This is a genomic window from Microbacterium sp. GXS0129, assembly GCF_044769785.1.
Classification (GTDB): domain Bacteria; phylum Actinomycetota; class Actinomycetes; order Actinomycetales; family Microbacteriaceae; genus Microbacterium; species Microbacterium nymphoidis.
This window is the reverse complement of sequence record NZ_JBIZVZ010000003.1, coordinates 279,273-335,563: the sequence shown is the minus strand read 5'-3', so window position 1 is coordinate 335,563 and position 56,291 is coordinate 279,273. Positions and strand designations below refer to the sequence as shown.

The following is a 56,291-nucleotide window of genomic DNA, read 5'->3' as shown; positions in this document are numbered from 1 at the left end:
CGGGATGAGCGGTTCCTTGACGAGCAGCTCGGTCACGACGAAGGCGATGGCGGCGGCACCGGCGATGGAGGTCATCCAGGCGGTCTCGGCGCTGGCCCACTCGAACTGCGTGCCGGCCTCGGTCACCCAGATGAGCAGCAGCGATACGGACACCGCGAGGAAGACGATGCCGAGGTAGTCGATGCTGACCTTGCGTCGGGGCTGCTTCGGCAGGTGCAGCGTGGTCTGCAGCAGGATGAGGGCCAGAACGGCGAACGGAACCGCGATGAAGAAGTTCCAGCGCCAGTTGGCGACGTCGGTGATGAAGCCGCCCAGCAGCGGGCCGCCCACGGTGGCGACCGCCATCACGGCGCCGAACAGGCCCATGTAGCGACCGCGCTCACGCGGGCTGATGATGTCGGCCATGATCACCTGGCTCAGCGCGGCAAGGCCACCGGCGCCGACGCCCTGCACGAAGCGGGACGCGATCAGCATCTCGGGGTTCTGGGCGAAGCCTGCGGTGGCGGAGGAGACCACGAAGATCACGAGCGCGATCTGGATCAGCAGCTTGCGGTTGGTGAGGTCGGCGAGCTTGCCCCAGATCGGGGTGAAGATCGCGGTGGTGAGCATCGTGGAGGTGATCACCCAGGTGTAGTCGGTCTGATCACCGTCGAGATCGGAGACGATGACGGGCATCGACGAGGAGACGACGGTGCTGGCGAGCATGGAGACGAACATGCCGAGGAGCAGGCCCGAGAGGGCCTCCAGAACCTGGCGGTGCGTCATCTTCGCCGGGGCGGCGGGCGGTGCGGTGGTGGCTGACATTGCGGCTTTCGTGTAATTCGCTCAAGTAGTTGAGAAGAGTCAACGATAAGTGAAATGGTTGACGGACGCCAACTATTCCCGCCGATTCGGGACCGTTCATATGAAACGCCCAGCTACGTCCGTAGCGGCACCGGGAACACCCGAGCGCGTCCGAGAAGCCCCGCGTTCGCTGGGCTTCTCGGACGCGCGGGGTTTTCCCGCGTCAGTCCGTGAGCGCGAGGGCGCGGAAGATGTCGCGCTCGCGCGGCGTCTGACGCGGCGTGGCGGCGGTCGGCCGCGGGGGAAGCAGGGTGGTGTCGGGGTGGGTCCGGCGATGCAGCTCGTCGATCAGTCCCGTGGCGAGGCGGACGAGTTTGGCGATCTCGCGGTCGTCGCGATCGATCCACACGGCGCGAGGCTCGTCGTGCAGTGGCACGAACCCTTCGTGCTCTTCCCAGCAGAAGAGCGTGCGCTCGGCGCCCAGCACGTGTTGCTGCCACCACACCTGCCGGAGGTAGTTGCGGGGGATGGAGTTCCACGACTTGTTGGTCGTCTTGATCTCCGCCAGCACCACGGCCCCGGACTCGTCCAGTCCGATCCCGTCGGGCGTGGCCAGATGACGCTTCTCCACCTCTGCGCAGAACAGCGCGCTGGAGGGGGAGATGCCGTGCGTCGCCGCGACCCAGGCTGCGATCTCCGGCTCGCGACGCCGGCCGTGGTCGGTGTACGCGTTGCCGCCGAAGCGCGATCCGCCGAGCTTCGCATCCGCGGCGCGTGCGATCGATCGTTCGCTGGTGAGCGTGGCGACATCCGTGGCCGTGATGCCGCGCGAGCGCGCGCGGAGCCAGCCGACGCGGTCGCGGGAGTCCGCGATGATGCGCGCCTGAAGTTCCGGAGTCACCCTTCGAGGCTACGCCCCGCCACGGACTCTGCCGACCAGCCGCCTCGGCGCGTCAGGACCGCGCGGACGGGGACTCAGGCGCCGGCGGGTTGGAGGAGGCGGATGAAGGAGGACAGGTGTGCGGCCATGTCGATGCGATCGTCCAGGAGCCACTGGATCTGGAGCCCGTCCATCGCGGCGAGCAGGAGACTCGCGATGTCGGCGGCGGGGATGTCGTCGCGCACCGTGCCGGCCGCCTGTGCCTCGGTGAGGCGCCGGGTGAAGCCACCGCGGTTTCGTTCGTAGCGCTCGCGGAAGTAGGCCCGCCGATCGGTGTCGTCCGGATCCCCGGCGGCGAGCGCCGCCGTGATGCTGAACAGAGCCACCAGCCCCGGCACGGTGGTGTTGTGCGTCACGAGTTCGAGCGTCGCCGTGAAGTCGTCGCCGGCCCCGGCGGGGAAGGCACGACGGTTGACGGCGTCTCGGTGTCGCACGATCGCCAGCATCAGGGCCTCACGGGAGCCGAAGTGGTGCAGCAGCCCCGCCTTCGATCGACCGACCTCGTCGGCGATCAGTTGCAGGGTGGTGGCGTCGAAGCCGCGCTCGGCCAGGATCCGCAGCGCGGCGTCGAGGACATCGAGTCGGAACTGCTCGGTCTTCGCGTAAGGTCCGCGTGCGGTGCCAGCCATGACGGAAACTCTACCGCTGGTCGAGTTTTGAGACTACGATGATCCCAAATCCAACCGCAGGTCGAATTCGACGACCGCTTCTCGACGACGAGGAAGGCCCTCATGTCCACACCGGAACTCTCGATCCAGCTCTATACGGTGCGCGACGCGCTCGCTGAAGACACCCCCGGAACGCTGGCGCGGCTGGCCGAGTCCGGATTCCGCAACGTGGAGGCCTTCGGTTTCGTGGGCCGTGCCGCCGAACTGCGAGCAGCCTTCGACGCCGCCGGCGTGGTGTCTCCCAGCGCCCACGCCGGCTTCCTCACGGACGAGGTCCGCTATGGGGAGACGGTGATCGTGAACCCGCCGTTCGCCCAGGTGCTGGATGAGGCCGAGACACTCGGGGTGACCACTCTGATCGACCCGATGGTTGCTCCGGACCGCTGGCAGGGAATCGAGGAGATCCGTGCCACAGCCGACCGGCTCAACAGCTACGTCGACGCCGCCGAGGCGCGGGGCATTCGGCTGGGCTATCACAACCACTCGCAGGAGTTCATCGCCTCCTTCGACGGCGTGAGCGCGCTGGAGGCCTTCGCCGCGCTGCTGGACCCGCGCATCGTGCTCGAGATCGACGTGTACTGGGCCGCCATCGGCGGTCAGGACGTTCCCGCGCTGCTGCGTCGTCTCGGCGACCGCGTGCGCCTGCTCCACATGAAGGACGGCATCCTCGGTGAGGACCCGTTCCGCGCCGCTGACCCGTCGTCGGTCACACTCCAGCAGCGCATCGCGGGAACGGGCGAGGTGCCGCTGCGCGAGGTGCTCGCCGCTGCACCGGCCGCCGAGTTCGCGGTGGTGGAATTCGACACCTACGACGGCGACCTGTTCGGCGCGATCAACGACAGCGCCGCCTTCCTGCGTGAGGCGGGCGTGCGATGACCGCTCCCTTCGGCATCGGCTTCATCGGGGCCGGCATGATCAGCGATCAGTACCTCACCAACCTGACGCAGTTCCCCGACGTGCGTGTCGTCATCATCGGCGATCTGGACACGGAGCGGGCCGCCGCGCAGGCGGAGAAGTACGGCGTCGCCGAGAGCGGGGACCCGGATGCGGTGCTCGCGCACCCTGACGTCGACCTCGTCCTGAACCTGACCATTCCGCAGGCGCATGTCCCGGTGTCGCTGGCGGCCATCGCCGCGGGCAAGCACGTCTGGAGCGAGAAGCCGATCGGCGTGAACCGCGACGAGGCGAAGGCGATGCTCGGGGCAGCCGAAGCCGCTGGTGTGCGTGTGGGCATCGCTCCGGACACCGTGCTCGGCCCCGGCCTGCAGACCGCTCGCCGCGCCATCGCCCGCGGTGACATCGGTGTCCCGCTGGCCGCGCAGACCGCGATGCAGTACATCGGCCCGGACATCTTCCACCCGAACCCGGACTTCCTGTTCGCCCGCGGCGCCGGGCCCCTCATCGACATGGGGCCGTATTACATCACGGCGCTGGTGCACCTGTTCGGATCGGTCGACGCCGTTGCCGCGGTGGGGCTGCGAGGTCGCGAGAGTCGCACTGTCCAGGTCGGTCCCCGCTCCGGTGAGGAGTTCCCGGTCGAGGTTCCCACCCTCGTGCAGGCCATCGCGCGGTTCGAGTCGGGGCAGCAGTCCCAGAGCGTGTTCAGCTTCGACTCGCCCCTCGCACGCACCGGTGTGGTGGAGATCACCGGCACGGAGGGCACCCTCATCATTCCCGACCCGAACACGTTCGGTGGCGACGTGCAGATCACGCGCGCACCATCGATCGACCGGATGGGCGACGGGCCCCAGTACGAGACGCTCGCGCCGGTGGGCATCGAGTCCGGGCGCGGACTGGGGGTGCTGGACATGGCGCGGGCGATCCGTGGTGGCACGGCCCACATCGCCACCGGGGAGATCGGCTACCACGTCTTCGACACCCTCACCGCGATCGAGGAGTCGGTCGCATCGGGTGAGTTCGTCACGGTGGAGAGCACCGTGGGGGACATCCCCTTCGTGCCGGAAGATCGCGACCCGTTCGCGGCGACCCTGTAGGACGTGCTCATGAGCGAGACAACCGATCAGGCGCCGGCCGCGCTGCGCGCCGGATTCCTCGGCGGTGGCTTCATGGCCGCCGTGCACTCCCGTGCCGCTCGAGCCGCTCGCGCGCGGCTGGTGGCTCTGGCCAGCTCCACTCCGGACCGCGGGGTGGCGGCCGCGGCCGAGCTGGGCATCGAGAGAGGGGTGGCCGACGTGACGGAGGTCGCCGAACTGAGCGACATCGTGCACGTGTGCACCCCGAACCGCGACCACGCCGCGCAGACCATCGCGCTGCTCGCCGCAGGCCGCCATGTCATCTGCGAGAAGCCGCTGGCCACCACCGTCTCCGACGCGCTCGCGGTGGTGGACGCGGCGGATGCCGCAGGAGTCGCCGGTGCGGTTCCGTTCGTCTACCGCTACCACCCGCAGGTGCGTCATGCCCGGGAGCTGGTGCGCTCCGGGGTGGTCGGCACAGTACTGAGCGTCGAGGGCGCGTACTTGCAGGACTGGCTGCTGCGGGAGACCGACTCCAACTGGCGGGTGGACTCCGCGGCCGGCGGCGCCTCGCGTGCATTCGCGGACATCGGTTCCCATCTGTGCGATCTGCTGGAGTTCGTGACCGGCCGGCGCATTCGGGCCGTGTCCGCCCGGACCCGCACGGTGTTCCCTGAGCGCGGCGGCCAGCCGGTGACCACCGAGGATCTGGTGGCCGTGGTGGCCGAACTCGACAACGGTGCCCTGGCCACGCTCCTCGTGTCGCAGATGGCGCCGGGGCGCAAGAACGGCCTCACCCTGGAGGTGCACGGGACCGAGCGGTCGGTGCGCTTCGCCCAGGAACGCCCGGAGGAGCTGTGGATCGGCGCGCTCACGGGCTCGCAGCTGGTGCTGCGGGACCCGGAGGGGCCGGGCGATGACGGGCTCTCCCTCGTGCCGGCCGGACATCCGATGGGCTATCAGGACGCGTTCACCGCCTTCGTGGCCGATGCCTACGCGGGCGTGCGCGGTGCGGCCTCTGATGCATTGCCCACATTCCGCGATGGTCTACGCGCCGCGCGTGTCACCGCTGCGGTCCTGGAATCCGCGCTCACCCGCGCCTGGGTGAGCATCCCCGACGTCGACGAGAAGGAGACACAGCATGGCTGAGCATCCCGTAACCCTGTTCACCGGCCAGTGGGCGGACCTGCCCTTCGAGGAGGTGGCGCGGCTGGCTGCGTCCTGGGGCTATGACGGGCTGGAGATCGCCGCATCCGGCGATCACCTCGACCTGAAGCGTGCCGATGAGGACGACGACTACGTCGCGAGCCGAAAGGAGATCCTCGACCGCCACGGACTGCAGGTCTTCGCGATCTCGAACCACCTAGCGGGGCAGGCCGTCTGCGATGCGCCCATCGACTTCCGCCATCAGGCGATCCTGCGTGACTACGTCTGGGGCGACGGCGATGCCGAAGGCGTGCGCCAGCGGGCCGCCGAGGACATGAAGCGCTCGGCTCGCGTCGCGCGGAAGCTCGGCGTGGACACCGTGGTGGGCTTCACCGGATCGTCCATCTGGCCGTACGTCGCGATGTTCCCGCCCGTGGGCCAGGACGTGATCGATGCGGGATTCGAGGACTTCGCGAAGAGATGGAACCCGATCCTCGACGTGTTCGACTCCGAGGGGGTGCGCTTCGCCCACGAGGTCCATCCGAGTGAGATCGCGTATGACTACTGGAGCAGCGTGCGTGCGCTGGAGGCGATCGACCGCCGCGCGGCGTTCGGTTTCAACTGGGACCCGAGTCACATGATGTGGCAGAACATCGACCCCGTCGGGTTCATCTGGGACTTCCAGGACCGCATCTATCACGTCGACTGCAAGGACACGCGTCTTCGCCCGCACAACGGCCGCGCCGGCGTCCTCGGCTCGCACCTGCCATGGGGCGACCCGCGCCGCGGGTGGGACTTCGTCTCGACGGGTCACGGCGATGTGCCGTGGGAGGACTCCTTCCGTGCTCTCGACGCGATCGGGTACACCGGACCGATCTCCATCGAGTGGGAGGACGCCGGAATGGACCGCCTGCACGGTGCCGCCGAAGCGGTCGGGTTCGTCCGCTCCCTGCTGTGGCCGCAGCCGACGGCATCCTTCGACGCCGCGTTCAGCAACCAGTAGATCGTCCTGAACGAGGGCGACAGCGGCGAGGGGCGCGGCAGCGATGCCGTGCCCCTCGCCGCTCGCGGATTTGGCGACTGTCTCGTGCGCTGTTAGAGTTGTCGGAGCCGAAGACCGCCGGTCGTCCTCTCGAGGATCGAAGCACTGCGAAAGCAGGGGCCCGCGCAGGTGTCATAGAGACTCTCCCTCTGGGATCACGCTCCGTGCGCTTGCGCCGGAGCGTTTTTGTTTGCACTGCGGGCGGTCGAGGCGGACACCACGCACCCGCGTGATGTCACAAGCACATCAAGGAGTGACCATGGCGCAGAAGGATGCATCGGTCGCCGAGCTCACGAAGAACTTCGAGAACTCGAACGCCGTCCTGCTGACCGAGTACCGCGGTCTGACGGTTGCCCAGCTCAAGCAGCTGCGCAACAGCATCCGTCAGGACGCGCAGTACGCCGTGGTGAAGAACACGCTGACCAAGATCGCTGCCAACAACGCAGGGATCACCGCTCTGGACGACGACCTCAAGGGTCCGTCGGCCGTGGCATTCGTGCACGGCGACTTCGTCGCCACCGCGAAGGCTCTGCGTGACTTCGCCAAGGCCAACCCGCTTCTCGTGATCAAGGGCGGCGTCTTCGAGGGCAACACCCTCAGCGCTGCCGAGGTCGAGAAGTACGCGTCGCTGGAGAGCCGTGAGGTTCTGCTGGCGAAGGCAGCGGGAATGATGAAGGCGACGATGGGCAAGGCTGCCGCCACCATCGACGCTCTTCGCGAGAAGCTCGAGGGCGCTCAGGCCGCGTAAGCGGTCCTCGCTCTCTTTCACAAACCACAAACACTCAGTAGGAGATACATCATGGCGAAGCTCACCACCGAAGAGCTGCTCGAGCAGTTCGAGGGCCTCACGCTCATCGAGCTCAGCGAGTTCGTGAAGGCGTTCGAGGAGAAGTTCGACGTCACCGCTGCTGCTCCGGTCGCCGTTGCCGGCGCCGCGGGTGCAGGCGCTGCTGCCGCCGAGGAAGAGGAGAAGGACTCCTTCGACGTCATCCTCGAGGCTGCTGGCGACAAGAAGATCCAGGTCATCAAGGTCGTCCGCGAGCTCACCTCGCTCGGCCTGGGTGAGGCCAAGGCTGTCGTCGACGGCGCTCCGAAGGCTGTCCTTGAGGGCGCCAACAAGGAGGCCGCTGAGAAGGCCAAGGCTGCCCTCGAAGAGGCTGGCGCGACGGTCACCGTCAAGTAATTTCCCGAACGCTCGCCGGCTCGCCGGCATACCGTTCTCCGAAGGCCCCCGGGTTCGCCCCGGGGGCCTTCGTCGTGCTCACGCGCGTGACTCGGGCGCGTGGAGTATCGACCGGGCGTGACTCGGTCGGTGGGTCAGCGCTCGGTAGGGGCGGCGGTGGAGTTGCGGATCACGAAACGGGTGGGGGCCCAGATACGCCGCGGGGGAGCGTCGGGACTGTCGATGTGCTCCTCGAGCAGTTCGACCGCCAGTGCCGCCTGCTCGCGGGGGTTCTGGCGCAGGGTGGTGAGGGCGAACATCTCGGCGTTCTCGTGGTCGTCGATGCCCACCACGCTGAGCTGAGCCGGCACCGAGATGCCCATGCGGCGCGCCGCGATGATGGCTCCGATGGCCACCTCGTCGGCCACGGCGACGATGGCCGTCGGCCGGGTGCGCGCATTGCTCAGCAGATCCACGGCCGCGTCGTAGCCTGCGGGCATGGACACCCCGCATGGCGCCAGCCTGATGGCGCTCTCCAGGCCCGCTTCGCGCATGGCCGAGGCGTACCCGGTGACGCGGTGGGCGTCACCGAAACTCGGCCAGGCCATGTTCGCCTCGCCACCCAGGAAGACGATGTCCGTGTGGCCGAGGGCCAGCAGATGCTCGGTGGCGATACGGGCGGAGGCGGCATCGTCGATGGAGACCGCGCTGTTTCCGATGTCGTAGCTGCCGATCGAGACGAAGGGCTTGCCGAGCGCGGCGATGCGCTCCAGCTCCTGCTGATCGGGTTCGATGCCCACGGTGATCAATCCGTCGAAGCGGCTCCGTCCGAGGTATGTCTCGAACACATGGGAGCGTTCCAGGCTTCCGGGCTGCGCGGAGTAGAGGGCGAGATCGAACCCGCGCTCCATGAGCGCCCGCTGGATTCCCTCCAGCACCTCGCCGAAGAACCAGTGATTCGCGTGCGGCACGATCACGCCGATCGTCTGGGTGCGTCCGGTGGCGAGGCTGACCGCGTTCGTGGACGGTACGTATCCGAGCGCGTTCGCGGCCTCCTGCACGCGCTCCTGGGTGGCGGGGGACACGTAACCACGACCGCTCAGTGCGCGACTGGCCGTCGATTTCGACACGCCAGCGCGGCGTGCCACCTCGGCGATTCCACTCATCGAACGCCCTCCGTGTTCTGCGCTTGCCGACCGTCGTCTTGGCCCCGTGTCGGTCAACTGTAATTCATACCCCCACGGATGTGGAACCGGTTGTGACTGCGGTTTCGTGTCTCGGGTGTGTCGATTCGGGTTTGGGAGCGCTCCCGCGGCGCGGATCGTGGGGTTATCGAGTTGTGACTTCCCAAATGTTGTGATCCGAGCCGCAACCGACTACGTTCGCCTGGAAGCGGTTCCTGATTGAACCCGAGCGCGAGGAAGGGCTCCCCGCGCGATCCAAAGGAGGAACGAATGGGCATGTCTCAGCGACGTCGGGTGCTTGCACCCCTGGCCTTCGCAGGCATCCTCGGTCTCGCACTCGCGGGCTGTGCCGAGAGCGACGGCGGCACCGGTGGCAGCACCGGTGGCAGCGGAGACGGCGGCTCGACCAAGACCGTCCGCATCTCAGGCGGCATCACCGGCACGGAAGCCGACGACCTCAACGCATCTTTCGAGCAGTTCACCAAGGACACCGGCATCACGGTGGAGTACACCGGTGACAAGAGCTTCGAGGGCAACATCGTCACGAAGGTGACCGGTGGCGATGCACCCGACATCGCCATCGTCCCGCAGCCCGGTCTGCTGAAGACCCTCGTCGAGACGGGCAAGGTCCAGCCGGCTCCCGAGGCCGTCTCGAAGGCCGTCGATGAGAACTGGTCGAAGGACTGGAAGAACTACGGCACGTTCGACGACACGTTCTACGCGGCGCCGATGCTCGCGAACCTGAAGGGCTACGTCTGGTACTCGCCGGCGAAGTTCAAGGAGTGGGGTGTCGAGGTCCCGAAGACGTGGGACGAGATGATGACGCTCACCAAGACCATCCAGGAGAAGACCAGCACCGCACCGTGGTGCGCCGGCTTCGCCTCGGGCGACGCATCGGGATGGCCGGGCACCGACTGGATCGAGGACCTCGTGCTTCGCCAGGCCGGTCCTGACGTCTACGACAAGTGGGTCGCCGGTGACGTGAAGTTCACCGATCCGGAGATCGAGAAGGCGTTCGACGCGGTGGGCACCATCCTCAAGGACCCGAACTACGTCAACGCCGGCTTCGGCGACGTCAAGAGCATCAACTCCACCGCATTCGCCGATGTGGCCGCGAAGGTGGCCGACGGCTCGTGCGCTCTGACGCACCAGGCGTCGTTCCTGTCGGCCAACTTCCTCGACGTGAAGAACGCCGCGGGCGAGACCCCGACCGTCGCCCCCGATGGTGACGTCTACGCGTTCATCATGCCGGGCATGACCGACGGTGCGCTCCAGGTTGAGGGTGGCGGCGAGTTCGTCGCCGGCTTCTCCGACGACGAGTCCACCCAGAAGGTGCTCGAGTTCATGGCATCGCCCGAGTTCGCCGACGCCCGTGTCAAGCTCGGTGGTGTGATCTCCGCGAACAAGAACGCCGATCCGTCGCTGGCCTCCAGCGAGTTCCTGCAGGACGCGATGAAGATCATGCAGGACGACAGCACGGTCTTCCGTTTCGACGCCTCCGACCTGATGCCCTCCACCGTGGGCTCCGGCTCGTTCTGGAAGGGAATGGTCGACTGGATCGACGGCAAGGACACCAAGACGGTGCTGAGTGACATCCAGGCCGGTTACGAGAACTAATCTGATCGCAACCCGCTGATCGGATGCGGGGTCGGGTCCTTCGGGAACCGGCCCCGCATCTATCGGCACCGACCGAGTGCACCGCAGCACTCAGAAGGGGTCTCCATGTCCCAGCAGACCGCCGTCAGTCCGCCGACGACGACGCACGGGACCGACGCGAAGGGGCGCGCGCTCACCCGCACCCTCGTCGTCATCGGTTTCGCCGTCATCGTTGCGCTCTTCCTGCTGCTGATCTTCAGCGCACCCGTGGAGGATCCCCAGCGGATCTCCCTCGGCTTCTCGCTCAACCAGCTGTTCGTCTGGATGGGCGGGCTCCACCCGCTCCTGCAGATCCCGATCATCCTCGTGATCTTCGGCGTGGTGGTCGCGATCGTGCTCGTGCTGATCGAGTTCGCCCCTCGTCCCGGGCGGGGCTACCTGGTCATGCGTCTGATCGCCTGCCTCGCGATCCCCGTGCTCGGCTTCATGCTCCTGCGCCCGTACTCGAACGCGGTGCTCTACGTCGTCGCGATCGCCCTGCTCGCCGGGGCGCTGCTGTTCTTCGCCGACTACCGCTCGCGTCAGGGCGCCGGCTACCTGTTCCAGCTGATCCTCTTCATGACGCCGGCCGCGCTGATGCTGGTGCTCGGCCTCATCTACCCGGCCATCTCGACGTTCTTCAAGTCGTTCTTCGACAAGAAGGGCGACTCCTTCGTCGGGTTCGACAACTACATCTGGGTCTTCACGAACTCGGCCGGGTGGGTCTCGGTGGTCAACACCCTGATCTGGGCCGTGCTCGCTCCCACCATCTCGGTGGTCATCGGACTGGCCTACGCCGTCTTCATCGACCGTGCCCGCGGCGAGAAGGTGCTGAAGGTCCTGGTGTTCATGCCCGTCGCCATCTCCTTCGTGGGTGCGGGCATCATCTGGAAGTTCATGTACGACTACCGCCAGGGCGACCAGCTCGGTCTGCTCAACGCGATCGTGACGATGTTCGGCGGGGACCCGGTGAACTGGCTGGCGGTCAAGCCTCTGGTCAATACCCTGATGCTGCTCATCGTCTTCATCTGGACGCAGACCGGCTTCGCGATGGTCATCCTGTCCGCCGCCATCAAGGCCGTTCCGACCGAGCAGCTGGAGGCCGCTCAGCTGGACGGCACGAACGCATGGCAGCGTTTCACCAACGTGACCGTCCCCGGTATCCGCTCGTCGCTGATCGTGGTGCTCACCACAGTGACGATCGCCTCGCTGAAGGTGTACGACATCGTGGCCGTGATGACCGGCGGACGAGACGACACCACCGTGCTGGGCTTCGAGATGGTCAACCAGCAGCAGCGCTTCCAGAGCTACGGACACTCGTCGGCGCTGGCCGTGGTGCTGTTCCTGTTCGTGCTGCCGTTGATCATCTACAACGCCCGATCCATGCGCAAGCAGAGGGAGATCCGCTGATGAGTGCCACGCAGGCCGTCACCACGGCAGACAACCGGACCAAGCGTCAGGTCGCTCGCGACACTCGCCGCAACGAGGCGATCGCCCAGAAGAAGCTGACGTCCAAGGGCGCCACCATCGCGGCGATCATCATCGCGATCTTCTGGACGATCCCGACCTTCGGTCTGTTCGTCACCTCGTTCCGCCCCGGTGCGGACACGCAGTCCACAGGTTGGTGGACCGTGTTCACGAACCCGGAGTTCACACTGCAGAACTACGTCGAAGCGCTGACCGCCGGTGGAACGTCCACCACCCTCGCCTCCGCCTTCGTCAACTCGCTGGCGATCACGATCCCCGCGACCGTGTTCCCGATCGTCATCGCGTCACTGGCGGCGTATGCGTTCGCGTGGATCGATTTCAAGGGCCGCAACCTGCTGTTCGTGTTCGTGTTCGCGCTGCAGATCGTCCCGCTCCAGATGGCCCTGGTTCCGCTCTTGAGCCTGTTCTCGGAGGGCCTCACGCTCAACGGCGTGCAGATCTTCCCCGGCTTCGGCCTCAACGACGTGAACTACTCCTTCGCCCGCGTCTGGATCGCGCACGCGATCTTCGCGCTGCCGCTGGCGACGTTCATGCTCCACAACTTCATTTCGGAGATTCCGGGTGAAGTGGTCGAGGCGGCGCGGGTCGACGGCGCCGGTCACGGTCAGGTGTTCTTCCGGATCATCCTGCCGCTGGCCATGCCGGCGATCGCCTCGTTCGGCATCTTCCAGTTCCTCTGGGTCTGGAACGATCTGCTGGTCGCGACGATCTTCGCATCGCCGGGTGCTCTGCCGATCACCCAGGCGCTGAACTCGCTGTCGGGGACCTGGGGCAACCGGTGGTTCCTGCAGTCCGCGGGAACGTTCATCTCGATCATCGTTCCGCTGATCGTGTTCTTCGCGCTGCAGCGCTTCTTCGTCCGCGGCCTCCTGGCCGGTGCGACGAAGGGCTGACCGCCCTCTGGTACGACGATGCCCGCTGAGCCTCGGCTCGGCGGGCATCGTCGTTGCGGCGCATGACCTCAGTCGTGCACGACCGGAACTCAGTCGTTGACGACCAGGGTGTCGGCGATCGGGCGCCGCTCGCGCGGGGCGTTCTCGCGCTGCTGCAGCTCTTCGGAAGCCTGGCGGATGTCGCCGAGCTCGCCGACGGCCATAACGGAGATCGGCGTGAAATCGTCGCTCAGATCGAACGCGGCGGAGATGGCCGCGCGGTCGAATCCGCCCATTTGGTGGGTGGACAGGCCGTTGGCGTGCGCCTGCACGGTGAAGTGCGCGGCGGCCTGGCCGGTGTCGTACAGGGCCCACGTCATGGGCTGGCCGTCGCGGGTGGTCTCCGCGACGAACACGACGAGCAGGGCGGCATCGCCGGCCCAGGCGCTGTTGAAGCCGGCGAGGGTACCGAGCACCTTCGCGTGGGCTTCGGACCCGCGACGGGCCACGATCACCCGCCACGGCTGCGTGTTGGCGGCCGTGGGTGCCCAGCGTGCGGCTTCGAGTGCGCTGGCGAGGGCCTCCTCGTCGATCGTCGAGGTGGCGTCGAAGATGCGCGTGCTCCAGCGCTCGGCGAGGACGTCGAGGATCGGGGCGTCGGTGACCGCGGTGCGGCCGAGGGCGGGGGTGCTCATGAAGATGAGGCCTTTCGGATCGATGGTTTCTGTCATCGGACCTCATCGTCCGTCTGCGAGGTACCAACGATCCATGCCCTCAAATGTATTCCCGGATCGTCGCTGTTCATTCCGCACTGAGGTGGCGGGCCGTGGGAGACGGGCGGTCGGCCGGCGCTCTCGTGTTGGACGCCCCCGCGGGGTAGAGTGGAGGGGCCGCTCCTGAATCGATTCGATTCTCTCGATTCGTCCGGCGTCCCTCCGCGGATCACCTCGTGATCCGCGTTCCGTATTCTGCCGACGAAAGCCCCCGTGACACCTGACACCGCCCCTGTCCCCGGCCCCTCCGACTCCGAGCTGCGCGAGGGTGAGACGCGCACGCCCACCGGCTCCATTCGCACGCTGACCGGCTCGATCCGCCTGCCGTCCTCGCCGACGGCGGCCATCCGCACGCTGGGTTCGAATCCGGCGACCGCCCCGATCATGCTGCACCCGGGCGATGCCATCTCCGCTCGACGCCGTGTGCTGTACGTGATCCTCCTCGGAGCCCTCACCGCGCTCGGGCCATTCACGGTCGACCTCTACCTTCCCGCGTTCGTGCAGCTGGAGCGCGAGTTCAGCGCCCCGGCCACGGCGATCCAGCTCACCCTGACGGGTACCATGCTCGGCTTCGGAGTCGGTCAGCTGATCGTGGGGCCGCTGAGCGACAAGGTGGGGCGACGGGTTCCGCTGCTCGTGGTCACCGCCCTGCATGTGGCGGCGTCGGTGTTCGCGGTGTTCGCGCCGTCGCTGGTGGCGCTGGGCATCTCCCGCGTGGTGATGGGCATGGGTGCCGCGGCCGGTGGTGTCGTGGCCATGGCGATGGTGCGTGATCTCTTCGGTGGCCGTCGCCTCGTAATCATGCTGTCCCGCCTTGCTCTGGTCTCCGGAGTCGCTCCGGTGATTGCACCGCTGATCGGGTCGGCGTTGCTCACGGTGATGCCGTGGCGGGGGATCTTCGTGTTCCTCGCGGCCTATGGCGTGCTGATGTTCCTCTGCTCCATCTTCTTCCTGCCGGAGACTCTGCCCCCGGCCCGTCGACAGGGGAAGGGCTCCAGCACGCTCTGGCAGCGCTACGCGAGCGTGTTCAGCGACCGGGTGTTCGTCGGAGTCCTGATCATCGGGGCGATGACGTTCAGCGGACTGTTCTCCTACCTGTCCGCGTCCAGCTTCCTCTTCCAGCAGACCTACGGCTTTGAGCCGCTCCAGTACGGCATGCTGTTCGCCGCCAACTCGGTCGGGCTCGTGATCGGAAACCAGATCGCGGCACGACTGGCTGCCCGCATCGGACCGCAGTGGGTGCTGGCCGGCTCCACCATCGCGATGCTGCTCGGCGGGTTCGGCATCGTCGTATGCGACATGCTGAACCTCGGCATGTGGGGGACGATCGTTCCGCTGTTCTTCTTCATGTCCGCGTGCGGCTTTACCTTCCCGTGCGTGCAGGTGCTCGCGCTCGATCGTCACGGCAAGGCGGCCGGTACGGCGGCGAGCGTTCTGGGAATGTCGAACAACGTCGTCGCTGCGCTGGTGTCGCCGCTGGTCGGTCTGATCTCCGCCGACGCCGGAATCACGCCGACCACGATGGCGGCGGTGATGGTGGGATGTGCCGTGATCGGGATCCTCGCGCTGTGGTTCGTCGTGCGCCCCCGTACGGTGGCCATGCTGACGCCGTGACGCCGACCGCCCTGCCCTCGCCCGGGAATCCGCCGGCGATCACGCCGTCCAGGAATCGCGCCACCGGCAGATCACGCTGACCCGGCCTGTCCTGGAAGGATGAGAACATGACTGCTCCTCGCACCATTCGCCCGTATCGCGCTTCGGACCGCTCGGCGGTGTCGGACATCTGCGTGAAGACGGGCGACTCGGGGGCCAATGCGGAAGGGCTGTTCCGCCACGATTCCCTGCTCGGTGACATCTACGCCGTTCCCTATGTCGAGCGTCACCCGGATCTCGCGTTCGTCATCGACGACGGCGCGGGGCGGGCGATCGGCTACGTGATCGCGACCGACGACACCGAGGCGTTCAACCGGTGGTTCCACGACGAGTGGTGGCCGTCGGTGCGCGACACCTATGCGGGTGATGAGGCGGCGGAGCGCGATGCCGCGATGCTGGCCGGCGCCGAGCGCGTGGGAACGGTGCCGATCGAGTACGCCGCGGAGTATCCGGCCCACCTGCACATCGACATCCTTCCCGAGGGACAGGGCGGCGGCCTCGGGCGCGGTCTGATCGAGGCGATGGAGGCGGAGCTGCGGCGCCGCGGTGTCCGTGGGCTCCATTTCGTGGCGTCCTCGCGCAATGAGAACGCCCTCGGCTTCTACGACCGCCTGGGCTTCACCCGCCTGCCGTCTGCGCCGGGCTCCCAGGCCTTCGGCCGCCGATTCGACTGAGAACGAGAGCCCGCGGCGCGGCCCGATACGGAGGGCCGGCTCGGGTGCGTTTGCGCTGCTCGTGCAGCGCCCGAGCAGCATCCGATCACGCCGGAATCAGCCGGCCGTCCTCCAGTCGCAGCGTGCGGTCGATGAGCTCGTCGGGGACCGTGACGTGGGAGATGAGCACGACGGCTCGCTCACGTTCGACGTTCGTCGCGCCGAGGAGGTCCCTCAGCAGGGCATCGGACATGGCCGGGTCCACTCCGGCGGTCGGCTCATCCAGGACCAGCACGTCCACGTCGTGAAGCAGCGCGCGGGCCAGGGCGAGTCGCTGTGCCTGGCCGCCGGAGACGAGGGCGCCGCGCTCACCGACCCGCGCATCCAGCCCACCGCGCTGGCGCAGCCACTCGTCCAGGCCCACGCGCTTGAGCACCGCTTCGAGTTCCGCGTCGGTCGCGTCGGGGCGCGCGAAGAGCAGGTTCTGGCGGATGTCCTCGTCGAAGAGGTGCGGCTGCTGCTCGCTCATGCCGATGGTGCGGCGAATCGTCGCACCGGCGATGTGGTGCACGTCCTGGCCGTTCAGGGTGAAGTCGCCGCGGGCCTCCAGGAAGCGCACCAGGACGTGGGCGAGCGTCGACTTTCCCGCGCCGCTCGGCCCGGTGACCAGCACGCGCTCGCCTGGGGCGACATCCAGATCGACACCGCGCAGCACGTCGCGACCGGTGCCGTCGGGCCACCCCGCCCGTACATCACGAAGCCGTACGCCGGCGCCGATCGTGACGCGTGCCTCGGGATCTTCCGGCAGGTCCGGAGCGAGTTCTGCGGGCAGCTCGGCGGGCAGCAATGAGGCGATGCGCCCGGCTGCCGAGTGCACGCGGCGCCAGGACGACGCCGCCAGCGGCACCGTGGCGAAGGTCTCGAAGACCACCATCGGAACCAGCGCCACCACGGCCAGCCATGCACCCGACGCGGGGTCGGTGATGGTCGGGGCCGTCACGGCGACGGCAGCCAGCGAGGCGATTCCCGCCAGCGCGGACAGGACGGCGGAGGAGGCGCCCTGCGCGCTGGTCGTGCGCGTGACCAGCCGTCGCAGCGATCGGTCGGCGGCGAGAACCTCCGCGCGCGCTCGCTCCTCCGCGCCGAATGCGACCAGCACGTCGAAGCTGCCGATGTAGTCGGTGAGCGCGCTGGTGAGGCGGGCACGGGCAGGCGCGATCTGGCGTTCCGCCCGCGAGCCGGCGAGCCATCCCCAGCCCACGGCGGCGACGGCGGCCGCGATCAGGCAGAGCGCCAACGTGAGGCCCGCTGCGGGACGGATGATCGAGATCGCGACCACCGAGCCGATCGCAGTGAGCGATCCGATCACCACGGGCTGGACGACGCGCAGCGGCAGGTTCTGCAGCTCCTCGACGTCGTCGACCAGCGTCGACAGCACCGAGCCGCGGTCGGTACGCGAGATGCCGTCCGGTGCGAGCGGGACGAGCCGGCGCATCAGGTCCGAGCGCGTGGCCGCCAGTTGCCGGAGGGCACCGTCGTGCCCGGTCAGACGTTCCAGGTAGCGGAACACGGCACGGGACACGGCGAAGAACCGCACACCCACGATAGCCACGTTGAGGGTGACCAGGGTGTCTGTCACAGAGGCGCTGACGATCAGCCATCCGCTGCATGCGAGCAGCGCCACCGCTGCCGCAGCCGATGCCAGCCCCCACAGCACACCCGGCAGGAAGCGGCGGAGCGGTGGCTGGGCGACGCGGAGCACATCACGTGTCGTGGTCATCGTGGGACCTCCGCCTTCGCGGGCCGGGCTCGGCTGGTGCTCGCGCTCATCGTGATATCTCGGGATTGACGGGTGAGTCTGCCGGTGCTCCGGGTCATCGTGGCACCTCCGCCTTCGCCTCCACATCCGCTTCCGCCTTCGCGGGCTCGGCTGGTGTTCGCGTTCATCGTGATAGCTCGGGATTCACGGGTGGTTCTGCTGGTGCTCCGGGTCATCGTGGCACCTCCGCCTTCGCGGGCTGGGCTCGGCTGGTGCTCGCGTTCATCGTGATATCTCCGCATTCACGGGCGTGCCCGCTGACATTCGCGTTCATCGCGGTCCCTCCGCGTGCACGTGGGCTCCGCTCGTGTCCCCGTTCATCGCGACACCTCGGCATCCGCGTCCATCTCCGCACGTCGCGAGCCATCGAGCTCGATGGACTGATCCGCGATGGCCTCCGCGGAGGCGCGGTGGGAGACGAGCAGGATCGTCGCACCGGCATCTGCCACGGCGCGCAGTCCGTGCCACAGGCGGGCCTCGGTGTCGGCATCCAGCGCCGAGGAGGGTTCATCCAGGGCCACGACGCGGGCGTGGCCGCGGCCGAATCGGTAGAAGGCACGGGCCACGGCGACGCGTTGCGCCTGTCCGCCGGAGAGACCGGCACCCTGCACGCCGAGGGGCAGATCGGGGTCGAGTTCGTCCGCGCAGGCGGTCCGCAGAGCCCATGCCATCGTCTCGTCGTCCCGGTCGTCGCCCAGCGTGATGTTCTCTGCGATCGTGCCGGCGACGAGCCCCGGACGCTGGCCCGCCCAGGCGAGCCACGCGGTGGGGTGCAGGTCCACGATGTCCGTGCCGTCGACGGTGATGGATCCCTCGTAAGGGGCGGCGGTGCGCAGTGCGGCCAGCAGACTCGACTTGCCGGCCCCGGACGGGCCATGCAGGAGGGTGAGCGTGCCGGGGTCCGCCGTGAACGATACCGGCGGGAGGAGCCCGTCCCGGTCGACACGGACGTCGTGGAGCTCGAGCCGGGCGCCTGCGGTTGCGTCGCGTCTGGCAGGACCGTCGTGGGGTTTCACCCCGGAACCGGCGGTGGCGCCGGGCATGGCGGGGGCGCTCTGCGGTTCGGACGTGGCGGGCATGTCGTGTGCATCGGATCGTGCTGCCTGATCCAGCACGGCGAACACGTCGTTCGCTGCTGCCACGCCCTCGGTTGCGGCATGGAACTGCACGCCCACCTGGCGCAGCGGGAGGAACGTGTCGGGCGCGAGCAGCAGCACGAACAGTCCGACCGCGAGGGTCATCTCGCCGCCGAGAAGGCGCAACCCGATCGAGACCGCGATGATGGCCACCGAGATCGATGCGATGAACTCGAGCATGAAGCCGCTGAGGAACGTGATCCGCAGCACCTTCATCGTCTCGCGGCGGTACCCGTCGGAGATGGCACCCATGGACGCGACGGCTTTGCGCTCGCGACCGAAGAGCCGGAGGGTTCCCAGACCCTCGACCGTGTCGGCGAAACGGGCCGCGAGGTGCTGCAGGGTGTCCCACTGCTTGCGTTGCACCGCCTGGGTGGCCCAGCCGATCAGGATCATGAAGATCGGGATGAGGGGCAGGCAGAGGGTGGCGGTGAGCCCGCTCACCCAGTCCTGCCACCAGATGACCGCCAGCAGAATCGGCGTGACGATCGCCGTGGCGATGAGCTGGGGGAGGAAGCGGCCCACGTAGACGTCGAGGGCTTCGAGGCCGTGGCCGGCGGTGACGGTCAGACGCGCCGTGTTCTGCCGTGCGAGCCACGCGGGCCCGAGCCGCCGGATGGCCGACAGCATGGCCGTGCGCAGCTCGGAGCCGATGCGGGAGCTGGCCCCGGCCGCCGTCCGCTCGGCTGCCCAGACGAGCAGGGCCCGCACGAGAACGACGGCGCCGAGCAGCGCGAGGTTCTGCCAGAGAGCCGGAGTCACCCCATGGTCGACGACGCCGGTGATGGCCGAGGTGAGAAACCAGGCGAAGCCGAGGGTGCACAGGGCCTGGGCGAAGGAGATGACGCCGGCGAGCGCGAGGAACCCGCGACTGCTGCGCGCGTAGCGCAGCAGTCGCGGGTCCACAGGTCCCCGGCGGGGTGAGTCCGTCATCGGCGCACCGGCATCAGTGCGCTGCCGCCGCTTCGATGGACGCGCGGGTCACGCGCTTGCGGAACACCCAGTAGGTCCAGCCCTGGTACAGCAGCACGAGAGGCAGGAAGATCAGCGCAGCCCAGCTCATGATCTGCAGCGTGTACGGCGAGGACGACGCGTTCTGGATCGTGAGGCTGTTCGTCAGCGGATCGACCGTGGAGGGGAGCACGTTCGGGAACAGGGACGCGAACAGGGCGATCACCGCGAGTGCGATGGTGGCGGCACCGAACGCGAAGGCCCAGCCTTCGCGGCCGCGCAGGTTCATCACCACGGAGGCGATGAGCGAAACGGCGGCGGCCGCAGACAGCACGAGCCCGGCGATCGAGAAGTGGGCGATGACCGTCCACACCAGGAATGCTGCCGCGACGACGATCGAGATGAGCCCGGCCCGCGTGGCCAGCTTCTGGGCGCTGGTGCGCAGCTGCCCGTCCGTCTTCAGCGCCACGAAGGTGACCCCGTGGGTGAAGAACAGCAGCAGCGTGGTGAGGCCGCCGAGCAGAGCGTACGGGTTCAGCAGGGTGAACAGCGTGCCGGTGAAGTTGTGATCCGCATCCAGCGGCACGCCCTGCACGATGTTGGCGAATGCAACGCCCCAGAGGAGCGCGGGGACCGCCGAGCCGACCACGATCATCGTGTCGAAGCCGCGCTTCCATTTCGCGCTGTCGCGCTGGTGACGGTACTCGAACGAGACGCCGCGCAGGATGAGCGCGAGCAGGATGAGCAGCAGCGCGAGATAGAACCCGCTGAACAGGGATGCGTACCACTCCGGGAAAGACGCGAACAGGCACGCGCCCGCCACGATCACCCAGGTCTCGTTGAGGTCCCACACCGGGCCGATCGTGTTGATGACCTGGCGGCGCGAGACGTCGTCCTTGCCGAGGAACGGGAGCGACATGCCCACGCCGAAGTCGAACCCGTCGAGGACGAAGTAGCCCACGAACAGCGCGGCGACGATCCAGAACCACAGAGTCTGAAGATCCATGATGACCCCTTAGTAGACGACCGACGCGAGGGGCTTGTCGTCGACCGGTTGCTCCGAGTCGTCGATGCCCGCCTTTGCGGCCTTGATGATGAGTCCGAATTCGACCACCGCGAGTGCGGCGTAGATGGCGGTGAAGGCGATCAGCGAGATCAGCACCTCCACGCCGGTGACGTTCGGGGACACGCCGTCCTGCGTCGTCATGAGTCCGAAGACGAGCCACGGCTGGCGTCCCATCTCGGTGAACACCCATCCGACCAACGAGGCCAGCAGCGACAGGGGAGCGGCGAAGATCGCGACGTTCCACATCCACTTCTTGACCGGGCCCGCCTTCTTGCGGGTGATCCAGAGACCCACCAGCGCGACGAGGGCGTGTGCCAGGCCGAGGCCGATCATCCAGCGGAAGGCCCAGTAGGTGACCCAGAGGATCGGGCTGAAGTCGGTGAGGCCGGTGTCGGCGAAGCGCACGCCGTACTCGGCGTTGAGGTCGCGGATACCCTCCACGCAGCCGTCGAAGGTGTGCGTGGACAGGAAGCTCAGCAGGTACGGGACTCGCACGGAGAACAGCTCGCTGGAGCCATCAGGCGTGCCGAGCGTGAAGATCGAGAAGGAGGCGTTGGCGCCGCAGGCACTGTTGAACAGCGCCTCAGCCGCGGCCATCTTCATCGGCTGCGTCTCCACCATCACCAGGCCCAGCTGGTCGCCCGTGAGGACCGTGCCGGCGACGGCGACGAGCATGCCCCACAGCCCGAACTTGAGACTGGAACGGAAGGCTGCGGTGTGGTTGCCGTGCTTCAGGTGATAGGCGGATACCGCGATGACGATGCCGGCCGCGAACATGAAGGCGGCGAAGATCGTGTGCGGGAACGCGGTGAGGGCGACCGGGTTCGTGAGCAGCGCGCCAAAGTCGACCAGCTCTGCGCGGCCCGTCGTCTCATTGAGCTCGTATCCCACCGGGTTCTGCATGAACGCGTTGGCCGCGATGATGAAGTACGCCGAGAGGATCGATCCGACGGCGGTCACCCAGATCGTGAGCAGATGGATCTTCGCGGGCAGTTTGTTCCAGCCGAAGATCCAGAGGCCGATGAAGGTCGCTTCGAAGAAGAACGCCAGCAACCCCTCGAACGCGAGCGGTGCGCCGAAGACGTCACCCACGAAGCGCGAGTAATCCGACCAGTTCATACCGAACTGGAACTCCTGCACGATGCCGGTGACCACGCCCATCGCGAAGTTGATGAGGAAGATCTTGCCGAACAGACGCGTCAGGTGAAGCCACTTCACATCCGCCGTGCGCACCCAGATGGTCTGGAAGATCGAGACGACGACCACCATTCCGATCGTGAAAGGCACGAAGAGGTAGTGGTAGACGGTCGTGAGACCGAATTGCCAGCGCGCCAGCGCCAGCGGATCGAGCAGTTCCATGGGAACGACCTCCGTGTCGTGCGCGGGCGTGTCTTACCCACGCTCTTCGACCACGATAGGCAGTCTTTCAAACGGGATTCTCAGCTTGGGGCCGTGAATAACCGAAGCGGGCCGGATTTCGGGATGAACGATTCCAGGGATCAGGAAAACCCCTGATCGGGTTGTCTATTCGATTCTCAGGAATCGGTGGGTGCTGCGACGTCCGCGGGGGCGCGCAGTAGCTGGATCACACAGTCGCCGGGGTTGCAGGCCGGGTGCATGCCCTCGACGGCGAGCGGGCCCCCGGCTTCTGCCAGGACGCTCTGGATCAGTGACATGTGCACTCCGCAGCGGGCGGCGGAGAGAGCATCGGACGCGTGCAGACACGGGGTGAGGTCGACGGTGAGGTGGGCTTCATCGACGATCGGATCGAACCCGCTGTCCTCCAGGTGCTCCGTGATGGCATCGAGCTGGTGCAGTTCCTGCGTGCTCAGGCCCTCGGGAATGGTCTCGGGCATGACGCGGCGCATCAGGTCGCCGTGCTCTGCAGCCTGACGTGCCTTCTCCCGGATGATGGGGCTGGAAGCGCCGCGCTGTCCGGTCGCCGCGCGGTAGAGGGTGCGGGGGCGACCGCGCGTGGTGCGGTGCTCGGCCTCGGCCAGGACGAAGCCGCTCTCTATGAGGCGCTGCAGATGCTCGCGCACCGTGTTGGGATGCAGCCCAGTGGCGCTGGTGAGATCGTCGATGGTGCGATCGGCGCCTTCGAGGAGCATCGCCAGGATGCGAACGCGCGATTCGCTGGAGATCGGGCTGTAGCCATGGGGTGTGGCCATGACCCCAGCATGACAGACGAAGATGAGAAACAGGCCGATAATCTCGATTCCATGAGCGAACCCGCATGCTCCGGCATGGCCCTCGGCGTGATCGGTGCTGGGCGGCTCGGGCTCGCGGTGGCGCGACTCGCGCTCGGGGCCGGCATGACGGTACGCGTTGCGGGCTCCGGCGCTCCGGTGCGGACGCGTCAGGTGGTTGCGATGTTCGCACCCGGCGCGGAGACCGTGGCTGCCGAAGACCTGGTCGACGTCGGCACGGTCGTGCTGGCGATGCCGCTGAGCGCGATCGACGACCTCGATCCGGGGATGCTGGAGGGGTCGGTGGTGATCGATGCCATGAACTACTGGCCCGAGACGGACGGTATGCGGCCCGAGTTCGACGATCCGACGCGTCCGACGAGCACCCTGGTCGCCGCGCGGCTCGCCGGGGCTCAGGTGGTGAAGGCGCTGAACCACGTGGCGTTTCGCGATCTCGAGGCCGGTGCGAAGCCGGTCGGCTCGCCCTACCGGATCGGAATCGGCATCGCGGGCAGCGGCGAGGCGCTCGAGAGGGTGGCCGTTGTCGTGCGGTGCCTGGGCTTCGATCCGGTTCCGGTGGGCTCGCTGGCGGAGAGCGGGGTGCTCGAACCGCGCGGTCCTGTCTTCGGGGCTGCGGTTCCGGCGGAGCAGCTGCGGGCGCGCATCGATGCTGCGCAGGGGCGCATAGCATCGGGGGATGGCTGAGCTTGAGATTCCGCTCGCGGGAGGAAACGCCACCGCTGAGGTCGTCAGGGTCGGCGACACGGTGCGCAAGCCCGTGACCCCCTCGAGCGCCGCGGTCACGGACTTCATGTCCGCGATGCTCGCGGCCGGGATCGATATCCCGCGTCCTCTTGGCACCGACGAGTCCGGCCGGCTGATGCTGGAATTCGTCCCCGGGGCGATGGCCGAGGACCACGAACCCGACCTCGATCAGCTGGAGGCCATCGGAGGGCTCATCCGCAGGATCCACGATGCGGCGCTCACGTACGTACCCGAACCTGGGGCCGTCTGGGAGGCGGTCATCCCCCCGCCGGGGGAGCCGGAGCTCATCTGCCACAACGACCTGACGCCATGGAACCTGGTGCTCGGCGAGCGGATGGTCTTCATCGACTGGGACGGTGCGGGGCCGAGCACGCGCGCGTGGGATCTCGCATATTCGGCGCAGGCGTTCGCTGGGTTGCATGCGGACGCGGACGAGGCCATCGGCGCTCGGCGTCTCTCGGCGATCATCGACGGTTACGACCCGGATGACGGGCTCCGTCGCGAGCTGCCCGCGCTGCTCGCGGTCCGCGCTCAGGCGATGCACGACATGTTGGCCGATGCGTATCGACACGACCGAATGCCCTGGGCTCGCGTGTACGAGGAGGGCCACGGCGCGTTCTGGGCCGCGGCGGCGGAGTGGATCCGTCAGCGTGAGGACATCTGGCGCGACGCGCTCTGCCGCTGATCACGGTGGGGTGTGAGCCGGGGACGTGGTGGTGGTCACGGTGGGGTGTGAGCCGGGGATGTGGTGGTGGTCACGGTGGGGTGTGAGCCGGGGATGTGGTGGTGGTCACGGTGGGGTGTGAGCCGGGGATGTGGTTGTGGTCACGGTGGGGTGTGAGCCGGGGATGTGGTTGTGGTCACGGTGGGGCGTGAGTGGTGTTGCGTTGGTGATCACGGCTGGGTGTGAGGGGGGGTGTTGGTTGCGTGGGCCCCGCGTCGTGCCGTGGCGCCGAGCGGATCTTGCGGCGGTCGCGCTGTGGTGCTGATCACCGCTGACTGGCGGTGCCGGTGCTTCCGGGTGCAGCCTCGCGAGTGACGGCTTCGGCGGCTCGGCTGCCCACCCGCGCGCCGTAGAGCACGAACCCCACCATTGCACCCGCGCCCACGAGTGCGACAGACGCCAGCGCTGGCGTCGGCAGAGGGAGGAGCACGATCAGCCCCGCGGCGACGGCGACCAACGCCGAGAGCTGCGTCGCGCGCTTGGCCCGCACATGGGCTGCGAGCCAGGCTTCTTCGCTCGCCATCGTGCTGGGGATACGGATGCCGGCGACCGGGTTGCGCTTGAGCCTTCCGGAAGCTGCTGCGTGCGCCATCCAGGCGATGAGAAGGCCCGACCCGGCCAGGACAACGCACAACACGACTCTCACGCTCAGTTCCGCACCCATCACTCGATCCTATGCACGGTGCAAACAGGGCGTCGGGTGAGGGCTCGGACATGGCGGGCTTGGGGCTGACGGATGCGAGAAGCTGGGGCGATGGGGGTCGGCACTGGCGATTCAGCCAGGGCTTCGGTCGTGAGCGAGGCTCGGGGTGAAGGCAACAGCGTGGTGAGTGTGCTGGGGGTAATGGCGTCCTGCAGGGGTGATGAATTCCACGGTGCCGTCGGAGTGGTGTGTGATCTTCCAGCCGGCGTGGGTCTTGAGGGTGTGGTGGCGGCGGCAGAGGGGTGCGAGGTTGGTGATTGCGGTCGAGCCGCCATGGGCCCAGTCGTGGTTGTGATCGATGTCGGTGTAGCGGATGGGGACGCGGCACCCGGGGTGCCGGCAGTGCTGGTCTCGGTGGGTCAGGAAGCGTCGCATATCCGCGGTCGGCCGGTATCGGTCCGTGGCAAGGACCCCACCGCTGATCGGGTGGGTAAGGATTCGGTCCCATCCGGGTTGTGCGCCAGCGAGGAGTCGGGCGGTGTCGGCGTCAATGGGGGTGATGCCATCGAGCTCGGCCCCGGTGCTCTCCTGCCCGAGGAGCGTGAGGACCGGGATGGTGACGGCGACGGTGGCCCGGATGGACCCGATCGCGGTGTTCACGCCGTTCGGGATGCTGGTGAGGAGGAGATCGGCGAGCAGATCGGCGCGCAGCTGATCTACCGTCCGCGTGTCATGTCGCTCATTCGCGTCCGTGCCTGTGCCGAAGGTCGTGCCAGTGCCAGTGCCAGTGCCCGTGCCAGTGCCAGTGCCAGTGCCAGCGCCAGTGTCCGCGCGCGTACCAGCGCTCGCACGCGTACCAGCGCTCGCGCTCACTGTCTGCGCCATCTCTCGTGTCCGGGCGGATGCGGGGGCTGTCGCTGGCGCTGGTGGACTGGTCGCCGCATCGGCGTCCGCTCCGTTGCGGGTGTTCGCCTTGTTCGCCGCGCGGAGCGTGTGTGCCATCTGATCCAGTCGATCCTTCACGCCATACGCCAGCACCGAGGGGAGGAGGTCGTGCAGCGTCGCCATGCCGTCGGCAGCATCGGTGACCCAGACCGCACGGGCACGACGGGCTTCCTCATGGCGTTCGGTGATCCCGATCTCGCGTACCTCTTCGGCCACGCGGGCGAGCATCGCGCGCAGCCGGTTCGGTGACTCCGCACGCGCGAGCGGGAGGGCACGCTCCACATACGTGTCCCGCGCGGGACCGCTCTCCACGGGTGTCCCATGCTCCAGGATGACCCGCACATGAGCGCCGGTGATCTCCCCGGATGACAGCGCGGCATGCACGGCGGTGAACCCGTGCACCAGCTGGTAGGCGTCCGACATCTGATGCTGCACGGTGCGGTCGCTCACCCGGACAGCGGCGCCCACCTCCGCCGCGATCGACCGCAGGCCCAGCTCCGCATCCGATGACCGCCCGGACGCACCGGACAGCTCCACCAGGTCTGCCAGCAGCGCTGCTTCAAGTGCATCCGTGGCGGCCCGTGAGCGCGATACCGCGGCCAGCGCATCGACATACGCGCGCACCACGCCGGGATCGGTGCCCAGAGAAGATTCGAATGTCATGTCCTCATTCTGGTGACTCGATGGGAACAAAAGTACGAAGGTGGCGAGGATGTGGATAACCCGCTCCGCCATAGAGAGCTCGGCCTCCTCCGCCGCGCACCGTGAGAGCACCCCGGCGAGAGCCCCGCATCGTGAGACCGCGGCGAGAGCCCCGCATCGTGAGTCCGCCGCGAGAGCCCGCACTGTGAGACCGCGGCGAGAGCCTCGCGCCCGGTGAAGGAAAGGGGGCTGGGCCGTTTCAGAGACACACGTCGGTCACGATTCGTCAACCTGCGCGCGGCAACCGGCCGCTTTGCGGGGGAAGATCCGTACCCTGGCACCGTGGACCACAGCGAGATCGTACGGCTCTACGGGCCGTGGCGCTCGCGCACGGTCGACGATGTCGTCGAGCTCTTCGCGGGGTATGCCGGCCCCTGGTGGATCGCCGGTGGATGGGCGATCGAGGCATTCACGGGGATCTCGCGCCCTCACGGCGACATCGACGTGAGCATCCCTCGCTCCGACGCGCATCTGCTGCGCGCGCACCTGCGCGACCGCCTGGATGTCTGGGCGGCGCATCGCGGCGATCTGCTCCCTCTGACGAACCCGGCCCGGATGGTTCCGGATACCTGCAGCAACCTGTGGCTGAGGGCAGACGGTGCCAGCCCGTGGGAGTACGACATCATCCTCATGGACACGACCCCCACCCGATGGACCTACAAGCGCGACCCGCGGGTCGCGCTCGCGTTCAACGAGATCCTCTGGTCTCAGAACGGCGTGAACTACCTGCGTCCCGAGATCCAGCTGCTCCACAAGGCTCCGGGACTTCGCCCGCAGGACCAGGCGGACTTCGAAACCGCTCGTCCGGTTCTGAGCGAGGAAGCTTCGGTGTGGTTGCGACGAGCACTACAGACGGCGCACCCGGATCACCCCTGGATCGGAGAACTCGTTCCATCCCGTTGATCCAGCCCGCTGCTCTCATTACATCCGGAGCCCAGCGCCTACGGTGGGAGCCATGTGGTGGTCCGAACGCGAATGGCAGGCCCTGACATCGCCCGAACGTTGCGGAATGTGCGCTGACGCACATATGGAGAGCAATGAGCACAGCGTGCTCATCGCGGCGACCGGCACCAGCTTCGTGCGGTTCGCCCGCAACCAGCATCACGCGGGATACTCCCTCGTGATCCTCCGTGAGCACATCGTGGACATGGCAGAGCTGCCCGTCACGCAGCTCGCGCAGTTCTGGGTCGACGTGCAACGGGCCGCCCGCGTGATCGATCGCGTGTTCGAGCCGAAGAAGATCGACTACCTCGTCATGGGCCACCGGATGCCCCACCTGCACTGTCACCTGCTGCCTCAGCACGAGCCCGACGACCCCCTGCGCAACGTGAACATCGCAGACGGCCCGACGTACCTTCCCGCTGGCCGACTGGCCTCCGCGGTCACGGCGATGCAGGAAGCCTGGCGCTCGCGGGAGGACGCGCTCGATGGGGGCGTGGGCGGAACGCTCGGCGGCGCCCCGTCGCCCTGAACCGCAGCATCGGCGTCCTTGCGGGGGAGTCCCACACGCGGACCGGGCGTAAGGTCGTGCGAAACACCGAACGAGAGGTGGCACGATGGCGAGCACACACACCGTCCACAACCAGGCGGCTCCACGCGAGGGACTGAACGAGTACCTCGTCAACCGCCCACTGGCCGAGGGCGTCACCACCTTCGGAGCCGGCTGGGCGACCGCAGAGCTCACGGCCACGGGAGAACTGGTCGGAACCGCCGGATTCCAGCACGACGCGGAGCTGGCGAACACCGTTGAGCCGCGGTTGCTCACCTTCGACCGATGGGGGAACCGCCTCGACGAGGTGGAGTACCACCCGGCCTATCACTCGATCATCGGGAGTGCCGTCGCCGCCGGCGCGCACACCGCCGCCTGGGCGGATCCCCGTCCGGGGGCCCACGTGGCGCGCGCCGCCCAGTTCATGCTCTTGGCCCAGATCGAGCCCGGTCATGCCTGCCCGGTGTCGATGACACATGCGGTGGTCCCCGCGCTTCAGCAGTTCGCCACTGCGGAGCTTCGGGACTCCTGGCTTCCGCGATTGCTGGCACGCGAGTACGACCCCGTGTTGCGCGCCGGCAAAAGATCCGCCCTGTTCGGGATGGCGATGACGGAGAAGCAGGGCGGTTCCGATGTGCGCGCCAACACGACGATCGCGGTTCCGCTCGGAGACGGCGAGTATCTGCTGCGCGGTCACAAGTGGTTCTGTTCGGCCCCGATGTCCGACGGCTTCCTGGTGCTGGCGCAGGCGCCCGGGGGCCTCAGTTGCTTCCTCCTGCCGCGGATACTGCCCGACGGACGCCGCAACCCCTTCGCCATTCAGCGGCTCAAAGACAAGCTCGGTAACCGGGCGAACGCCTCCAGCGAGATCGAGCTCGACGCCACCCACGCCTGGCTGGTGGGAGAGGAGGGGCGCGGCGTCCGCACCATCATCGAGATGGTCAACCAGACCCGGCTGGACTGTCTGCTGGGCTCGACCGCGGGGATGCGCCAGTCCACCGCGGAAGCCATCTGGCACGCACAGCATCGCTCGGCCTTCGGCGCCCTGCTGGTCCACCAGCCGGCGATGACGCAGGTGCTCGCCGACCTGGCCGTCGAGACGGAGGCCGCCACGCTCGCCTCCCTTCGCATCGCTGCGGCATATGACGAGACGGCACCGGCAACGGACGAGCCGTTCCGCCGGCTGGCGACGGCGGTGCTCAAGTACTGGGTGTGCAAACGCGGACCGGGGCACGCGTACGAGGCGCTGGAGTGCCTGGGAGGGAACGGATACACGGAGGCGTTCCCGCTCGCCCGCCGCTACCGCGAGCAGCCGGTGATGGCGGTGTGGGAAGGCTCCGGAAACGTGATCGCACTGGACACGCTGCGGGCTCTCGCACGCGAGCCCGAGTCGCTGGACGCGTATGTGGACGAAGTGCGTGTGGCCTCGGGGGCGGACCGGCGGCTGGATGCGTTCGTCGATCACACCGTGGCACTCGCGCGCAGGTGCGCGGCCGACCCGGCCTCCGCGCACGCTCAGTCCTCCGCGCGTGCGCTCGCCGAAGCACTCGCTGTAGCCCTCCAATGTTCACTTCTGCTCCGCCATGCTCCGTCCGCTGTAGCCGATGCCTTCCTCGCCACGAGGACCGAGGGTGCTCGTGGCTTCCTGTACGGCGCGGGACAGATCACCGGCGCGGCCGAGATCGTCGAACGTCACGCCGGCTTCTAGCCCGGATGTCCGCAGCCCATGGGATCATGGCGGCATGCGCACGATCCTCAACATCATCTGGCTGATCCTCTCGGGGTGGGCGCTCTTCCTCGGCTACGTCCTCGCGGGAATCCTGCTCTGCATCCCGATCTTCACGATTCCGTGGGCGATTGCCTCCTTCCGCATCGCAGGGTATGCGCTGTGGCCGTTCGGGCGAGAGGTCGTGGCCAAGCCCACGGCAGGAGTCGGATCGTTCCTCGGCAACGTGGTGTGGGTGATCCTCGCCGGATGGTGGCTGGCGATCGCACACATCGTTTCCGGCATCGCGCTGTGCATCACGATCATCGGCATCCCGATGGGCATCGCAGACTTCAAGATGATCCCGGTGTCGCTGGCGCCGCTGGGCAAGGAGATCGTCTCCACCCGGCGCGGATCCTTCGACCGGACCCTGTGAGAGCCCATGCCCCACGCATCGGATCCCGCTGAGGAGCGCTCCACGACGGTGCGGCGCAGCGCGCTGCGCATGCAGCAGCCGCTGGATCGCTTCACGGTGTTCGATCGCGTCGCGTTCCTCATCGGCACGGTTGCCGCTGTGTGGCTGGCCACGCTCCTGGTGCTGCAGGGCTTTCGGACATGGTGGGGGCTGGGCCTCGCGCTTGTCGTGTGGGCGCTGCTCGCATATCTCGCGCTGCCGCGCCTGCACAAGATGCTCTCGGATCTGTATGTGCCCGACTACTTCTTCGGCAGGACCCGCACCGTCGACGGACTTCTCGGCGATCCCGTGAACCTCGCCGTGGACGGGTCATTCGAGCAGCTCGACGCGGTGATGCGCCGCGCCGGCTGGCATACCGCGGATGAGATCTCCCCCTCGTCCACCTGGGGGATCATCGTCTCCACGCTCACGCGGAGGTCGTACCCCACGGCGCCGGTGTCGAACCTCTATCTGTTCGGACGCCGACAGGATGTCGCTTATCAGCAGGAGGTCGCCGGCAATCCGAAGCAGCGCCACCACGTGCGCTTCTGGCACACTCCGCCAGGCTGGCCCCTGCCGGGAGGTGCCCGGGTGGACTGGCTGGGAGCCGGTACCTACGACACCGACGTGGGGCTCTCGCTGTTCACCCTCCAGATCACGCACCGCATCGATGAGGACACCGATGTCGAGCGCGACTTCGTCGTCTCCTCCGCGACCACGGCCGATGACTCCGTCCGGGTGCGTGTGCTGAGCGATTTCACAACCGGCTATCACTCGCGAAATGGTGGCGGAGATCGATTCATCACCGACGGTGACCTCCCCATCCTCGATCTGTCCGAGGTGGAACCCTCGCTGACGGACACCACGCTCACCGCGAGCTATGTCGCCGAGAAGCGGGCGCGCCCGCCGATGACCACGATCTTCGGCGCGGTCGTGGTGCTTGTCGGTGCGGTGCTCAGCGGTCTGGACATCGTCAACGCCCTCGCGGACACGGCCGGTCTCGACGAGATCGAGATCGCCGCGCTGTGGATCGTGCTGGGCGTCTTCGCGCTGGCGCTGGTGATCCAGATCGTCCTGGCCATCAGCATGCTCCGCGGCGGCAGACGCGCCCGCAACACCCTCATCGTGCTGCTGACGATCACCATCATCGGTGCCGCGGTCAGTTATCTCGACGGAACCATCGCGCTGGGCCTCGACTTCGCGCTGCTGAACGCGACCGTCCAGTGCCTCGGCCTTCTCGCCCTCACCACGGACTCCGCCGGGGCGTGGTCGCGCCGTCGCCTCACGGACGATCTGGAGCCCGCGCCCCACGAGGCTCCGGCGAGCTGAACCCGGCGGGCGCGACGGCCGAGCCAACGGGATTCCGGCGGACGCAAGAGACCCCCAGATCTCTCTGGGGGTCTTCGGCGGAGAATGGGGGATTCGAACCCCCGAGGGCTTTCACACCCAACACGCTTTCCAAGCGTGCGCCATAGGCCACTAGGCGAATTCTCCTCGGCTCACTGAGCCTCGTACGATCCTACCCTGTGTTGCGGTGTGCTCGTGACCGGGCAGACCACCCGGGCGCGTCACGGGGTGGGGGCATCCCGCCGGGGAAGCAGCGAGACGGGAAGGAATCGGGCGCGGCGCCGGACATGCGGGTCCGCCGTCTCCTGCCAGATCCGGTGCACATCGGCGACGGCGCCGGCAAGGGCCTCGCCGTCCGCGACACCAGCGTCCTCACGTCCGTAGCTGACGCGCTCGATGGCGGCACGCAGCAGATCGAGCTCCTCGCGGGGCGCGCCGGTCGCCGTCACGATCCGGTCCACGAACTCGCGCGGGGTGTTCGAGTCGTCGGCCCGGAGACCGTGATCCGCGGCATCTGCTTGCAGCTCCGCCCAGGCAGCCGCCGCGTCGCCCGCACGTGCTGCCGTCATCCGCCGTGCCCGCAGCACGGTGCGCACGGTGAGGGGCGTGAGGGCCACCGCGACCGCCAGGGCGATCCAGCCCAGGATGGCCAGGTACCGGCCGAGATCGACGCTCGGACTGCTCCCCGCCGTGCTCGTGTCGGTGGGCTCGGTGATGTCCGGACGCTCCGGCTGGGCGGTGGCCGTGGACGTGGGCGCTGGCGCGCTCGGCTCGACCGGATCGCTCCCGGTGGGTGTCGCCGCCAGGAACCGCGTGGCCACGCCCAGGCTCGCGGTGGGCTCGAACGCCACCCAGCCGATGCCGGCGAAATAGACCTCCGGCCAGGTGTGGAGCTGATCCGACGTGACCGCGTACTGGACGCGATCGTCGACGCTCGTTCCCGTGGCCTCGCCGGGCAGGAAGCCCAGCGCGATGCGCGCCTGCATACCCAGGTCGCGGGCCATCAGGGTGAACGCGGCCGCGAAGTGAACGCAGTAGCCGCTGCGCTGTGTGAGGAACGCCTCGATCGCCACGGCGCTCGATCCGTCATAGCCGTCTTCCACCGGCGCATCCAGCGAGTACGAGAACTCGCTGGAGCGGAACCAGGACTGCAGCGCCACGAGCTTGTCGTAATCGGTCGCAGCTTCGGCAGTCACCTCGGTGGCGTACTGGTGCAGCAAAGGCGTGTCTTCGGCTGAGAGGCCGGTGCTGGCGCCGATCTGCGCGGACGCCGCGCGAATCTGCTCCAGGGACGGCGCCGCCGTGGTGTACGAGGCGCCGTAGGACAGCCCGTTGATCACCGTTCCCTCGGACGCGACGGTCCGGTTGTCGGAGTCCGCCCGCCAGCCGGCCCCGAGGCCGGTGAGGTCGAAGGGCTCCGGGGGGAGCGGCAGCATGGTGGAGTCCACGCCGTCGACCTCCACCGAGATCTGATGAGTGGTCGTCTCCACCGCGGGATCGCGCACCTCCGGGAACTGGGAGAGCCAGTCCACATCGACCCGCTCGCCCTCATCCGGCTCCCAGACGCTGCCGGTGAACTGCGACATGGTGGTCAGCCGGAGGTACGGGACCGCGCCCCCGTCCGTGGTGAAGGTCAGCATGCGGGTGTTGTTCGGCCGGCGGAGGTCTTCGCCGAGATCGAGGGTGGCGTCGATGCGGTTCGCGCTTCCGAGCCCGAATCCGTTCAAGGACCCGTTCCCGCCTCGGGGAAGGAGGGGCGCCACGATGACGGCGGCAACGAGGGCGATCACCACCGAGACCACTCCCGCACCGAGCACGCCTCCGGGGCGAAGCCCCCCGCGCAGCTGCACGCTGCGATACAGCAGCGCGGCGCCCACCACGATGATGAGCGCGATCGCGACCGCATCGCTGCCGTGGGGGAGGATCGCGGACGGGGCCAGTGCCAGCGCCAGCGGGATGAGCACCGCGGCCACCGGGACGCGGAAGGTGATGACGATGAGGTCGGCGAGCACCGTGATCAGCGCGATCGCCGAGACGAGCAGGAACGACAGCGTGGGATCCTCCGGCATCGGGGCCACGCCCTGGCGGATCTGCTCTGCGGCGTCGCCCGCGAGCACGTCCCAGTGGGCGAACACGTCGAACGTCGGGATCACGAAGAGGAACGCCTGGGCCGGCGCGGTGAGCAGAGTGGCGGACCCGAGGCCGATGATGACCTGCCCGATCAGGGCGCCGAGGCCGCCGGTGCGCAGTGCCCGCATCAGGACGCCGACGCCAATGAGCACGGCGATCGTCAGCACCGACTGCAGCCGCCAGGTCTCGCCGGAGAAGATCCTCCCGAACGGCATCAACGGCAAGCACAGCAGCACAGCGAGAAGCAGGCTGGTGATGGCGTCCGGGCGGGAGCGGCGCCGCGCCGACGACGACTGGACTCGTCCGCGGGCCGGCATCTCATGCGTGTGGGCCGCGGCAGTCGGCGCAGGGGCCTCACGAACCGCCATGGGTCACCTCCGCTCCGATCGCACGCGCCCACGCGGCCCGCAGCGCTGGGGCGCCGGACTCGGCGACGACGCCGGTGCGCCATCCGCGGGCGGCGGCCCGCTCGATTCCCGAGACGGCGGGACCGACGGCCAGGAGCACGGGGAGGGACGAACGCGCAGCGACGCTCCCCGTGGAATCCACCGCTGCATCCACGCGGCCCGCCGTGAGGAGCACCACCGGCCCGAGCTCGGCGGCCATCGGCGAGACACGCGCCGCGGCGTGCACGCTCTGCAACCGGGCGAGCACGGCCAGAGCCGAGCGGATGCCGTCCTCGTCGGCGATGTCCGGGACGAGTGCCGTACCGGACGTGTCGGTCAGTGCCACCGCGTATCCGTCGCGCACCAGCCGCACCACCACGGAGATCGCCCCGGCCAGCACAGCCTCGAGGTCAGCGGCCGCGGATCGTCCGCCCGTCTGGTGCGGGCGCACCCGATCGATGATCACGGTGGCCCGGGGCGTGCTCTCGAACTCCTCCTGGCGAACCATGAGCTCGTCACGATGAGCCGTTGCGCGCCAGTGGACGCGGCGGAGCGAGTCGCCGGGAACATAGGGGCGGGCGATCAGATTGTCGGCGCCCTCCACGGCACGCGGCGACAACGCCGAGTGCGCGCCGCCGCTCTCACCCGCCGCCTCGGACAGGGACGGCAGCTCGTGCACCTCGGGCCCGACCAGCACCGAGAAGGCTTCTCCCACCGTGGGCATACGCCGGGCGAGCCCGAGTGCGTCCACGAGCCCCACGCGCAGCGGCCCGACACTGTGGTCCCCGCGAGCCGTGCCGGTGAGTTCGTAGCGGATCGTCACGCGGTCGATGCGCTGGTCTGCCCGGGTCACGATGCCGTTCGCGCGGCCCGCGAGTCCGGTGGGCACACGCTCGCTCCAGCGCGTGAGACCCGCCGGTGCTGCACCCGGGGTCCACGTGGCCGCGACCTCGATCTTCTCGCCGACGGCGGACACGTCGGGGGAGACCCGGTGCTGCACCGCACCGGCTGCGCCTCCGAACCACACGACCACGAGGCAGCTCAGCACCAGGAGTGCGAGGACCACGCCGGCGAAGACCACGGCGTCGAGTCCGATGCGCAGACCGACCACCGTGATCACCAGCCCGGCGAGGAACAGCACCGTGCCGCGGGCGGTCAGTGGCCAGAGCGGACCGCGCATGTCAGCGGCGGCTCGCGATGGGCACCGCGACCCGGCGGGTGAGCCCGGAGAGCACCTCGTCGATGATCTCGTCATTGCTGGCGCGGCCCAGCGCGGTGCGCGTGGGAAGCAGACGGTGTGCGAACACGGGGGAGAGGAGGTCGGTGACATCGTCCGGCAGCACGAAGTCGCGGCCGTCCAGCGCCGCCCACACCTTCGCGGCACGCACGAGCTGCAGGGTGGCGCGCGGCGATGCGCCCAGGCGGAGATCGGGGTGTGTGCGGGTGGCCTGTGCCAGGCGCACCACATACTCCTCGATGAGCGGAGAGACATGGATTCCCCGCACGAAGCGGATCATCGCGGTGATCTCGGCGGCATCGGTGACGGGACGGAGATCCGCGAGAGGGTTGCCGGCGTCGCGCTGGCGGATCATCGCCTGCTCCGCCTGCGCGTCCGGGTAGCCCATCGACAGGCGCACCAGGAACCGGTCGCGCTGCGCCTCCGGAAGGGCGTAGGTGCCGTCCATCTCCAGCGGGTTCTGGGTCGCTACCACGATGAACGGGGCGGGGAGCGGGCGCGAGAGGCCGTCAACGGTGACCTGGCGCTCCTCCATCGCCTCCAGCAGGGCCGACTGCGTCTTCGGGGATGCACGGTTGATCTCATCGGCGATCACGACGTTCGCGAAGATCGCGCCCGGCTTGAACTCGAACTCCCTGGTGACCGGATTGAACACCGACACGCCCGTGACGTCGCCGGGAAGCAGATCCGGGGTGAACTGGATCCGTCGCACGTCCGCGTGCACGGATGCGGCCAGAGCGCGGGCGAGCATCGTCTTGCCGACCCCGGGCACGTCCTCGATGAGCAGATGGCCCTCTGCGAACAAGCAGACGAGGGCGGCGTCGATCGCGGAGCGCTTGCCGTCGATGACGCGTTCCACCGACTCCACGATCCGGCCGACCACCGCCGAAAAGCGATCCTGGTCGATCACAGCGCCGGTGTGGTCGGCTGCTGACGGCGCTGCCGGAGTGGTGCCCTGATCCATCGGAATCCTCTCGTCCGCGATACCCGCTCGCGCGGGTCCGAGCGGTGCCCTCGGGTGTGACAACACCGTCCGCGCACACTCTAACCGGGCCAGATGGTCAGAGGATGCGTGCGGACCTTGTTAGACTGTTCTCAGCTCTCCGCGCGGCGGTATCCAGGCCAACTCCCCCAGGACGGAAACGTAGCAAGGGTAACCAGGCTCTGCCGGGTGCGCGGAGAGTCTTTTCATGCCCGGGGCACTCGTGTCGCCGGGCATTCTTCGTACGCCCCGCGCATTCTCCCGCTACGGTGAGCCGGTGCGAGCCGGATTCGCGTGAGCGAAGACGAACCATGCGCAGCTGGCGGAATATCTCCAGCCCGCCCCGCCACCCGCCCGCCTAGGGTGGAAGCGTGGCGAAGAGCATCTACATCACGTCAGCCGAGGGGCACACCGGCAAGTCCGCGATCGCGCTGGGCGTGCTGGACCTTCTCACCCGCACGACGGCTCGCGTGGGGGTGTTCCGGCCGATCACGCGCTCACGCGAGGAGATCGACAGCGTCCTGGCCATGCTGCTCGAGCACGACGGCGTCGACCTGGACGCGGCGGCGGCCACCGGCGTGACCTACGACGAGGTGCGCGCGGATCCGGAAGCCGCCCTGTCGCAGATCGTCGAGCGGTTCAACGCGGTGAGGTCCCAGTGCGAGACGGTCGTGATCATCGGCAGCGACTACACGGATGTCGCGAGCCCCACCGAGCTCGGCTTCAACGCGCGCATCGCGGCGAACCTCGGCGCTCCGGTCCTCCTCGTGCTCGGCGGACGCGCCCAGCTGGGGCAGGGGGAGCAGCTGGGCACCACGACGGCGCGCACCGCCGCGGAGATCGCCGCCACCGCGGATATCGCGATGACGGAGCTCCGCCACAGCCGGGCCCAGCTGCTGGCGGCGATCGTGAACCGCGCCGATCCGACGCAGTCCGACGCGATCATCGACGCGGTCTCTGCGGCGATCGTCGCCGATGGTGCCGCACCCGGAACGCCCGTGTGGGCGATCCCTGAGGACCGTTCGCTGGTGGCCCCGTCCGTGCGCGGAATCATGCAGGCGGTGGACGGACGGCTCATCCAGGGGGATCCCGAGCTGATGACCCGCGAGGTGCTCTCGGTGGTCGTCGCCGGCATGTCGATGGTCAACGTGCTGCCACGGCTACAGCAGGACGCGATGGTGGTGATCGCCGCGGATCGCACCGACGTGCTGCTGGCGACGCTGCTGGCCAACGCCTCCGGGACTTTCCCCTCGGTGTCCGGCATCCTCCTCAACGGGCCGTTCCCGCTCCCGGAGGAGATCACCCGGCTCCTGGACGGCCTGTCCTCGTCGCTTCCCGTGATCGCGACGGACCTGGGAACCTACGACACGGCCTTGCGGGTCATGCGCACCCGAGGACGACTCGCCTCCGACTCGCGCCGACGCATCGACACGGCGCTGACCCTGTTCGACACGAGCGTCGACACCGACGTACTCGCCCAGGCCCTCGGCGTGGCGAGCACCGATGTGGTCACCCCGCTGATGTTCCAGTACGCGCTCGTGGAGCGGGCGCGCGCCGACCGACGGCACATCGTCCTCCCGGAGGGCGACGATGATCGCATCCTGCGCGCTGCAGCCACCCTTGAGGCACGAGGCGTCGCGGAGCTGACGATCCTCGGCGACGAGCAGGCGGTGCGTGCGCGCGCGGTGGAACTCGGCGTGGACCTCGGCGGCGCCCACATCCTCAGCCCCTTCGATCCCGAGCTCGTGAAGACCTTCGCCGCTGAGTACACGCGTCTGCGAGCGCACAAGGGCATGACGCTCGAACGAGCCGCCGACACCGTGACAGACGTGTCCTACTTCGGCACGATGATGGTGCACCTGGGGCTCGCGGACGGCATGGTCTCCGGCGCCGCGCACACCACCGCACACACGATCCGTCCGGCCTTCGAGATCATCAAGACCCGTCCGGGGACGTCCGTGGTCTCCAGCGTGTTCCTGATGGCTCTCGCGGACCGCGTCCTGGTCTACGGCGACTGCGCCGTGATCCCGGATCCCACGAGTGAGCAGCTCGCGGACATCGCGATCTCCTCGGCCGCCACCGCCACCCAGTTCGGCATCTCGCCTCGTGTGGCGATGCTCTCCTACTCCACGGGGGAGTCCGGATCCGGCGCGGACGTCGACAAGGTGCGCGCGGCGACCGCCCTGGTTCGCGAACGTGCACCCGAGCTGCTGGTCGAGGGCCCGATCCAGTACGACGCGGCGGCGGACGCTGCTGTCGCGGCCGCGAAGATGCCCGGATCCGAGGTGGCCGGACGCGCCACGGTGTTCATCTTCCCGGACCTCAATACCGGCAACAACACCTACAAGGCGGTGCAGCGCTCCGCGGGGGCGGTGGCGATGGGACCCGTGCTCCAGGGCCTCAACCGCCCGATCAACGACCTGTCCCGGGGCGCCCTCGTCGAGGACATCATCAACACGGTGGCCATCACGGCCATCCAGGCGCAGGGGGTCTGACGTGAGCGCAGTGCTGGTGATCAACAGCGGATCCAGCTCGTTCAAGTACGAGTTGCTGGAGATGGAGGGTGAGCGCGTTCTGGCGAGCGGTCTCGTCGAGCGCATCGGCGAGTCGAGTGGTGCGATCCATCACACCGTGTATGCGCCCGCCGGTGGCGTCCAGGTGGCGATGCACAAGGCCACGTACGACCGCGATGTCCGCATCCCCGACCACACCACCGGGTTCGCCCTCATGCTGGAGGCCTTCGACGAGCACGGCCCGCAGCTGACGGACTCCCCGCCGATCGCCGTGGGACACAGGGTGGTCCATGGTGGGGCGCGATTCTTCGAGCCCACGCTCATCACGCCCCTGGTCGAGATCAACATCGACGATCTGTCCACGCTCGCACCCCTGCACAACCCGGGCGCGGTGGAGGGCATCATCGCCGCGAAGAAGGCTTTCGCCGACGTGCCGCACGTCGCGGTGTTCGACACCGCCTTCCACCAGACGCTGAAGCCGGCGGCCTTCACGTACGCCATCGACGCGGATGTGGCGCACCGCCACCGCATCCGCCGCTACGGATTCCACGGCACCAGCCACAAGTACGTGAGCGAAACGGCCGCGGCCTTCCTCGGGCGCGACAACGCCGAACTGAGGCAGATCGTCTTCCACCTGGGAAACGGGGCCTCGGTCACGGCGATCGACGGCGGGCGCAGCGTCGACACCTCGATGGGTTTCACCCCGCTGGAGGGCCTGGTGATGGGAACGCGCTCGGGCGACCTCGACCCGGCCGTGCTCTTCCAGCTGGCGCGACGGGCCGAGATGAGCACGGACGAGCTGGATCGCCTGCTGAACAAGCAATCGGGACTGCTCGGCCTCGCGGGGGTCTCCGACATGCGTGACGTGCTCGAGGGGCGGGAACGCGGCGACGAGCGCGCCGCACTCGCCTTCGACGTCTACATCCATCGCCTCAAGCACTACCTCGGCGCCTATCTCGCGGTGCTCGGGGGAGTGGACGTGATCTCCTTCACCGCGGGCGTGGGGGAGAACGCGGCGGCGGTGCGCGCCGCGGCCCTCGCCGGAGCGGAGTGGGCGGGCATCGAACTGGATGCGCAACGCAACGCCACCCGCTCGGGCGGACCCCGCGTGATCTCCACCGACACGTCCCGCGTGACGGTGCTCGTGGTGCCCACGAATGAGGAGCTGGAGATCGCGCGCCAGACGCTGCAGGCCATCGCGGTCTGAGGCGCACACGACTGCCTCGTCGCGTGTGCCATGGAACGGTTCCACACCATACTCTGGGCCGAGTGCGCGCAGGGTGCGCGTGATCCCGTCCGATTCGGAGGAGCAGTGGCCGAACTGCCCACTGGTGCAGCTGTTGATCTGACCGCCTATGACGCTGTGCTGTTCGACCTCGACGGGGTGCTCACACCCACGGCCGAGGTGCACATGCACGCGTGGCAGAGCATGTTCGACACCCTCTTCGAGGAGTGGGACATCACGCCGCCGTACACGTCCGAGGACTACTTCCAGTACGTCGACGGCAAGAAGCGGTACGACGGCGTCGCCTCGCTGCTGCGTTCCCGTGACGTCGAAGTCCCGTGGGGCGATCCGTCCGACCCGGTGACCGCCGACACCGTGTGCGGCATCGGGAACCGCAAGAACGTGGTCTTCACGCGCGTTCTGCGCGAGGAGGGCATCACGCCGTACGCCGGGTCGCTCGCCCTCATCGACGCCCTGGTCGCTCGTGGAGTCCCGCTCGCGGTGGTCTCCAGCTCCAAGAACGCCGTCGAGGTCCTCGACGCGGCCGGCATCGCCGATCGTTTCACCGCCGTGGTGGACGGTGTGGTCGCCGAGCGCGACGGACTGCCCTCCAAGCCGGCACCCGACGTCTTCCTGCGCGGTGCCGCCGACCTCGGAGTGGCTCCCTCTCGCGCCGTCGCGGTGGAGGACGCCATCAGCGGCGTCGAGTCCGCTGCAGCGGGCGGTTTCGCGCTCGTGATCGGCGTCGACCGCGGCGTGGGAGCGGACGCGCTGCGCGCCGCGGGTGCGCACGTCGTGGTCGGCGACCTGGCCGACCTCCTCCCCTGAACCTCATCCTTTCCTGCCCACCCGATCCCTCTCGTTCCTGAAAGCAGACATGCTCGATCGCGATCGCTTCCCCGTCGACCCCTGGCGTCTCGTTGAGAGCCGTGTGAGTGCGGACGACAAGGGCCTCACCGAGACCCTCTTCTCCGTCGGCAACGGCTACCTCGGCCTGCGCGGAAACCACCCGGAAGGACGTGACGCGCATGAGCACGGCACGTTCGTCAACGGCTTCCACGAGACCTGGCCCATCCGTCACGCCGAGCAGGCGTATGGCTTCGCCGAGGTCGGCCAGACCATCGTCAACGCCCCTGACGCGAAGATCATGCGCGTCTACGTCGACGACGAACCGCTGGTGCTGGAGACCTCGGAACTGCTGGAATACCGCCGCGAGCTCGACATGCAGGCCGGCGTACTGCGTCGGCACCTGCTCTGGCGCACGCCGTCGGGAAAGAAGGTGCGCGTCAACCTGGAGCGCCTGGTCTCCTTCACCGACCGCCACCTCACGCTGCAGCGGCTGTCCGTGAGCGTCGACACCGACGCGCCTGTCGCCATCAGCAGCCAGATCGTCAACCGCCAGGACGGCGAGGACGTCTTCGGCGGTGCAGCTCCGGCTCGCGGCCACGGCACCGCCAAGTTCGACCCGCGCAAGACCGAGCGCATCAGCAACCGCGTGCTGCAGCCGCAGGAGTTCTGGGAGGACGGCGACCGCTCCGCGCTGTCGTACCGGGTCACCAACTCCGGGATGACGCTCGCTGTCGTTGCCGATCACGAGATCGCCACGGCCAACGACTACAACACCCGCAGCCTCATCGAGGGTGACATCGCCAAGACGGTGTACCGGGTGCAGGCGCGCGCCGGTGTGCCCATCACGGTGACGAAGACCGTTGCATACCACTCCTCGGAGGTGGCCCCGGCTCGCGAGCTGGTGGATCGCGGCCGGCGGACCCTGGACCGGGTGCGCGCTGCCGGGGCGGACGCCGTCTTCGCCGCACAGCACGAGTTCCTCGACGCGTTCTGGAAGCGCTCCGATGTTCTGATCTCGGGCGATGACGCCGTCCAGCAGGCTGTGCGCTGGGATCTCTTCCAGCTGGCGCAGGCATCTGCGCGCGCCGACGCTCAGGGCGTTCCCGCGAAGGGGCTCACCGGCTCCGGATACAGCGGGCACTACTTCTGGGACACCGAGGTCTACGTCCTTCCGTTCCTCACCTACACGTCACCGGACTGGGCTCGCAACGCTCTGCGCATGCGCGCGATGATGCTCCCCGCCGCGCGCCGTCGTGCCGCGGCACTGAACGAGGCCGGCGCCCTGTTCCCGTGGCGCACCATCAACGGCGAGGAGGCCTCGGCCTACTACGCCGCCGGCACCGCGCAGTACCACATCAACGCCGACATCGCCTTCGCCGTGGCCAAGTACGTGCGCGCGACCGGCGACGTCGACTTCCTCCACCGCGAGGGATCCGACATCGTCGTGGAGACGGCGCGCATGTGGTCGACGCTCGGGTTCTGGCGCGAGAACGGTGATCACACCTTCCACATCCACGGTGTGACCGGGCCGGACGAGTACACCACGGTCGTCAACGACAACCTGTTCACGAACGTGATGGCCCGCTTCAACCTCGCCTACGCGGCCAGCGTCGTGCGGGACATGGCGGAGCACGCGCCGGAGGCGTATCGCGCGCTCGCTGATCGCGTCGGACTCGAATCCGGCGAGGCCGATGCCTGGCAGTCCGCCGCGGACGCCATGCACATCCCGTTCAACGAGCACCTGGGCATCCACCCGCAGGACGCGCTGTTCCTGGATCGCGAGGTGTGGGACCTCGACAACACGCCCGCTTCGCAGCGCCCGCTGCTGCTGCACTTCCACCCGCTGGTGATCTACCGCTTCCAGGTGCTGAAGCAGGCCGACGTCGTGCTGGCGCTGTTCCTGCAGGGGGACCAGTTCTCGGCGACGCAGAAGCTCGCGGACTTCGACTACTACGACCCGCTGACGACGGGGGACTCCACCCTCTCCGCCGTGGTGCAGTCGATCCTCGCGGCGGAGGTCGGCTATCGCGACCTGGCGATGGAGTACTTCATGCACGCCCTCAACGTGGACCTCGCCGACCTGCACCACAACACGGCGGACGGCGCCCACATCGCGTCGGCCGGTGGCGTGTGGACCGCCCTGGTATCGGGCTTCGGCGGCATGCGCGACTACGACGGGAAGCTGTCGTTCGATCCGCGCCTGCCGGCGGCGTGGCCCGAGCTGGCCTTCCCGCTGGAGTGGCACGGATCACAGCTTCGCGTGTCGGTCACGGCGACCGAACTGCGAGTGAGCGTCGAATCCGGCGACGCGGTGGACTTCACCGTCCGCGGGGCTGCGCACTCCGCAGCGCCGGGGGCCGACGCCGTCGTGGCGCTGGCCGACCATGGGCCGGTGCTGGAGGGCCGTCCGACGGTGAGCGACGTCGCGCGCGGGCGCCGCGAGGATGGCAGCTACATCACGGCGAGCATCCCCCCGACCGGAACCATCGACGTCGCCGCGGAGTAAGCGGAGATACGGCCAGGGGCGGACGGGGAGACCCGGTCCGCCCCTGGCCGTATCTCGCTCAGGCCCGCGACTTGCGATAGCCCGCTCGTACGGCATCGGCCTCGGTGCGGAAGCAGTCCTCTGGCTTGGTGGCGTTGTAGTAGCGTCCGCCAGGCATGTGGTAGATCCCGGAGTCAGCGTTGCCCTTGATCGGGGCCCATGAAGGGCATGAGGTCGCGCCCTTCGGCGGCGTGAAGCGGCCGGGGTAGTTCACCGCGGCGGTGGGGGTGGAAGACCGGGTGAGCGTGGGAAAGCCCGCCTGCGAGCCGGTCACGGAGACGGTGATCTTCTTGCCATAGGCGCTCTCGGGAATGCGATACGTGGAGCCGGTGGCCCCGGCGATCTTCGAGCCGTTGGCGTACCACTGATAGGTGAACGTCGTTGCGCCGGCCCACCCACCGGTACGCGCCGTCAGAGTCTGTGCGACGGTGGCGCGGCCGCTGATGGTCGGCGCCGGTGCAGCGGCCACCCGGAGGGTCGCGGCGGAGACCGTGGTCACCGTCGTGTAGCCGGTCAGCGCGCCGGTGATGGCGACCGTGATCCGTTTGCCCGTATGTCCCGCCGCCAGTGTGAGCGTCGTCCCCGTCGCTCCCGGGATCGCGGTGCCATCGGCCTGCCACTGATACCGCAGGGAGGTCCCCTTCGTCCACGCTCCCGTGCTTGCGGTCAGGGCCGCACCGACCACGGCCGTGCCCGCGACCTTCGCGCTCGCGGTCGTGGGCAGCTTCGCGGTGGCTGATGACGGCAGAGACGCCGTCGCGTGCCCGGGCTTGGTGCCGGTCACCGTGACGGTCAGTCGCTTGCCCGCTTCGGAGCTGGTGGCGGTGAACTTCGCCGATGTCGCCCCGGCGATGGGCCTGCCATCCGCCTTCCACTGATAGCTGAAGGAGGTGCCGCCGGTCCATCCGCCGACCCGGGCTGTGACGGCGGATCCGACGGCGGCCGTGCCGCCGATCGTGGGAACGGCCGCAGACATGACCCGCAGCGTCGAGGCGGACACCCGGGTGACCGGGGTGTGCCCGGCGAGCGACCCCGTCACCCGCACGGATATCGCCTTCCCGCTGTGGGTGGCGGTCAGCGGGAGGGTGGCGGATGTCGCTCCCGTCAGCTCGGCGCCATCCGCCAGCCACTGGAACGCGAAGCGGGTGCCGGTGCTCCACCCGGTCGCGCTCGCCGTCAGCGTCGTGCCGGCGACGGCCGATCCCGTGATGCGCGGGGTCGTGGTGGTGGGTATCGGTGCCGGAGCCGCGGCGGCGGTCGGCTCGATGGCGGGCGAGAGCCTACCGGGTGTCGGGGTCGGCGAGGCTGTGAGGGTCGGCGATGGTGTGGATGTGGCGGTCGTTGTGGCTGTCTCAGGTGTGGGTGTGGGGGTGGGCACCGGAATCGGCGACCCGGCGCGCGGAGCTGCCGGCGGCACGCTTTCCGGAATCGACGGCGCAGACGTCGCGCTCACGAGCGAGCGCGGTTCGTCCGTGGGCTGCGGGCCCGGGGCGGACGACGGAGCCGAGTCCGGCACTGGGGCGGCCAACGCGGCGGGAGCGGGGGACAAGAGGGCAGCCACCACGAGGGCGGCGACCACGGAGGCCTGGGGGAGGTGAGAAGGACGACGCACGGTTGTCGGGCTGCTTTCGATCGCCGGTGGGGTGGCGGCGCTCCGGGGTGCCGCTCATTTTGTGAGAAGCCTCTCATAATGTGCGTCATGCAGGCGAGGGGTGCAGGTCGGCCCGCCGAACTCAATGTCGGTGCCCTCCCGTAGGCTGGAGGGGTGACCACAGCCCTCTACCGCCGCTACCGTCCGGAGACGTTCGCCGAGATGATCGGGCAGTCGCAGGTCACCGATCCGCTGATGACTGCACTGCGCGCCGATCGCATCGGGCACGCCTACCTGTTCTCGGGCCCGCGTGGGTGCGGAAAGACCACGTCAGCGCGCATTCTTGCGCGCTGCCTCAACTGTGCGGCCGGTCCCACGGACACCCCGTGCGGAACGTGCGACAGCTGCGTGGAACTGTCCCGGAGCGGCGGCGGATCCCTCGATGTGGTCGAGATCGACGCGGCCAGCCACAACGGCGTCGACGACGCGCGTGACCTGCGCGAGCGTGCCGTGTTCGCTCCCGCCCGCGACCGCTTCAAGATCTTCATCCTCGATGAGGCGCACATGGTCACGCAGCAGGGCTTCAACGCCATGCTGAAGCTGGTGGAGGAGCCTCCGCCCCATGTGAAGTTCATCTTCGCCACCACGGAACCGGAGAAGGTGCTCGGCACCATCCGCTCCCGCACGCACCACTATCCGTTCCGCCTGGTGCCCCCGGCGGCGATGCTCGACTACGTCGGCACCCTGTGCGCGCAAGAGGGCGTGTCCGTGGAGCCCGGTGTGCTGCCGCTGGTGGTCCGTGCCGGCGGCGGATCACCACGGGACACCCTGTCGTTGCTCGACCAGCTCATCGCAGGATCCGAGAACGACAACGTGTCCTATGAGCGGGCCGTCGCCCTTCTCGGATACACGCACAGCGAGCTGCTAGATGCCGTGGTTGACGCCTTCGCCGCAGACGACGCCGCAGCAGCCTTCGCCGCGGTGGACCGCGTGGTCCAGACCGGCCAGGACCCGCGCCGTTTCGTGGATGATCTCCTGGAGCGACTCCGCGACCTCATCATCATCGCGGCGGCGGGTGCCGGAGCCACCGCCGTGCTTCGCGGGGTGCCCGCGGACGAACTGGAGCACATGGCCCGGCAGGCGGCCGCCACCGGCGGAGCCCGCCTGTCGCGAACGGCAGACCTTGTCTCTGCGGCCCTGGACGACATGACCGGCGCCACCTCGCCGCGCCTTCATCTGGAACTCCTCGTGGCCCGCGTGCTCGCCGGCACAGGTGCCATCGACGGGGCGGTTCCCGTGGCGCCGGGCGCACTCGCAGCAGGCGCTGCGGCAGGTGCGCCTGCGGCAGATGCAGCTGCCGCTGGTGCACGTGCGGCGGCGGCGAACGGCTCAGCTCCCGTGACCTCCGCACCGGCGTCAGGTGGTTCCGCGGGGGCTGCACCCGCGGCGGCTGCGGCTGCGGCGGGGGCACCCGGGGGTGCTGCGCCGAGTGCAGCGCCCGGCTCTCCCGCCCCCACAGGGGCCGCGTCCACGTCCGTCCCCTCCGACGCGACGCCCGCGCAGGGAGGTCCGGAGGCCGTGACGGCGCCCACCGCTGGGGAGTCCGTCCCGGTCGAGACCGCCGAGGGCGACCACTCAGCAGGCGACGACGTCCGCGCTGCTTCGGCCGATGTCTTGGACGCCAGCTCTGCCGGTACATCCGGCGCCGGACCGGCGGATGCCGCGATGGATGAGCCGTCGGACGCGATCGACGACGAGGGCGCCCCGGGCGATACACCGATGTTCGCGGTGGAGGAGGCTCCGGCAGCTGAACCCGATGCAACCGAGGATCCGGCGACGCCGGTATCGCCCGAGCGGCCGGGTGCCGCCACGGCCCCTGACGCCACGGCGGCCGCTGAGGCCGAGGACCGGACGGACGTCTCCGTCACCGCTGACGTCGAGACCCCGGCTGATGTCTCGTCTCCGGCTGATGTGTTGTCCACCGCCGATGCGGCACGGCCCGAATCCGCTCCGGCGGCCGCGCCCGTCACGACGGACTCCGTTCTCGCGTCGGCCGTCTCGTCCGAAACCGCCGATGCACCGGCTGCGCCGGCTGCGGGAGCCCGGACTGCTGGCGCCGCCCCGTCGGATGCGACTGCCCCGTCGGATGCGACTGCCCCGTCGGATGCGACTGCCCCATCGGGTACGGCTGCACCGTCGGATACGACTGCCCTGTCGGGTACGGCTGCCCCATCGGGTACGGCTGCCCCATCGGATGCGTCCGCGCCGACCGCTGCTGCCGATGCGTCGGCCGAAGCGGACGCGCCGATCACCGCCCAGCGTATGAAGGATGTCTGGCCCGAGGTGCTCCAGCGCCTGGAGGCGATCAATCGCGCGTCGTGGCTGGTGGCCAGCGATGCCCGCGTGCTGGCGTTCGAGGGTGATGTCCTCACCCTGGGCTTCCAGAGCCAGGCAGATGTTGCCGCCTTCAAGAAGCTGAACGCCGGCGCGGGCCCGAGCGAGGATCTCCGGGCCGCGATCATCGACGTGCTCGGCGTGCGGGTGAAGTACCTCGCGCGCCACGACCGCGCCGCGGCGCCCCTTCCGGGCGCTCCGGAAGCTCCGGGACCCGGATGGCGGACCGATGCGCCTGCACCCTCGATGCCCGCTGATGACGGCTGGTACCCGTCTGATGAGGCGCCGCCCGAGGAGGACGAAGCACCGGAAGACAGCGGACGACGCCCCGCACCTCGTTCCCCGCAGGGGTCGAACGCGGGCGCTCCGACCGCGGCGTCGTCGGCTGGGCGCGCCCCGCGGTCGGCCCCCGCCGCCGCTGCGCCGGTCACGGACTGGGCCGTGGCCGCGATCCCGGGTGGTTCCACGCCCCTCTCCGTCGCCGCCCCGGCGGAACCGGCGCCGGCGAGCCCGGAACCGGAGCCCGACCCCGAACCTGACCCTGTCGAGGCCGAGCAACGACCCACCGTCTCGTCTCGCTCCATTGACATCGGTGACGGCCGCCAGCGCTACGGCGAAGCGGTCGTGCGACAGGTGCTCGGCGCCACCTTCGTCCGTGAGGAACCCTACGAGCCGCCCACGAGGTTCGCCTGATGTACGACGGAATCGTTCAAGAGCTGATCGACGAGTTCGGCCGCCTGCCCGGAATCGGGCCCAAGTCCGCGCAGCGGATCACCTTCCACATCCTGCAGACGCCGAGCTTCGACGTGTCCCGGTTGTCCGCACTCCTCGTCGACATCCGGGAGAAGGTGCGCTTCTGCGAGGTGTGCGGCAACGTCTCGGAGCAGGAGCGATGCGCTATCTGCCGGGACCCGCGCCGCGACCCGAGCCTCATCTGCGTCGTGGAGGATGCGAAGGACGTCGCTGCCATCGAGCGCACCCGCGAATACCGCGGCCTCTACCAGGTGCTCGGCGGCGCGATCAGCCCGATCGCCGGTGTCGGCCCGGATGATCTGCGCATCTCCCAATTGCTGTCCCGCCTTGCTGACGGCACCGTGCAGGAGGTGATCATCGCCACCAACCCCAACTTGGAGGGCGAGGCCACCGCGGCCTACCTCAGCCGTCTGCTCACCACGATGCAGATCTCGGTCACCCGGCTCGCTTCGGGTCTTCCCGTGGGCGGCGATCTGGAGTACGCGGACGAGGTCACCCTCGGTCGGGCCTTCGAGGGGCGCCGTGCCGTCTGACGGCGCCGTCGCGCCGTCGAGGAGCGCGCGCCCATGACCGGGTTCACCCGCCGAGGTTGGCTGCTGTTCGCCGCGATGGGGCTGCTCTGGGGCATCCCGTACCTGCTCATCAAGATCGCCGTCGACTCGTTCTCACCGCCCGCGATCGTTGCGGGACGCACGCTCATCGGTGCGCTCCTGCTGTTGCCGTTCGCGATCCGTTCCGGGGCGTTGAAGCAGGCGGCGAAGAAGTGGCCCTGGGTGCTGGCGTTCGGTCTGATCGAGATGGCGGGCCCCTTCCTCCTGCTCGGCCATGCGGAACAGTCGCTGCCCTCGGGGCTCACCGGACTGCTCGTGGCCACCGTGCCGCTGTTCGCAACACTCATCGCCCTCGGCGGCGGCGACCGAGCGGCACTTCGCCCGGTGCGCATCCTCGGTCTCCTCCTCGGTCTCGGCGGCGTCGCGCTCATCGTGCTCGGTCCGGGGGTCGGGGTGACGGACGGGGCGCTCTTCGCGGTGGGCGAGGTGCTCCTCGTGGCGCTGCTCTACGCGATCGCCCCGTTCATCGTGGCGCGCAAGCTCGCCGATGTCCCCTCGATGGGCTCCATCTGCCTGGCTCTGCTCATCGTGGGCATCGGGTACCTGCCCGCTGCGATCCTCACGACACACACCGTCCCGACCGCGCCAAGCATCGTCAGCTTGGTCCTGCTCGGCGTACTGTGCACGGCGGTCGCCTTCCTGGTCTTCTTCGCGCTCATCGCCCAGGTCGGGCCCGTGAACGCGCCGCTGTTCACCTACATCAACCCGATCGTGGCGCTGGTGCTCGGCGTCATCGTCATGGGGGAGCACCTGGGCCCCGGCCTCCTCATCGGAGCACCGATCGTCCTCGTCGGCTGCTGGCTGGCCGCCACCGGCGGGCGTCTGCGCCCACGCCCGGTGACCCCCGAACCGGAAGACGCTACGCTCACGCCATGAAGCACAGCAGACATCTGGGCTCGCTCGCGTTTTGCGAGGACGGGGACGAATCCGTCGTGGACGCCGCCGTCGTCGTCGCTGAGCGCCCCGCGCCGGCGACTCTCGTGGTGGCAGATCCGGCCGCCTTCGACGAGGACGCCGTGGAGCGTCTGGATGACGTCCTCGATCGGCTGGACCTGCACGACGCCGGGGCGCGCGAGCGCATCGCCGCAGATCTCGGTGACGAGGGCACCGCAGCCGCCGGTTACTGGCGCTTCTTCCACGAGGAGGTGGAGGGGTGGCAGGACCGTACCCCCGGTGACTTCCTCGACGCCCTGGTCGTGATCCGCGTCGGCATCTTCCCGGACGGTGCCTGGGCGACGGATTCGACGCTCAGCATCGACTACGGCATCGAGGACCCGGAGACGGATCAGCTGCTGGTCGCGCGCTTCCCCGACGGCCGCACGCCGGTGATCAGCTGGGAGAGCTGACCGCGCGCTCTGCGTGACGAGAGGGCGTCACATGGCAGAAGCGGCATGCAACGCCTCGTAAACTGGTGATTCGGTGAGCAGATCGCTCAACATTCACAGGAGTTGCCCCATGGCGTTGATCGTGCAGAAGTACGGCGGATCCTCGGTCGCCGACGCGGAGAGCATCAAGCGGGTGGCCAAGCGGATCGTGGACACGCGTCGTGCCGGACACGATGTCGTGGTCGCCGTCAGCGCGATGGGCGACACCACCGATGAGCTCCTCGACCTCGCGAACGCTGTGGCCCCCATCGCCGCTCCGCGCGAACTCGACATGCTGCTGAGTTCGGGTGAGCGGATTTCGATGGCCCTGCTCGCCATGGCGATCCACTCGATGGGCTTCGAGGCACGTTCCTTCACGGGTAGCCAGGCTGGAATGATCACCGACGCCCACCACGGCGCCGCACGCATCGTCGACGTCACACCCGTGCGCCTGCGCGAGGCTCTGGACGAGGGCGCCATCGTCATCGTCGCCGGGTTCCAGGGCTTCAATCGCGACACCCGTGACATCACCACGCTGGGTCGCGGCGGATCCGACACCACCGCCGTCGCACTCGCCGCGGCGCTCGACGCCGATGTGTGCGAGATCTACAGTGACGTGGACGGCATCTTCACCGCCGACCCGCGTGTGGTCCCGCACGCCCGCAAGCTCGACACCGTCTCCAGCGAGGAGATGCTGGAGCTCGCCGCGAACGGCGCCAAGGTGCTGTACATCCGCGCCGTCGAGTATGCGCGCCGTCACGGCGTGCTGATCCACGCCCGATCCTCGTTCTCCTCGAACGAGGGAACCTACGTTCTTGGCGAGGGCATGAAGAGCCCGCGCGCTGCTGAGGGAGATGCAATGGAAGAGCCCGTCGTCGCCGGTGTCGCCACCGATCTGAGCCAGGCCAAGGTCACCGTGGTCGGTGTTCCCGACGTGCCAGGCAAGGCCGCTGACATCTTCACCATCGTCGCCAAGTCCGGCGCCAACGTCGACATGATCGTGCAGAACGTGTCGGCGGCCAGCACCGGTCGTACCGACATCTCGTTCACGCTCCCCAAGGCCGACGCAGCAACGGCGATCCGCGCGCTGCAGGGCGAGAAGGACGCTGTGGGCTTCGAGAACCTGCTGCACGACGACCAGATCGGCAAGCTCTCCGTGGTGGGAGCGGGCATGCGCGTCCACTCGGGCGTCTCCGCGACGCTCTTCGAGGCGCTGAGCAAGGCGGGCGTCAACATCGAGATGATCTCCACCAGCGAGATCCGCATCTCGGTGGTGCTGCGCGCCTCCGACATCGCCTCTGCCGCCGCGGCGGTGCACACCGCCTACGGACTGGACGCCGACGGCGAGGCCACGGTCTACGCCGGCACCGGTCGCTGACGACACCGTTCCCGAAGGTCCGGGCCCTCTGGGTGCTCGGACCTTCGTCGTTCACCGTTCCATGAATTGACATGGAACGGCGGGTCACTTTAGCTTCCCCAGCACCGACCGGCGACGGGCCGGTCTCGGAGGAGGAGGCAAAGATGCCGAACCGTTTTCCGCGGGTGATCGCGACGCTCGTCGCGACGACCGCCCTGGCGCTGGGGCTCAGCGTCGCAGCGCCCGCGACAGCGGCGCCGTTCGTCGGCGCCGTGCGCTCGTTCGACGGCGAGACCGTCGGCGCAGCGCCGACCGGCTGCACGGTCGTGGGGGACGTGACCGTTCAGCCTGCGGCCCTCGCCGGTGCGCCGGCGAGCAATCGCGCGGTGCGCCTGACCGACGCCAGCACATCGGCGCACACGCGCATGACGTGCACACATGCGGCGTCGGCGCAGAAGTCCGTGACCTTCCGGCTGCTCGCGGCGCAGATGGACACGGGGGCCATCGTCTCTCTCGGCACCTCCGCCACCGATGCCCTCGGCATGGTCTCGGCCGGCGGCGGCGTGGTGGCCACCGGCCACGAAGAACACGGGTTCCTGCGGGGCGCAGATGATCCGCGGGTGGGAGACATCGTGAGGATCCGGCCGAACCACGCGTGCGGTGCCGTGAACATGCACCACCGGATCGTCGTCACGGAGGACGACGTCGTCACCGGGCTGTGGCCGGTCCTCGCCCGGCACTGACCCCCGGCGACGACCACATTCCGAGAAGACGACCACCAGATTCAGAGAAGAGGAGAACGAAGATGAGCAGGACCAAGATCGTGACCGAGCAGGCACCCCCGCCCGCGGGGCCGTACTCGCAGGCCGTCGTGGCCGGGGACCTGGCGTTCCTCGCGGGCCAGGGTCCTTTCGACGAACACGGGCAGCGCGTCGGCGAGACGTTCGCCGATCAGGTGCACCGCACCTTCCAGAATCTGGAGACCGTGGCCCAGGCAGCCGGATCCTCCCTGCATCGCGCGGTGCGGATCGGTGTATACCTGCGCAATCTGGACGACTTCGCCGAGTTCAATGAGCTGGCGAAGGAGTACCTGATCGAGCCGTTTCCCGCGCGCACCACTATCGAGGCGGCCCTGCGCGGCTTCGACATCGAGATCGATGCTGTCGTCTCCGTGACGGGCTGAGCCGCATCACCCGCTCACGGGTGCGGGTGAACCGGTGTCGCCGCGATGTCACCCACCACGGTGGTCCACGGCTCGGCCGTCCAGGCCACGACGACGCCGGCGTGCACGTAGGGATCCGCCCTGGCGAAGCGGCGAGCGTCGTCGAGGGCGTTGTCGCCATGGAAGATGATGAGCCCCGTTGCGGGGACTTCGCCGACGGCGCCACCGACGAGCAGCTCTCCCCGTTGCGCCGCTTCCCAGGCGTAGGCCAGGTGAGCGGCCCGATGCGCTTCGCGGGAAGTGAGGTAGTCGTCGGCATACGTGTACTGGAGCACGGCGTGCATGGCTTGCCTTTCGTCGGCGGATCACCGGGTTTCGCGCCGGAGCGCGCGCGGTGATCTACTGGAGGTCATGGTGACCATTGTGCCCGCGGATCTGACCGACACCCGAGTGATCGCGTTCCTGGAGGAGCACCTGCGCGACCTGGAGCCGACCGCTCCGGAGGAGAGCCGACACGCGCTGGATCTCACCGGGCTGCAGGCTCCGGGCGTGCGTGTCTGGACGGCCGTGGACGAGGACGCCGTGGTCGGCACGGTCGCTCTTGCGGCCCTCGAAGAGGGCCACGAAGAGCTCAAGAGCATGCGCTCGGACCCTGCTCGCCGGGGGCAGGGCATCGGACGTGCTCTGCTGGAGTTCGCGCTGGACGATGCCCGCAGCCGCGGCGTCAGCACCGTGTCACTGGAGACGGGCAGCGACGACTTCTTCGTCGCCGCGCGTTCGATGTACCTGCGTGCCGGGTTCCTCGAGTGCGGTCCGTTCGGCAGCTACCGGGACGACCCGAACAGCGTCTACCTCACGCGCGAGATCTGAGGGGGAGTTTCGCCCCCGTCCGGGTGCCCGCCGCGGTGATCCGTGGATCTTGGGGCGTCGCGCAGCGTCCTAGCGCCGCCGGCGCAGCGCCTTCATGTCAGCTTTCGGGAGCCCCAGTGCTCGTAGCTCATCCCATCGAAGCGAGATCGTCTGCAGGCGCTCGACATTCAGCGTCTCTGCTCCCCTCGGGATTCTCTGCCGGAGGGAAAGGCCGGCTGTCACGGCGCCGGCGAGCGCTGCGACGAGTGTTGAGACGAGGGCGGCGATGGCGATGTTGGAGCCGTCACGAACGAGGTCGTTGAAGGACAGCTCGCCGCCCCGGAAGAGCCAGAAGTAGCCCAGCACGCCGGCCATGCCGAACGCCGCCAGGGCGATGACGCCGAAGATCACGGCGCGGCGCGCACGCCTGAGCCGCTCGTGTCGCACGATGAGACGCGATCCGCGCTCGGCTTCCGCTAGTTCCTGGGCCGGCTGTTGCAGGATCTCGACCGAAGGGTTGTGTCCGACGATCTCGGTGATCGTCGAGTTCACGATGTCGCCGCCCGCTGAGATGTCGCGCATCCATGCCTCATATCTGGTCGCCGTGTGCCCTGCGACGATAGTGGACCTGATGCGGCGTTGGTGCGACGAGGGGAGAGTTGTGGACAACGGGAGGGGTCGCGGGAGGGCGGAGGAGCACCTCTCGCCGGCGTCGCGTCCGTGGTCCCCGGGCGGACGTCGCCCAGGGACCACGTGGGTCAGCGCCAGCCGAGGGCGGGCGCGACGTCGCGGATGATCGACTCGATCACATGGGTGTTGTATGCGACGCCGAGCTGGTTGGGAACCGTGAGCAGGAGGGTGTCCGCGGCGGCGATCGCCTCGTCCTCTGCGAGCTCGGCGATCAGCGTCTCCGGCTCGGCCGCGTAGGAGCGACCAAAGATGGCCTGCCCCGAGTCGATGTAGCCGATCTGGTCGTGCTTCTCGCGGTTGAGGCCGAAGTAGCGGTGATCCTCCGGGGTGGTGAGCGCGAAGATGGAGCGGCTCACCGAGACGCGAGGCGTGCGCTCGTGCCCCGCCTCCTTCCACGCATCGCGGAAGAGCTCGATCTGACGGCGCTGCTGCACGTGGAACGGCTCGTCGGATTCGTGGTCCTTGAGGGTGGAGCTCATCAGGTTCATACCGGCGCGCGCGGCCCACTCCGCCGTGGCGTTGGAGCCGGCTCCCCACCAGATGCGATCGCGCAGACCCGGGGACTGGGGCTGGATACCCAGCGGGCCGCCGTGCGGGTTCGGGAACATCGGTCGGGGGTTCGGCTCGGCGAAGCGCGCGCCGTCGATCACCTGCAGGAACACCTCGGTGTTCTGGCGCGCGACGTCGGCCATCGTCATGCCCTCCGGGGCGCCGTAGCCGAAGTGCTTCCAGCCGTCGATGACCTGTTCGGGTGAGCCACGGCTCACGCCCAGCTGCAGTCGGCCGTCGGAGATGAGATCGGCCGCCGCTGCATCCTCCGCCATGTAGAGCGGGTTCTCGTACCGCATGTCGATCACGCCGGTTCCGATCTCGATGCTCGAGGTCTTCGCACCGATCGCGGCCAGCAGGGGGAACGGGGATCCCAGCTGCTGAGCGTAGTGGTGCACCCGGAAGTACGCACCGTCCGCGCCGATCTCCTCAGCCGCGACCGCGAGGTCGATCGACTGGTGCAGCACGTCGGAGGCTGATCGCGTGCCGGAGTCGGGATGGTCGGTCCAGTGCCCGAACGACAGGAATCCGATGTTCTTCATGGTCGATGCAACCGAATGGATCTCGGCTTCATTCCCGATCCGTTAGCCGAGGCGGGTGATGATCCGCTCACGGCTGACCGAGCGCACCACGAGGGCGAACACGATCACGTCCACGACCAGCAGCACGCCAGCCGCGATGAGTGCGACCCACAGGTCGAAGAGCATCAGGCCGGTCGCCTGGCCCACGATCAGCGCGAGGACGGGCAGGATCACCAGGACCGCCAGTCCCTGCGCCCCCTGCATCGTGGTGGATCGCCCCGACACCGCGACGATGAGGGCGATCGCCAGCACGGCCACCAGGGGCACGAGGAGCAGGATGACGACGTACCAGGTGGCGGTGGGGAAGAACGCGCCGCCCATCACGGGCCCGCCGAGAACCGTGACCACGATCGTGTACATCACGAATGACGTCCAGGCGACGCCGACGGAGGGGATCAGGGATGCGATCACCTTGCCGAGCACCAGCTCCCGATCCGTGAGCGGGGTGTACAGCAGGCCCTCGATCGTTCGCCGTTCCTTCTCGCCGACGAACGCCGAGGCCGCAGTGACGGACGCCACGAGGATCGGAATGAGCAGGAACATCGGCGCCATGAAGAACACGATGACCGCGTAGATCACCGTCTGCTGCGTGTTCAGCCCGTCTGGCACGAACCCG

The 56,291-nt window shown here is 68.5% G+C and carries 51 protein-coding genes, 1 tRNA gene and 1 other RNA gene (2 of these 53 cut by a window edge); 32 read left to right on the top strand and 21 right to left on the bottom strand.

What is annotated here, in order from left to right; all coding sequences use genetic code 11:
* From ACIQJ5_RS11835 to ACIQJ5_RS11825, 3 genes are all read right to left on the bottom strand, one after another.
* On the bottom strand, positions 1–804 hold the 5' portion of the coding sequence (locus ACIQJ5_RS11835) for an MDR family MFS transporter (RefSeq protein ID WP_231091770.1). Its footprint begins 924 nt before the window's first position; 804 of the gene's 1,728 nt are visible here — the first part of the coding sequence; its start codon is at positions 802–804; the stop codon falls past the left edge of the window.
* Positions 805–1,006: 202 nt separating this feature from the next.
* Positions 1,007–1,684, bottom strand: a complete 678-nt coding sequence (locus ACIQJ5_RS11830; RefSeq protein WP_231091771.1) for a YqaJ viral recombinase family protein — start codon at positions 1,682–1,684, stop codon at positions 1,007–1,009.
* A gap of 74 nt (positions 1,685–1,758) precedes the next feature.
* Positions 1,759–2,352 (bottom strand): TetR/AcrR family transcriptional regulator, encoded by a 594-nt coding sequence (locus ACIQJ5_RS11825; RefSeq protein WP_231091772.1) that lies wholly within the window; start codon positions 2,350–2,352, stop codon positions 1,759–1,761.
* A gap of 102 nt (positions 2,353–2,454) precedes the next feature.
* Between ACIQJ5_RS11825 and ACIQJ5_RS11820 the strand changes: the two genes are divergently transcribed.
* The 6 genes from ACIQJ5_RS11820 (at position 2,455) to rplL (ending at position 7,735) form a co-directional block, all read left to right on the top strand.
* Positions 2,455–3,267 carry a sugar phosphate isomerase/epimerase family protein gene (locus tag ACIQJ5_RS11820; RefSeq protein WP_402844117.1) on the top strand — a complete coding sequence of 271 codons (813 nt, stop codon included), beginning with the start codon at positions 2,455–2,457 and terminating at the stop codon, positions 3,265–3,267.
* Positions 3,264–4,385 carry a Gfo/Idh/MocA family protein gene (locus tag ACIQJ5_RS11815; protein ID WP_402844114.1) on the top strand — a complete coding sequence of 374 codons (1,122 nt, stop codon included), beginning with the start codon at positions 3,264–3,266 and terminating at the stop codon, positions 4,383–4,385. The genes ACIQJ5_RS11820 and ACIQJ5_RS11815 overlap by 4 nt, the downstream gene beginning before the upstream one ends.
* A 9-nt stretch (positions 4,386–4,394) precedes the next feature.
* Positions 4,395–5,513: a Gfo/Idh/MocA family protein gene (locus ACIQJ5_RS11810; RefSeq protein WP_402844111.1), complete on the top strand. Its 1,119-nt coding sequence runs from the start codon at positions 4,395–4,397 to the stop codon at positions 5,511–5,513.
* Positions 5,506–6,513, top strand: a complete 1,008-nt coding sequence (locus ACIQJ5_RS11805) for a sugar phosphate isomerase/epimerase (RefSeq protein WP_231091776.1) — start codon at positions 5,506–5,508, stop codon at positions 6,511–6,513. The genes ACIQJ5_RS11810 and ACIQJ5_RS11805 overlap by 8 nt, the downstream gene beginning before the upstream one ends.
* A gap of 298 nt (positions 6,514–6,811) precedes the next feature.
* On the top strand, positions 6,812–7,300 hold the full coding sequence (gene rplJ / locus ACIQJ5_RS11800; protein ID WP_231091777.1) for a 50S ribosomal protein L10: 489 nt from the start codon (positions 6,812–6,814) through the stop codon (positions 7,298–7,300).
* A gap of 51 nt (positions 7,301–7,351) precedes the next feature.
* Complete coding sequence (gene rplL, locus ACIQJ5_RS11795; protein WP_231091778.1) at positions 7,352–7,735, top strand: 50S ribosomal protein L7/L12; 384 nt, start codon at positions 7,352–7,354, stop codon at positions 7,733–7,735.
* 134 nt (positions 7,736–7,869) lie between these two features.
* Here the strand turns inward: rplL and ACIQJ5_RS11790 are convergent, their stop codons facing one another.
* Positions 7,870–8,880 (bottom strand): LacI family DNA-binding transcriptional regulator, encoded by a 1,011-nt coding sequence (locus ACIQJ5_RS11790; RefSeq protein WP_231091779.1) that lies wholly within the window; start codon positions 8,878–8,880, stop codon positions 7,870–7,872.
* Between the two features lie 288 nt (positions 8,881–9,168).
* Here ACIQJ5_RS11790 and ACIQJ5_RS11785 point away from each other — a divergent pair, with 288 nt between their 5' ends.
* From ACIQJ5_RS11785 to ACIQJ5_RS11775, 3 genes are all read left to right on the top strand, one after another.
* Positions 9,169–10,515, top strand: a complete 1,347-nt coding sequence (locus ACIQJ5_RS11785) for an ABC transporter substrate-binding protein (RefSeq protein WP_231091780.1) — start codon at positions 9,169–9,171, stop codon at positions 10,513–10,515.
* A gap of 105 nt (positions 10,516–10,620) precedes the next feature.
* Positions 10,621–11,943, top strand: a complete 1,323-nt coding sequence (locus ACIQJ5_RS11780; RefSeq protein ID WP_402844104.1) for a carbohydrate ABC transporter permease — start codon at positions 10,621–10,623, stop codon at positions 11,941–11,943.
* Positions 11,943–12,914, top strand: a complete 972-nt coding sequence (locus ACIQJ5_RS11775) for a carbohydrate ABC transporter permease (RefSeq protein ID WP_231091782.1) — start codon at positions 11,943–11,945, stop codon at positions 12,912–12,914. The genes ACIQJ5_RS11780 and ACIQJ5_RS11775 overlap by 1 nt, the downstream gene beginning before the upstream one ends.
* 89 nt (positions 12,915–13,003) lie before the next feature.
* Here ACIQJ5_RS11775 and ACIQJ5_RS11770 read toward each other — a convergent pair whose 3' ends face one another.
* Positions 13,004–13,588 carry a nitroreductase family protein gene (locus tag ACIQJ5_RS11770; RefSeq protein WP_231091885.1) on the bottom strand — a complete coding sequence of 195 codons (585 nt, stop codon included), beginning with the start codon at positions 13,586–13,588 and terminating at the stop codon, positions 13,004–13,006.
* Between the two features lie 462 nt (positions 13,589–14,050).
* Here ACIQJ5_RS11770 and ACIQJ5_RS11765 point away from each other — a divergent pair, with 462 nt between their 5' ends.
* Together ACIQJ5_RS11765 and ACIQJ5_RS11760 are read left to right on the top strand one after the other, a co-directional pair.
* Positions 14,051–15,280 (top strand): multidrug effflux MFS transporter, encoded by a 1,230-nt coding sequence (locus ACIQJ5_RS11765; RefSeq protein ID WP_231091886.1) that lies wholly within the window; start codon positions 14,051–14,053, stop codon positions 15,278–15,280.
* A 107-nt stretch (positions 15,281–15,387) separates the two neighbouring features.
* Positions 15,388–15,993, top strand: coding sequence for a GNAT family N-acetyltransferase (locus ACIQJ5_RS11760; protein ID WP_231091783.1), 606 nt, complete (start codon positions 15,388–15,390; stop codon positions 15,991–15,993).
* An 85-nt stretch (positions 15,994–16,078) separates the two neighbouring features.
* On the opposite strand, the gene cydC is transcribed toward ACIQJ5_RS11760, so the two are convergent.
* From cydC to ACIQJ5_RS11735, 5 genes are all read right to left on the bottom strand, one after another.
* Entirely contained in the window at positions 16,079–17,752 is a 1,674-nt protein-coding gene (gene cydC, locus ACIQJ5_RS11755) for a thiol reductant ABC exporter subunit CydC (RefSeq protein ID WP_402844099.1), read from the bottom strand.
* 356 nt (positions 17,753–18,108) lie between these two features.
* Positions 18,109–19,860 carry a thiol reductant ABC exporter subunit CydD gene (gene cydD, locus ACIQJ5_RS11750; protein ID WP_402844096.1) on the bottom strand — a complete coding sequence of 584 codons (1,752 nt, stop codon included), beginning with the start codon at positions 19,858–19,860 and terminating at the stop codon, positions 18,109–18,111.
* Positions 19,861–19,873: 13 nt separating this feature from the next.
* Complete coding sequence (gene cydB / locus ACIQJ5_RS11745; RefSeq protein ID WP_231091786.1) at positions 19,874–20,884, bottom strand: cytochrome d ubiquinol oxidase subunit II; 1,011 nt, start codon at positions 20,882–20,884, stop codon at positions 19,874–19,876.
* 9 nt (positions 20,885–20,893) lie between these two features.
* Positions 20,894–22,303: a cytochrome ubiquinol oxidase subunit I gene (locus ACIQJ5_RS11740; RefSeq protein ID WP_402844091.1), complete on the bottom strand. Its 1,410-nt coding sequence runs from the start codon at positions 22,301–22,303 to the stop codon at positions 20,894–20,896.
* 176 nt (positions 22,304–22,479) lie between these two features.
* Positions 22,480–23,115 (bottom strand): ArsR family transcriptional regulator, encoded by a 636-nt coding sequence (locus ACIQJ5_RS11735; RefSeq protein WP_402844088.1) that lies wholly within the window; start codon positions 23,113–23,115, stop codon positions 22,480–22,482.
* A 51-nt stretch (positions 23,116–23,166) separates the two neighbouring features.
* On the opposite strand from ACIQJ5_RS11735, the gene ACIQJ5_RS11730 reads away from it, so the two are divergent.
* Positions 23,167–23,838, top strand: coding sequence for an NADPH-dependent F420 reductase (locus ACIQJ5_RS11730; protein WP_231091789.1), 672 nt, complete (start codon positions 23,167–23,169; stop codon positions 23,836–23,838).
* Positions 23,831–24,583: a phosphotransferase gene (locus ACIQJ5_RS11725; protein ID WP_402844083.1), complete on the top strand. Its 753-nt coding sequence runs from the start codon at positions 23,831–23,833 to the stop codon at positions 24,581–24,583. Before ACIQJ5_RS11730 ends, ACIQJ5_RS11725 begins: the two co-directional genes overlap by 8 nt.
* A 304-nt stretch (positions 24,584–24,887) precedes the next feature.
* On the opposite strand, the gene ACIQJ5_RS11720 is transcribed toward ACIQJ5_RS11725, so the two are convergent.
* Positions 24,888–25,286 carry an SdpI family protein gene (locus ACIQJ5_RS11720; RefSeq protein ID WP_402844081.1) on the bottom strand — a complete coding sequence of 133 codons (399 nt, stop codon included), beginning with the start codon at positions 25,284–25,286 and terminating at the stop codon, positions 24,888–24,890.
* A gap of 111 nt (positions 25,287–25,397) precedes the next feature.
* Entirely contained in the window at positions 25,398–26,873 is a 1,476-nt protein-coding gene (locus ACIQJ5_RS11715) for a DUF222 domain-containing protein (protein WP_402844079.1), read from the bottom strand.
* A gap of 321 nt (positions 26,874–27,194) precedes the next feature.
* Between ACIQJ5_RS11715 and ACIQJ5_RS11710 the strand changes: the two genes are divergently transcribed.
* The 5 genes from ACIQJ5_RS11710 to ACIQJ5_RS11690 all read left to right on the top strand — a co-directional run bounded on the left by ACIQJ5_RS11710 (position 27,195) and on the right by ACIQJ5_RS11690 (position 31,889).
* Positions 27,195–27,815 (top strand): nucleotidyltransferase domain-containing protein, encoded by a 621-nt coding sequence (locus ACIQJ5_RS11710; RefSeq protein ID WP_402844076.1) that lies wholly within the window; start codon positions 27,195–27,197, stop codon positions 27,813–27,815.
* A gap of 124 nt (positions 27,816–27,939) precedes the next feature.
* A complete protein-coding gene (locus ACIQJ5_RS11705; protein ID WP_402844073.1) occupies positions 27,940–28,383 on the top strand; it encodes an HIT family protein in 444 nt (147 codons plus the stop codon).
* An 85-nt stretch (positions 28,384–28,468) separates the two neighbouring features.
* A complete protein-coding gene (locus ACIQJ5_RS11700; RefSeq protein WP_402844070.1) occupies positions 28,469–30,109 on the top strand; it encodes an acyl-CoA dehydrogenase family protein in 1,641 nt (546 codons plus the stop codon).
* A 34-nt stretch (positions 30,110–30,143) separates the two neighbouring features.
* Positions 30,144–30,542, top strand: a complete 399-nt coding sequence (locus ACIQJ5_RS11695; RefSeq protein WP_402844067.1) for a YccF domain-containing protein — start codon at positions 30,144–30,146, stop codon at positions 30,540–30,542.
* 6 nt (positions 30,543–30,548) lie between these two features.
* Positions 30,549–31,889, top strand: a complete 1,341-nt coding sequence (locus tag ACIQJ5_RS11690; protein WP_402844065.1) for an LssY C-terminal domain-containing protein — start codon at positions 30,549–30,551, stop codon at positions 31,887–31,889.
* 78 nt (positions 31,890–31,967) lie between these two features.
* Here ACIQJ5_RS11690 and ACIQJ5_RS11685 read toward each other — a convergent pair.
* The 4 genes from ACIQJ5_RS11685 to ACIQJ5_RS11670 form a co-directional block, all read right to left on the bottom strand.
* Positions 31,968–32,054 (bottom strand) — tRNA-Ser (locus ACIQJ5_RS11685).
* 74 nt (positions 32,055–32,128) lie between these two features.
* Positions 32,129–34,405, bottom strand: a complete 2,277-nt coding sequence (locus ACIQJ5_RS11680; RefSeq protein WP_402844063.1) for a DUF3488 and DUF4129 domain-containing transglutaminase family protein — start codon at positions 34,403–34,405, stop codon at positions 32,129–32,131.
* Positions 34,392–35,603: a DUF58 domain-containing protein gene (locus tag ACIQJ5_RS11675; RefSeq protein ID WP_402844060.1), complete on the bottom strand. Its 1,212-nt coding sequence runs from the start codon at positions 35,601–35,603 to the stop codon at positions 34,392–34,394. Before ACIQJ5_RS11675 ends, ACIQJ5_RS11680 begins: the two co-directional genes overlap by 14 nt.
* A gap of 1 nt (position 35,604) precedes the next feature.
* Positions 35,605–36,624, bottom strand: coding sequence for a MoxR family ATPase (locus ACIQJ5_RS11670; RefSeq protein WP_231091800.1), 1,020 nt, complete (start codon positions 36,622–36,624; stop codon positions 35,605–35,607).
* Positions 36,625–36,754: 130 nt separating this feature from the next.
* Here ACIQJ5_RS11670 and ffs point away from each other — a divergent pair.
* The 5 genes from ffs (at position 36,755) to ACIQJ5_RS11645 (ending at position 43,735) form a co-directional block, all read left to right on the top strand.
* Positions 36,755–36,851: signal recognition particle sRNA small type (gene ffs, locus ACIQJ5_RS11665), an RNA gene on the top strand.
* 162 nt (positions 36,852–37,013) lie between these two features.
* Positions 37,014–39,137 carry a phosphate acetyltransferase gene (pta, locus tag ACIQJ5_RS11660; RefSeq protein WP_402844056.1) on the top strand — a complete coding sequence of 708 codons (2,124 nt, stop codon included), beginning with the start codon at positions 37,014–37,016 and terminating at the stop codon, positions 39,135–39,137.
* A 1-nt stretch (position 39,138) separates the two neighbouring features.
* A complete protein-coding gene (locus ACIQJ5_RS11655) occupies positions 39,139–40,362 on the top strand; it encodes an acetate/propionate family kinase (RefSeq protein ID WP_402844053.1) in 1,224 nt (407 codons plus the stop codon).
* Between the two features lie 105 nt (positions 40,363–40,467).
* Positions 40,468–41,208 carry an HAD family phosphatase gene (locus ACIQJ5_RS11650; protein ID WP_231091803.1) on the top strand — a complete coding sequence of 247 codons (741 nt, stop codon included), beginning with the start codon at positions 40,468–40,470 and terminating at the stop codon, positions 41,206–41,208.
* 49 nt (positions 41,209–41,257) lie between these two features.
* The gene (locus tag ACIQJ5_RS11645) at positions 41,258–43,735 is read left to right on the top strand and encodes a glycoside hydrolase family 65 protein (RefSeq protein WP_402844051.1); all 2,478 of its coding nucleotides are present in this window, start codon (positions 41,258–41,260) and stop codon (positions 43,733–43,735) included.
* 58 nt (positions 43,736–43,793) lie between these two features.
* Here ACIQJ5_RS11645 and ACIQJ5_RS11640 read toward each other — a convergent pair whose 3' ends face one another.
* Complete coding sequence (locus ACIQJ5_RS11640) at positions 43,794–44,750, bottom strand: hypothetical protein (RefSeq protein ID WP_402844048.1); 957 nt, start codon at positions 44,748–44,750, stop codon at positions 43,794–43,796.
* Between ACIQJ5_RS11640 and ACIQJ5_RS11635 the strand changes: the two genes are divergently transcribed.
* The 8 genes from ACIQJ5_RS11635 to ACIQJ5_RS11600 all read left to right on the top strand — a co-directional run bounded on the left by ACIQJ5_RS11635 (position 44,749) and on the right by ACIQJ5_RS11600 (position 53,027).
* Positions 44,749–45,372 carry a hypothetical protein gene (locus ACIQJ5_RS11635; protein ID WP_402844046.1) on the top strand — a complete coding sequence of 208 codons (624 nt, stop codon included), beginning with the start codon at positions 44,749–44,751 and terminating at the stop codon, positions 45,370–45,372. The two genes, ACIQJ5_RS11640 and ACIQJ5_RS11635, sit on opposite strands and share 2 nt — an antisense overlap.
* 167 nt (positions 45,373–45,539) lie before the next feature.
* A complete protein-coding gene (locus ACIQJ5_RS11630) occupies positions 45,540–48,452 on the top strand; it encodes a DNA polymerase III subunit gamma and tau (protein WP_402844044.1) in 2,913 nt (970 codons plus the stop codon).
* Positions 48,452–49,045, top strand: a complete 594-nt coding sequence (gene recR, locus ACIQJ5_RS11625) for a recombination mediator RecR (RefSeq protein WP_231091808.1) — start codon at positions 48,452–48,454, stop codon at positions 49,043–49,045. The genes ACIQJ5_RS11630 and recR overlap by 1 nt, the downstream gene beginning before the upstream one ends.
* 33 nt (positions 49,046–49,078) lie before the next feature.
* On the top strand, positions 49,079–49,999 hold the full coding sequence (locus ACIQJ5_RS11620) for a DMT family transporter (RefSeq protein WP_402844040.1): 921 nt from the start codon (positions 49,079–49,081) through the stop codon (positions 49,997–49,999).
* Positions 49,996–50,469: a DUF2004 domain-containing protein gene (locus tag ACIQJ5_RS11615; RefSeq protein ID WP_231091810.1), complete on the top strand. Its 474-nt coding sequence runs from the start codon at positions 49,996–49,998 to the stop codon at positions 50,467–50,469. Before ACIQJ5_RS11620 ends, ACIQJ5_RS11615 begins: the two co-directional genes overlap by 4 nt.
* A 109-nt stretch (positions 50,470–50,578) precedes the next feature.
* Positions 50,579–51,865: an aspartate kinase gene (locus ACIQJ5_RS11610; protein WP_231091811.1), complete on the top strand. Its 1,287-nt coding sequence runs from the start codon at positions 50,579–50,581 to the stop codon at positions 51,863–51,865.
* Between the two features lie 143 nt (positions 51,866–52,008).
* Positions 52,009–52,587, top strand: a complete 579-nt coding sequence (locus ACIQJ5_RS11605) for a hypothetical protein (protein WP_402844036.1) — start codon at positions 52,009–52,011, stop codon at positions 52,585–52,587.
* A gap of 62 nt (positions 52,588–52,649) precedes the next feature.
* Positions 52,650–53,027, top strand: coding sequence for a RidA family protein (locus ACIQJ5_RS11600; protein ID WP_231091826.1), 378 nt, complete (start codon positions 52,650–52,652; stop codon positions 53,025–53,027).
* A 14-nt stretch (positions 53,028–53,041) separates the two neighbouring features.
* Here ACIQJ5_RS11600 and ACIQJ5_RS11595 read toward each other — a convergent pair whose 3' ends face one another.
* Complete coding sequence (locus ACIQJ5_RS11595; protein WP_402844033.1) at positions 53,042–53,350, bottom strand: YciI-like protein; 309 nt, start codon at positions 53,348–53,350, stop codon at positions 53,042–53,044.
* Positions 53,351–53,417: 67 nt separating this feature from the next.
* On the opposite strand from ACIQJ5_RS11595, the gene ACIQJ5_RS11590 reads away from it, so the two are divergent.
* Positions 53,418–53,876 (top strand): GNAT family N-acetyltransferase, encoded by a 459-nt coding sequence (locus ACIQJ5_RS11590; protein ID WP_402844030.1) that lies wholly within the window; start codon positions 53,418–53,420, stop codon positions 53,874–53,876.
* Between the two features lie 69 nt (positions 53,877–53,945).
* Here the strand turns inward: ACIQJ5_RS11590 and ACIQJ5_RS11585 are convergent, their stop codons facing one another.
* The 3 genes from ACIQJ5_RS11585 to ACIQJ5_RS11575 all read right to left on the bottom strand — a co-directional run.
* Positions 53,946–54,437: a hypothetical protein gene (locus ACIQJ5_RS11585; RefSeq protein ID WP_402844027.1), complete on the bottom strand. Its 492-nt coding sequence runs from the start codon at positions 54,435–54,437 to the stop codon at positions 53,946–53,948.
* Between the two features lie 176 nt (positions 54,438–54,613).
* Positions 54,614–55,636, bottom strand: a complete 1,023-nt coding sequence (locus ACIQJ5_RS11580) for an LLM class flavin-dependent oxidoreductase (protein WP_402844024.1) — start codon at positions 55,634–55,636, stop codon at positions 54,614–54,616.
* Between the two features lie 42 nt (positions 55,637–55,678).
* Positions 55,679–56,291, bottom strand: partial view of an ABC transporter permease subunit gene (locus ACIQJ5_RS11575; protein ID WP_402844022.1) — the 3' portion only. 200 nt of this gene lie beyond the right edge of the window; only the last 613 of its 813 coding nucleotides appear in the window; its start codon lies off the right edge, out of view; the stop codon is at positions 55,679–55,681.

Coding starts and splice junctions, on each gene's coding strand:
- ACIQJ5_RS11825 (WP_231091772.1), bottom strand. CDS start 2,352: ATGGCTGGCACCGCACGCGGACCTTACGCGAAGACCGAGCAGTTCCGA.
- ACIQJ5_RS11820 (WP_402844117.1), top strand. CDS start 2,455: ATGTCCACACCGGAACTCTCGATCCAGCTCTATACGGTGCGCGACGCG.
- ACIQJ5_RS11815 (WP_402844114.1), top strand. CDS start 3,264: ATGACCGCTCCCTTCGGCATCGGCTTCATCGGGGCCGGCATGATCAGC.
- ACIQJ5_RS11810 (WP_402844111.1), top strand. CDS start 4,395: ATGAGCGAGACAACCGATCAGGCGCCGGCCGCGCTGCGCGCCGGATTC.
- ACIQJ5_RS11805 (WP_231091776.1), top strand. CDS start 5,506: ATGGCTGAGCATCCCGTAACCCTGTTCACCGGCCAGTGGGCGGACCTG.
- rplJ (WP_231091777.1), top strand. CDS start 6,812: ATGGCGCAGAAGGATGCATCGGTCGCCGAGCTCACGAAGAACTTCGAG.
- rplL (WP_231091778.1), top strand. CDS start 7,352: ATGGCGAAGCTCACCACCGAAGAGCTGCTCGAGCAGTTCGAGGGCCTC.
- ACIQJ5_RS11790 (WP_231091779.1), bottom strand. CDS start 8,880: ATGAGTGGAATCGCCGAGGTGGCACGCCGCGCTGGCGTGTCGAAATCG.
- ACIQJ5_RS11785 (WP_231091780.1), top strand. CDS start 9,169: ATGGGCATGTCTCAGCGACGTCGGGTGCTTGCACCCCTGGCCTTCGCA.
- ACIQJ5_RS11780 (WP_402844104.1), top strand. CDS start 10,621: ATGTCCCAGCAGACCGCCGTCAGTCCGCCGACGACGACGCACGGGACC.
- ACIQJ5_RS11775 (WP_231091782.1), top strand. CDS start 11,943: ATGAGTGCCACGCAGGCCGTCACCACGGCAGACAACCGGACCAAGCGT.
- ACIQJ5_RS11770 (WP_231091885.1), bottom strand. CDS start 13,588: ATGAGCACCCCCGCCCTCGGCCGCACCGCGGTCACCGACGCCCCGATC.
- ACIQJ5_RS11765 (WP_231091886.1), top strand. CDS start 14,051: ATGCTGCACCCGGGCGATGCCATCTCCGCTCGACGCCGTGTGCTGTAC.
- ACIQJ5_RS11760 (WP_231091783.1), top strand. CDS start 15,388: ATGACTGCTCCTCGCACCATTCGCCCGTATCGCGCTTCGGACCGCTCG.
- cydC (WP_402844099.1), bottom strand. CDS start 17,752: ATGACCACGACACGTGATGTGCTCCGCGTCGCCCAGCCACCGCTCCGC.
- cydD (WP_402844096.1), bottom strand. CDS start 19,860: ATGACGGACTCACCCCGCCGGGGACCTGTGGACCCGCGACTGCTGCGC.
- cydB (WP_231091786.1), bottom strand. CDS start 20,884: ATGGATCTTCAGACTCTGTGGTTCTGGATCGTCGCCGCGCTGTTCGTG.
- ACIQJ5_RS11740 (WP_402844091.1), bottom strand. CDS start 22,303: ATGGAACTGCTCGATCCGCTGGCGCTGGCGCGCTGGCAATTCGGTCTC.
- ACIQJ5_RS11735 (WP_402844088.1), bottom strand. CDS start 23,115: ATGGCCACACCCCATGGCTACAGCCCGATCTCCAGCGAATCGCGCGTT.
- ACIQJ5_RS11730 (WP_231091789.1), top strand. CDS start 23,167: ATGAGCGAACCCGCATGCTCCGGCATGGCCCTCGGCGTGATCGGTGCT.
- ACIQJ5_RS11725 (WP_402844083.1), top strand. CDS start 23,831: ATGGCTGAGCTTGAGATTCCGCTCGCGGGAGGAAACGCCACCGCTGAG.
- ACIQJ5_RS11720 (WP_402844081.1), bottom strand. CDS start 25,286: ATGGGTGCGGAACTGAGCGTGAGAGTCGTGTTGTGCGTTGTCCTGGCC.
- ACIQJ5_RS11715 (WP_402844079.1), bottom strand. CDS start 26,873: ATGACATTCGAATCTTCTCTGGGCACCGATCCCGGCGTGGTGCGCGCG.
- ACIQJ5_RS11705 (WP_402844073.1), top strand. CDS start 27,940: ATGGAGAGCAATGAGCACAGCGTGCTCATCGCGGCGACCGGCACCAGC.
- ACIQJ5_RS11700 (WP_402844070.1), top strand. CDS start 28,469: ATGGCGAGCACACACACCGTCCACAACCAGGCGGCTCCACGCGAGGGA.
- ACIQJ5_RS11695 (WP_402844067.1), top strand. CDS start 30,144: ATGCGCACGATCCTCAACATCATCTGGCTGATCCTCTCGGGGTGGGCG.
- ACIQJ5_RS11690 (WP_402844065.1), top strand. CDS start 30,549: ATGCCCCACGCATCGGATCCCGCTGAGGAGCGCTCCACGACGGTGCGG.
- ACIQJ5_RS11680 (WP_402844063.1), bottom strand. CDS start 34,405: ATGGCGGTTCGTGAGGCCCCTGCGCCGACTGCCGCGGCCCACACGCAT.
- ACIQJ5_RS11675 (WP_402844060.1), bottom strand. CDS start 35,603: ATGCGCGGTCCGCTCTGGCCACTGACCGCCCGCGGCACGGTGCTGTTC.
- ACIQJ5_RS11670 (WP_231091800.1), bottom strand. CDS start 36,624: ATGGATCAGGGCACCACTCCGGCAGCGCCGTCAGCAGCCGACCACACC.
- ACIQJ5_RS11645 (WP_402844051.1), top strand. CDS start 41,258: ATGCTCGATCGCGATCGCTTCCCCGTCGACCCCTGGCGTCTCGTTGAG.
- ACIQJ5_RS11635 (WP_402844046.1), top strand. CDS start 44,749: ATGACCCGCAGCGTCGAGGCGGACACCCGGGTGACCGGGGTGTGCCCG.
- ACIQJ5_RS11640 (WP_402844048.1), bottom strand. CDS start 44,750: ATGTCTGCGGCCGTTCCCACGATCGGCGGCACGGCCGCCGTCGGATCC.
- recR (WP_231091808.1), top strand. CDS start 48,452: ATGTACGACGGAATCGTTCAAGAGCTGATCGACGAGTTCGGCCGCCTG.
- ACIQJ5_RS11620 (WP_402844040.1), top strand. CDS start 49,079: ATGACCGGGTTCACCCGCCGAGGTTGGCTGCTGTTCGCCGCGATGGGG.
- ACIQJ5_RS11615 (WP_231091810.1), top strand. CDS start 49,996: ATGAAGCACAGCAGACATCTGGGCTCGCTCGCGTTTTGCGAGGACGGG.
- ACIQJ5_RS11610 (WP_231091811.1), top strand. CDS start 50,579: ATGGCGTTGATCGTGCAGAAGTACGGCGGATCCTCGGTCGCCGACGCG.
- ACIQJ5_RS11605 (WP_402844036.1), top strand. CDS start 52,009: ATGCCGAACCGTTTTCCGCGGGTGATCGCGACGCTCGTCGCGACGACC.
- ACIQJ5_RS11600 (WP_231091826.1), top strand. CDS start 52,650: ATGAGCAGGACCAAGATCGTGACCGAGCAGGCACCCCCGCCCGCGGGG.
- ACIQJ5_RS11595 (WP_402844033.1), bottom strand. CDS start 53,350: ATGCACGCCGTGCTCCAGTACACGTATGCCGACGACTACCTCACTTCC.
- ACIQJ5_RS11590 (WP_402844030.1), top strand. CDS start 53,418: ATGGTGACCATTGTGCCCGCGGATCTGACCGACACCCGAGTGATCGCG.
- ACIQJ5_RS11585 (WP_402844027.1), bottom strand. CDS start 54,437: ATGCGCGACATCTCAGCGGGCGGCGACATCGTGAACTCGACGATCACC.
- ACIQJ5_RS11580 (WP_402844024.1), bottom strand. CDS start 55,636: ATGAAGAACATCGGATTCCTGTCGTTCGGGCACTGGACCGACCATCCC.